Genomic DNA, 56,840 nt, shown 5'->3' with positions numbered 1-56,840 from the left:
TAGTGGAACCGTTTTCTGTGGATAACTAAAAAATGATCAACAAGATCATGGATCTTGAGACGATCATTTGCTGTGATCTTCATTTGATCTGATCGAGGATTAGCTGGGATCAAAATCGGTTGTTATACACAGGGGATCGTATGACCTAAAGTTATTATTGGAATAACTATAGTTTGATCACTGGAAACTTGATAGGTTATCCACAGCACAAGTGGTCAAATAATCAGCAAACGAATCATCCCGTTTGGCTTGTGGATGTTTTCGGGGACAAAAAAAGCGGCCCGAAGGCCGCCGATTGTCCGTTCTCAATTAGAATAATTCGAGGTGATCGTTCAACCAGGCCTCGGCGGCATCTTCCGGTACGGTGTGGCTTAACACGTCAATAGTGACGCAGTCTGTCAGTGGCGTGGCACCGATGTCCAGCAACAGATCATACGCGTGCTTCCCTGCGGCACAGAAAGTGTCGTAACTGGAATCGCCGATGGCGATCACTGCGTATTGCACGTCACTCATTTTAGGTGGGGTGTCTTGCAGCGCCTGAATGAATGGCTGGATGTTATCCGGGTACTCGCCGGCACCGTGGGTGGAAGTGATCACCAGCCAGGTGCCACGATTAGGGATCTCTGCCAGATCCGGCTGGTTGTGGATCTTGGTGGTCAGGCCTTTTTCTGTCAGCAGATCGCTGAGGTGATCACCGACGTACTCGGCACCGCCTAAGGTGCTTCCGGTAATGATGTGGATCATAAATACTCCCTTATGAGCAGCGTGGCCGCCCCGTGCCACGCCTGACGTGTTATTTGCCGATACAAAATGATGAGAAGATACGCCCTAACAGATCATCCGAGCTGAACTCTCCGGTGATCTCGTTGAGGTGCTGCTGGGCGATGCGCAGCTCTTCGGCAAGAATTTCCCCGGCCATGTAACCTTCCAGTTGCTGCTGACCGATGTCAAGATGCTGGGCGGCACGCTCCAGAGCGTCTAAATGACGACGACGGGCCATAAAGCCTCCCTCGCTGTTGCCGGCAAAGCCCATGCACGCTTTGAGGTGGGCACGCAGTGCGTCGACACCGGCGCCGGTTTTGGCCGACAAGCGGATCAGGGTCGGATGATTGACGTGGCAGATCCCCAGCTCTTCATCGGTTTGATCGGCTTTATTGCGGATCACGGTCATTCCGATGCTGTCGGGCAGACGATCAACAAAGTCGGGCCAGATCGCTTTCGGGTCCGTGGCGTCGGTGGTGGTGCCGTCCACCATAAACAATACCCGATCCGCCTGAGCTATTTCATCCCAGGCGCGCTCGATGCCGATTTTTTCCACTTCATCAGACGCATCACGCAGGCCGGCGGTGTCGATGATGTGCAAAGGCATGCCGTCGATGTGGATGTGCTCACGCAATACGTCACGCGTGGTGCCGGCAATGTCGGTGACAATCGCAGACTCTTTGCCGGACAAGGCGTTGAGCAGGCTGGATTTGCCTGCGTTTGGCCGGCCGGCGATGACCACTTTCATCCCTTCACGCATGATCGCACCCTGGTTGGCTTCGCGGCGTACCTCAGCAAGGTTATCTATAATGGTCTGTAAATCGGCGGCCACTTTGCCGTCGGCGAGAAAGTCGATCTCCTCTTCGGGAAAATCAATCGCGGCTTCGACGTAGATGCGCAAGTGGATCAGCGATTCCACCAGCGTGTGGATGCGGCGTGAGAACTGACCCTGCAGGGATTGCAGCGCGGACTTGGCGGCTTCTTCCGAGCTGGCGTCAATCAGATCGGCAATGGCTTCCGCCTGCGTCAGGTCCATTTTGTCGTTCAGGAATGCCCGCTCGGAGAACTCCCCTGGCCGGGCCGGACGGACGCCGTCGATGTCGAGAATGCGTTTGATCAGCATGTCCATGACCACCGGGCCACCGTGGCCCTGCAGCTCCAGCACATCTTCACCGGTGAACGAATGGGGATTAGGAAAGAACAGGGCAATGCCCTGGTCTAACTGGCTGCCGTCACTGGCGGTGAAGGGCAGGTATTCGGCATAACGTGGCTTCAGAGTACGGCCTGTCACGGTTTCGGCGACCAGTGCCGCCTTAGGGCCGGACACACGGATAATGCCGACACCGCCACGACCGGGCGCGGTTGCCTGAGCGACTATGGTGTCTGTTGTCATATTGTAGCCTTTCGAGCTGGGACCGCCGGGGGCGATCGAAAAATTCAGTTAGCTGAATTGTAATCAGCAGCAAACAAAAAGGCGACCCTTTGGTCGCCTTTGTCGGTGTGTGTCGGGCTTACTTGGAGTGCAAGCCTTTCTTCTCCAGTGCTTTGTAAATCAGCGTTTGCTGGATCAGAGTGACCACGTTCGATACCAACCAGTACAGAACCAGGCCTGACGGGAAGAACAGGAAGAAGAAGGTGAACATGACCGGCATGAACATCATGATCTTCTGTTGCATCGGATCCGTGACTGTAGTCGGGCTCATTTTCTGGATCATGAACATCGACGCACCCATCAGCAGCGGCAGAATGTAGTACGGGTCCTGTGCAGACAGGTCGTGAATCCAACCGAAGAATGGTGAGTGGCGCAGTTCAACCGACTCCATCAGTGACCAGTACAGGGCGATGAAGATAGGCATTTGCAGCACAATCGGCAGACAGCCACCCAGCGGGTTCACTTTCTCTTTCTTGTACAGCTCCATCATTTCCTGACTCATGCGCTGACGATCATCACCGATGCGCTCACGCATGGCCTGCAGTTTAGGTTGCAGCATGCGCATTTTCGCCATGGAAGTGTACTGCGCTTTGGTCAGCGGGTACATCGCACCACGGACGATAAAGGTCAGACAGATGATCGCCACACCCCAGTTGCTAACAAAGCCCTGGATGAACGACAGCAGCATGTGCAGTGGTTTCGCGATGAACCACAGCCAGCCGTAGTCTACCACCAGATCCAGGTTGTCCGCTGTAGCGGCCATTTGGTCCTGAAGTTTCGGACCAGCCCACAGAGTAGCTTCGAAGTGGGCGCTGTCGCCGTTGGCGATGGTTTTGTTCGGCATGCGAACGCCGATATCGCCCAGATTACCGATCACGCGGGTGTACAGGTTGGTGCCAGGTTCGTTGCGTGGGATCCACGCGGCAGCAAAGTAGTGCTGAATCATGGCCGCCCAGCCCTGACCGTCAGTCAGGTTGATCTGCAGGTTGCGATCCTGCATGTCGTCAAAGCTGTATTTTTTGTAGCGGGTATCTTCGGTGGAATACGCACCACCACGGTAGGTTGGCATCGTGATGCTGCCACCAGAATCCAGCAGGTTCTGACGCAGATGCGCGTACATGCCAACGGTGGCGTTGTTGCCTGAGTTGTTCACGACGTCGTAATCGACATTGATCGCGTAACTGCCACGCGTTAGCGTGAACGTTTTGGTGTACGTGATGCCGTTCGCGGTGTATGTCATCGGGATACGCAGTTCGTCCTGACCGTCTTGCAGGGTGAAGCTGTCTGCGTCAACGCTGTAGTTGGGACGATTGCTGCTGCTCAGATCAACACCCTGTGGACCCACCAGACCGCTTTGCGCGATAAACTGATGTCCCTGAGTGTTTTTCAGCAGCACGAACGGGTCTTTGGAGTCCAGCTCGGCAGAGTATTGGTTCAGATCCGCGTTGACCACATCGCCACCCTGAGTGTCGATTGACAGAGTCAATACGTCAGTCGTCACGGTAATCGTCTTCGCTGATGCCTGCTGGGCCGATGGTGCTGGGTCAAACTCATCACCGGTTGACGGGGCAGGTAAGGTACTGCTTGATTGTGCCTGCTCAACCGCTTGAGGAGCCGGATTCTTTGCTACTTGCCACTGCTGGAAAAGTAGAAAAGAGACCAACGCCAGTGCGATTAACAGGATATTACGTTGAGAATCCATCGTTATTTATCTCTGTCATGTTTCTGGACGGGTGGAACGGGGTCGAACCCCCCTTCGTTCAAAGGGTGGCATTTTAATAGACGTTTGCTTGATAACCAACACCCTTTTACAAAACCGTGAGCTTTCAGGGCTTCTATGGCGTAAGTTGAGCAGGTGGGGGTGAATCGACACCTTGGCCCCAGGAGCGGACTAATGAGCCCCTGGTAAAGACGGACAAGTCCGATCCCTAGCCACGCGAAGGGCGAGACAGGCGATGCCATAACTTATCAAACAATTGGAACAATTCATCATTGCTTAAATCTTGGGCGCTTTTTTTAGCAATCACAACAAAATCTTTGTTCGGAAGCTGATGTTGTTTGTTACGAAAGCTTTCTCTGGCCAGACGCTTGAACCGGTTACGGCCAACGGCAGTTTTGATTTGCTTTTTGGGAACGGCTAAGCCTAAACGAGGATGAGAAAGGTTATTATTGCGAGCAATGATGGTGAAATGAGGTGAACCAGCACGATGCGCTTGCTGGAAGACATTTTGATAATGCTCGGGAGTTAGCAGACGTAACTCCCGATTGAACGCGTACGTATTCAAAATAAGCTAGTGATTATTTTGACAGGCGCTTACGGCCTTTTGCACGACGTGCGTTGATTACTTTACGACCGTTCTTAGTTGCCATGCGAGCACGGAAGCCGTGAGTACGCTTGCGCTTTAGAACTGTAGGTTGAAAAGTGCGTTTCATGATAATTACCTTTACTGATCAGTAGTTTTAGGTCAATGTTAACCCGGCGTGGGTTGTATTGCTCTCTTTACTATAGAAAAGAGAAGCACCGACGCCTCTCAACAAAGAGGCGGAATTGTAATCACACTCACCTTAGCTGTCAATCACTGCGGCAGTATGAATTCCGGCCGGGCGATTATACGGAGTGTGATTAAAATCTCAAGGATCTTGGGATCTTTTGGCCGATCTTTATTCGGCGCCAACCTGACGCAGAAACTTCTGCAGGCGAGGATCCTGTGGATTGTTGAAGATATCCTGTGGAGATCCCTGTTCCACTATCTTCCCCTCGGCCATAAAGATCACCCGATCAGCCACTTCACGGGCAAACTGCATTTCGTGCGTCACCACCAGCATGGTCTGGTGCTGCGTCGCCAGGCGCTTCATCAGCGCGAGGACTTCGCCGACCCATTCCGGATCGAGAGCCGAGGTGGGTTCATCAAACAGCAGCAATTCCGGTTGCAACGCCATCGCCCGGCCAATGCCGACCCGTTGTTGCTGACCGCCCGACAGGGAAGCCGGATATTGATCACCCTTGTCTCCCAGACCGATGTCATCGAGGATTTGTTGCGCCCGGGTCAGTGCCTGGTCTTTTTTCCAGCCGCGCACGGTGAGCAGGCCCTCGGCAATGTTCTGGCGCGCAGTCAGGTGAGCAAACAGTGCGTAATTCTGGAACACAAAGCCGGTTTTGCGTCGCAGCGCCAGAACATCCGATTTGCTGTGCTGGCGAGCATTGACGCTGACATCATCAATGGTGATCTGGCCCTCATCGGCTTGCTCGAGAAAGTTCACGCAGCGCAGCAGCGTCGATTTGCCGGTGCCGCTTGAGCCGATAATCACGATGATCTCGCCTTGCTGGATGTCAAGATCGATGCCTTTCAGTACTTCGCTGTCGCCAAAGCGTTTATGGATATTGGTCAGTTTGATCATCGTACGTATGCCTTATTCAGTTTGGTTTCCGCCCAGATCTGGACGCGGGTCAGAACCAAAACCACGCCCCAGTAAATCAGTGCGACCGCCAGGAACGCTTCAAAGAAACGAAAACTGGATGAGGCTTCCATTTGCGCTTTGGCCATGATTTCTGCCACGCCGAGAGTGAAAGCCAGCGAGGTGGATTTGATCATGTCGATGAAGTAATTCATCAGCGACGGCAGCGCCACGCGGGTTGCCTGTGGCAGGATGATCCGGCGCATCGCTTGTGGTGTGGTCATACCGACCGACAAACTGGCTTCCATCTGGCTGCGGTCAATGCCGATGATCGCGGCGCGTATGCTTTCTGCCATGTAAGCGGCAAAATGGAGCGTCAGGCCGATCACCGCCGCAGAGAAGGCATCCAGTCCGACCATCACCGGAAAGATTTGTGGCAAGCCATAATAAAGCAGGAACAGCTGAACCAACAACGGCGTGCCGCGGAAGAAACTGATGTAAAGCTGGCTGAGCTGATCCAGCACCGGCAGACGAAACACACGAATGTTGGCCAGCACAACGGACAGAATCAGCGAAAACAGCAATCCCCAGATCGCCATTTCCATGGTGGTGCCGAGATACTTGAGCAGTATCGGCATTAACTCCAGCATGTAGTTAAAGTCAAAACCCATAAGTTACCTTACATCAGAAAAGAAAGGGTGGAATTGACCATTCCACCCTCGAAAATACAGTTGATTTGTTCTGGTGCGACGGTTATTTGGTAATGTCGGCACCGAACCATTTTTCAGAGATCTGCGCAAGCGTACCATCTTCACGCATCGATTTCAGAGCCTGATTGACTTCAGACTGCAATTGACGGCCTTTTTCGTTGTTCAGGAATGGCCAGGCGTTCTCGATGGTCTCAAACGGTTGACCCGCCAGTTGCAGCGGCAGACCGGTTTTTTTGATCAGTTCCAGCGCCGACAAGCGATCCATCACGAAGGCATCAGCACGGCCGAGTGCGACGTCGTGTTCGATACCGGTATCGTACGTTTTCACGTTGATTTTACCGTCTTTGTCGTAGCTGCGCAGCAGTTGTTCGAAGTTCGAACCCAGATTCACGGCCACGGTTTTACCGGCCAGGTCATCCACACCCTTGATGGTGTCGTTGCCTTTACGGACGGTGATTTGCGCACCGTCGATGACGTACGGATCCGCAAACAGATACTTGGCCTTGCGCTCATCAGTGATAGTGATTTGGTTTGAAATGGTGTCGATGCGGCCGGTTTCAAGTAATCCGAACAAACCCGAGAAGTTTGCGGTGACGTATTCTACTTTATAGTCGTTGCGTTTACCGATTTCGTCCCACACGTCCACTTCAAAGCCCTGCAGTTTATCCTGCTTGACGAACGTGAACGGGAAGTAGCGGCCAGACATGCCCACTTTGATTTCGGTTGCGGCCTGCACAGTGGCTGCAGACAGAGCGACGGCTGCAACGGCAGCTTTAATCCAGGTTTTCATAATACAACTCCATATATTTGTAGAGGGAAATACTACTGTTACTTTGCTTAGTTAGATAAATAACCAAGTGCAATAAACTAGAGCAGTGTGTAATAAGTTGAAGGTTATGGTCAGGTTATACACAGCCTAGTCTATCCTGGGCGATTTTCGTGCCAGGCCGATGTGAGCCAGTGCTCAAAGGCACAAAATGATCCGGATCGCTCAGGGTGTGGAGAAAAAGATTCACAGAGTTATCACCAGATTGAAGATCACCGGATCCCGTGAAAAAAAAGCCAAATGTGGATCAAAATGTGAGTAATTTTGGGACGGTTTGTGTGGATCCGGCCAAATGGCGGTAAATAATTGTGTATAAGTACGATCTTATTCACTGGATCGTCGATCAATCGCTGGCGATCTTGGTTATCAACAGGTAACATTGTCGTCTTTTCCGATCATCTAAGTTTCGAGTGGGGGCATCGTGTCATCTTCGCTATGGTTGCAGTGCATGCAACAGCTTCAAGAAGAGCTACCAGCTACAGAATTCAGTATGTGGGTTCGACCGTTACAAGCAGAGCTCAATGACAATACTCTCACTTTGTTCGCTCCGAACCGGTTCGTGCTCGACTGGGTTCGGGATAAGTACCTGAACAACATTAATCGTCTGCTGCAGGAATACTGTGGCAGCGACATTCCGAGCCTGCGCTTTGAAGTTGGCAGCCGCCGGGTGGTTGCGCCCAAACCGGCCCCGACCCGCACGCCCGCCGACGTGGCGGCAGAGTCGTCTGCGCCGGCCCAGTTGCAGGCACGCAAGCCGATCCACAAAACCTGGGACGACGATGCGGCCAGCGCGCCGGAAATCACTTACCGTTCCAACATGAACCCGAAACACAAGTTCAACAACTTTGTGGAAGGTAAATCAAACCAGCTTGGTCTGGCCGCGGCCCGTCAGGTTTCAGACAACCCGGGTGCAGCGTACAACCCATTGTTCCTCTATGGCGGGACCGGTCTGGGTAAAACCCACTTGCTGCATGCCGTCGGCAACGCCATCGTCGATAACAATCCGAACGCCAAAGTGGTGTACATGCACTCGGAGCGTTTTGTGCAGGATATGGTCAAAGCCCTGCAAAATAACGCGATTGAAGAGTTCAAACGTTACTACCGCAGTGTGGATGCGCTGCTGATCGATGACATTCAGTTTTTCGCCAATAAAGAGCGCTCTCAGGAAGAGTTTTTCCATACCTTCAACGCGCTGCTGGAAGGCAATCAACAGATCATTCTCACCTCAGACCGTTATCCGAAAGAGATCAACGGGGTGGAAGATCGCCTGAAATCCCGCTTTGGTTGGGGGCTGACGGTGGCGATTGAGCCGCCAGAGCTGGAAACCCGCGTCGCGATCCTGATGAAAAAAGCCGAAGATCACCAGATTCATCTGGCCGATGAAGTGGCGTTTTTCATCGCCAAACGTCTGCGCTCGAACGTGCGTGAGTTGGAAGGGGCGTTGAACCGAGTGATCGCTAACGCCAACTTTACCGGCCGTCCGATCACCATTGATTTCGTGCGAGAAGCGCTGCGGGATTTGCTGGCGCTGCAGGAAAAGCTGGTGACGATCGACAACATTCAGAAGACGGTCGCAGAGTACTACAAGATTAAAGTCGCCGATCTGCTGTCGAAGCGTCGTTCTCGCTCGGTTGCCCGCCCGCGTCAGCTGGCGATGGCGCTGGCCAAAGAACTCACCAACCACAGTCTGCCGGAAATCGGCGATGCGTTTGGCGGCCGTGACCACACGACGGTGCTACACGCCTGCCGTAAGATTGAGCAGTTGCGTGAAGAGAGCCACGACATCAAAGAAGATTATTCGAACCTGATCCGAACGCTGTCTTCGTAATCGGGCGAGATCGCACTATTCTTATCGCTGATAATAAAAACCGGCACATGCCATACACCGTTAAGAGCTAGCTATGAAATTTACTATTCAACGTAGTCACCTGCTGAAACCCCTGCAACAAGTCTCTGGTGCTTTGGGGGGCCGGCCGACTTTGCCGATCCTCGGTAACCTGCTGCTGAAAGTTGACGACAATGTCCTGTCGATGACCGCCACCGATCTGGAAGTGGAACTGATCAGCCGGGTCAGCCTGGAAGGCGAGTGTGAGGCGGGCAGTATCACGGTGCCGTCACGTAAATTCCTCGATATTTGCCGTGGCCTGCCGGATGAATCGGTGATCACGGTACTGCTTGAAGGCGATCGCGTTCAGGTGCGTTCAGGACGCAGCCGTTTTTCTCTGGCCACATTGCCAGCAAGCGATTTTCCGAACATTGAAGACTGGCAGAGTGAGGTGGAAATTTCCGTCACTCAGGCTGACCTGCGTGGTTTGATTGAGAAAACCCAGTTTTCGATGGCTAACCAGGATGTGCGTTACTACCTCAACGGTATGCTGTTTGAGATTGAAGGCACCACCCTGCGCAGTGTGGCGACCGACGGTCACCGGATGGCGGTGGCGCAGACCCAACTGGGCGCTGAATTTGCCCAGCAGCAGATCATTGTGCCGCGTAAAGGCGTGCAGGAGCTGGTGAAGCTGCTGGATGCTCCAGAGCAACCTGTGGTGTTGCAGATCGGCAGTTCCAATGTACGCGCGGAAGTGAATAACTTTGTCTTCACCTCTAAGCTCGTTGACGGCCGTTTCCCCGATTATCGCCGCGTATTGCCACAAAATACCACCAAAACACTGGAAGCGGGCTGTGATGAGCTGCGTCAGGCGTTCTCGCGGGCGGCGATCCTGTCGAACGAAAAGTTTCGCGGTGTGCGGGTCAATCTGGCGGACAGCGAAATGCGCATTACCGCCAATAACCCAGAGCAGGAAGAAGCCGAAGAGATGCTGGATGTCACATTTGACGGTGAGGCGATCGAAATTGGTTTCAACGTCAGCTATGTGCTGGATGTGCTCAATACCTTGCGTTGTGAGGCGGTGCGTGTGTCCATGTCGGACGCAAACGCCAGTGCGTTGATTGAAAACCGTGATGACGACAGCGCCATGTATGTGGTGATGCCGATCCGTCTGTAAGCGTTGTGACTCAGACCAACTGAATGCCTCTTTCCCGTTTAATCATTCAGCAATTTCGCAATATTAAAGCCTGCGACATCGCACTGTCGCCAGGCTTTAATTTTCTTATCGGCCCCAACGGCAGCGGCAAAACCAGCGTGCTGGAAGCGGTGTATCTGCTCGGTCACGGTCGCTCTTTCAAAAGCTCGCTGACCGGCCGGGTGATCCAAAACCAGTGTGATGAACTGTTTGTCCACGGTCGTTTTTTGAACTCGGACCAATTTGAGCTACCAATTGGCATTAATAAGCAGCGTGATGGCTCGACAGAGGTTAAAATAGGCGGTCAAACCGGTCAAAAACTGGCACAATTAGCTCAGGTTTTGCCCTTGCAGCTGATTCACCCTGAAGGGTTTGATTTGCTGACTGACGGGCCGAAACACCGGCGGGCGTTCATCGATTGGGGCGTGTTTCATACCGAAGCGGCGTTTTACGATGCCTGGGGGCGGTTTAAGCGCCTCAATAAGCAGCGCAATGCACTGCTGAAAACGGCCACCCGATATCGCGAGCTCAGTTACTGGGATCAGCAGATGGCCGTGCTGGCCGAGCAGATCAGTGCCTGGCGGGCGGAATATGTCGAGCAAATGAAAGGGGTCGCCGAGTCGATTTGCCAGACATTTTTGCCAGAATTTGATATTCAATTGAAGTATTATCGTGGGTGGGACAAAGAGACGCCCTACCAAGAGATTCTCGAGAAAAACTTCGAACGCGATCAAGCGCTGGGTTACACCTTTAGCGGCCCGAACAAAGCGGATCTGCGCATTAAAGTGAACGGAACCCCGGTGGAGGATGTTCTGTCACGAGGTCAACTGAAACTGATGGTCTGCGCACTGCGTGTGGCGCAAGGCCAGCATCTGACCGACAAGACCGGTAAGCAATGCATCTATTTGATCGATGACTTTGCTTCTGAATTAGACAGCCAACGTCGCAAACGACTGGCAGATTGCCTTAAAGCGACGGGGGCTCAAGTTTTTGTAAGCTCGATTACCGACAGCCAGATTGCCGACATGCGCGATGATTCTGGCCGATTGTTCCATGTGGAACATGGTGTGATCGAGCAAGGATAAATAGTGAGAGAGTAACTCATGTCTGAAAATTACGATTCATCGAGTATTAAGGTACTGAAGGGTCTGGACGCGGTGCGTAAGCGTCCGGGTATGTACATCGGCGACACTGATGATGGCACCGGTTTGCACCACATGGTGTTCGAGGTAGTCGATAACTCAATTGATGAAGCGTTGGCGGGTCACTGTAAAGACATCGTTGTGACAATTCATGAGGACAACTCGGTTTCCGTGAGCGACGATGGCCGTGGTATTCCAACCGAAATGCACCCGGAAGAGAAAGTGTCTGCCGCTGAAGTGATCATGACGGTCCTGCATGCGGGCGGCAAGTTCGATGACAACTCGTACAAAGTCTCTGGTGGCTTGCACGGTGTGGGGGTGTCGGTCGTGAACGCTTTGTCTGAAAAAGTGGTCCTGACCATTCATCGTGGCGGTCATATCCATACGCAAACTTACCGTCATGGTGAACCTGAAGCTCCTCTAGCAGTGGTCGGTGATACTGACAAAACCGGCACGCAAATTCGTTTCTGGCCAAGTGCGGAAACCTTCTCGAATACCGAATTCCATTATGACATCCTGGCGAAGCGTCTGCGTGAACTGTCGTTTTTGAACTCGGGCGTATCGATCAAGCTGATTGATGAGCGCGAAGCGGATAAACACGATCACTTCATGTACGAAGGCGGCATTCAGGCCTTTGTTGATCACCTGAATACCAACAAAACGCCGATCATCGACAAAATTTTCCACTTCAACTTTGAACGTGAAGACGGTATTGCGGTGGAAGTGGCGATGCAGTGGAACGATGGTTTCCAGGAGAATATCTTCTGTTTCACCAACAACATTCCACAGCGTGACGGGGGGACTCACCTGGCGGGTTTCCGCGCGGCGTTGACCCGGACGCTGAATACCTTCATGGACAAAGAAGGTTTCTCGAAGAAAGCGAAAACCGCGACGTCGGGTGACGATGCGCGTGAAGGTCTGACGGCGGTGGTTTCGGTGAAAGTGCCGGATCCAAAATTCTCCAGCCAAACCAAAGACAAGCTGGTGTCGTCTGAAGTGAAGTCGGCGGTTGAGTCGGCCATGGGTGAGAAGCTGTCAGAATTTTTGGTCGAGAACCCGAACGAAGCCAAGATGGTGTGTTCAAAAATCATCGACGCGGCGCGTGCTCGTGAAGCGGCGCGTAAAGCGCGTGAAATGACACGCCGTAAAGGTGCGCTGGATCTGGCAGGTCTGCCGGGTAAACTGGCTGACTGTCAGGAAAAAGACCCGGCGCTGTCTGAACTGTACATTGTGGAGGGGGATTCTGCGGGCGGGAGTGCTAAGCAGGGTCGTAACCGTAAGAACCAGGCGATTTTGCCGCTGAAAGGTAAGATCCTCAACGTCGAAAAAGCGCGTTTCGACAAGATGCTCTCTTCACAGGAAGTGGCCACACTGATCACGGCACTGGGCTGTGGCATCGGTCGAGACGAGTACAACCCGGATAAACTGCGTTACCACAACATCATCATCATGACCGATGCGGACGTTGATGGTTCGCACATCCGTACGCTGCTGCTGACCTTCTTCTACCGTCAAATGCCAGAGCTTATTGAGCGCGGCTACGTGTACATCGCTCAGCCACCACTTTACAAAGTGAAGAAAGGCAAACAAGAGCAGTACATCAAAGATGAAGAAGCGATGAATCAGTATCAGGTGTCGCTGGCGCTAGACAACGCGGCGCTGCACGTCAATGCGGATGCACCAGCCATGGCTGGTGCGGCACTGGAGAAACTGGTTCAGCAATACAACGCCGGCATCAAGTTGGTGGAGCGCATGAGTCGCCGGTACCCGTATGCGCTGCTGCATGAGTTCCTGTACGTACCACGTTTGACGGCGGATCAATGCCAGGATGTGGCACAGGTCGAGGCCTGGACCCAACAACTGGTGGAACAACTGAATGCCAAAGAAGTGGGTGCCAGCCAGTACAGCTATGAAATTGAACAGCATCAGGAGCTGGGTGTCAGCATTCCGAAAATCAAAGTGCGTACTCATGGTGTGACTTACGATTACATGCTGAGTGTGGATCTGCTGAACTCAAAAGAGTACGCCAGACTGGCCGAGTTGTCAGAAAGCCTCGATGGTCTGATCGAAGAAGGGGCGTACATCAAACGCGGTGAGCGTATTCAGCCGGTGGGCAGCTTTGTGGAAGCCCTTAATTGGCTGATGAAAGAGTCGCAGCGTGGTCTGAGCCGTCAGCGTTACAAAGGTCTGGGTGAGATGAACCCGGAGCAGTTGTGGGAAACCACCATGGATCCGGAAACCCGTCGTATGATGCAGGTGACTATCGAGGACGCCGTGGGCGCCGATCAACTGTTCACCACGCTGATGGGCGATCAGGTTGAACCGCGTCGTAACTTCATCGAAGAAAACGCCTTGCGCGTCGCTAACCTGGACGTGTAACTCGCGTTAACATCTCGTATGAAAAAAGCAGCGATACATCGCTGCTTTTTTGTTTTTGTCGACGGTGCAAATCGCCACTTTATTCCAGCTCTGGTGGTTTTTCCGAGTTTACTGCCACTTTCTGATCCCCGCGTACCATTTTCTGTCTGTTTTACCGGTTTCTTGCCATTTTGTTCGAGGCGGCGCTTTTGCTTTCTTTTTGGCTCTGGTTATAGTGCTAGCACACCCACCCACTTGCGGAGAACACACATGGTGACGAGGTTCCTGGACTGAGCCGGAAGTGAGGCACTTCCGGCTCTATGTATCGCAATTATCGCTAAAACAAGGTCTTGAGAAGGAAGTCATCGTGTTGGCACGTAGATGGTCGGCATACGCCCCGGCACTGCGTACCTGGTGGTTCACCAGTCGCTTTTTAACCTATCAGTCTCCGCTGCGCTTGTTGGCGCTGTTTGAACGCTATGATCAACAGGCCGATTGCCACAACGGTGCCCGCATTGCTGTCGGCGATCGGGTGGGGCTGATGGATATCGAACGCCGTCATCATTATCGAGTCACGTTAGTCAACGCCGATAAAAGCCGGCCTTTGAGTGACCAACTGGCTGTGGATTCTCATTTGGGTGCCCAGCTATTGGGGCGGGTTTTACAGGACGAGTTCGAGATGATCCTGTTCCATCAGCGGCGCCGTTTTGTGATTACCGATATTGTGCATTCGTCACGCCCACCCGCGTTGTTGTCGGTGTGCGGCTGTCGGTTATGTCAGTCAACAGAGGTGAAGTCATGAGTAAGCAAGAGAAGAAACAACCCCAGTTAAGTCTGAAAGAAAAACGCAAGCTAAAGCAGGAGAAAGCGGCAGAGCAAAGCGTAGTAAAAGCGCGTAAATCTTCTCGCAAGTAAGCGGATTACCCATCAGCCCGTGACGATCCGCGGGCTGATTAAAATTTTCATTTTTCCCCTTGAAAGCCATTTTTGTGCCCTTATATCTAATAGTGAAGGGGATGACTGGCTTGCTAGAGACTAGAAGCACAGCCCTCTGACATCGCCAACACCTGCTCGCTCTGTGGAGGAGACTGCGTTTTGGCATACAACCTGACTGACGATTCCTTATCATGTCTCCGCGCCAAACCAAGGCCTGTGGAATGATCTGGAATGCTTAGCTCGGCGAAGTTGTTTGCATCAACACGCCATCGGGATGAAGTTCATCTGGGCTAAGACTATTGCTTAAATTAAGAGGATAGATTTTATGCGTAATGTAGATTTCTCACCACTATACCGTAATGCCATTGGCTTCGATCGTCTGTTCAACCTGATGGAAGCGAACACCGCCAAAAGCTCCTCTGGTGGTTACCCTCCTTACAATATTGAGCAGAAAGACGAGCACAACTACCGTATCACCATGGCGGTGGCGGGTTTTTCTGAGCAACAGCTCGATCTGACACAAAACGAGAACATGTTGATCGTGAAGGGTGAACGTAACGCGGAAGAAGGCAAAAATTACGTTTATCAAGGCATTGCAGAGCGTGATTTTGAACGTAAGTTCCAGTTGGCGGACTACGTCAAAGTGACGGGTGCATCGATGGAAAACGGCTTGCTGCACATTGACCTGGTGCGTGAAATTCCGGAAGCGATGCAGCCACGCAAAATTACTATCGGTAATCAACTGCTGGAAAATCGCTGAGCATAAGAGTGAGTGTATAGAGTGAGAAAGAGCGCCATAGGCGCTCTTTTTTGTGCGGAGAAGGTTGTTTCTCTCACCCTTCCCGGTAGGCCTTTTCCACCTCTTCGGCGATGGCCGCGATCCCTAGCTGCATTTTGTCGTCGTCCTGAACGTAGTTCATTCGCAGACACTGATGCGCATGCGCCCATTCGTCTTCCTGGCCGATAAAGAAATACTCGCCCGGTACAATCAGCACCCCACGTGCCTTGAGGCGTTGATACAGTTCCATGGTGGTGATGGGCAACTCATCAAACCACAACCACAGGAACATCGCCCCTTCAGGTTTATGGATCCGGAAGCGTTCATCACTGATAGCGGCTTGCAGCAGTTCGACCGCGCGTTGGGATTTCTGCTGGTAAAAGGGCTTGATCACTTCAGTGCTCAGTGTCAGCAGATCGCCTTTTTCAATCATATGGTGGGCCAGAGCCGGACCGACGCTCCCCGGAGCCAGGCTGATGATCCCGTTCATGTTGGTCATCGCTTGTGTGATGGCTTCACTGGCAATCACAATCCCGCAGCGCACGCCAGGCAGGCCGAGTTTGGACAGGCTCATGCAAAGAATGGTGTTCTCATTCCAAAATGGCTGTACGTCTTCAAAAATGATGTTAGGGAACGGCAGGCCGTAGGCATTGTCGATGATCAGCGGAATGTCATTGGCGCGCGCTAACCGATCCAGTTTGCGGATCTCTTCGTCTGTCAGGACGTTGCCGGTCGGGTTGGTCGGGCGAGAAGCACAAATCGCCGCCACGGAGTCGTCGATGGTCAGTTGCTCGAAGTCGACATGGTATTTAAACAGGCGGTTATCCAGCAGTTCGATTTCCGGGTGGTAGGAGACGAAGATGTTTTCGTCCACACCGGCATCACCGTACCCTATGTATTCCGGAGCGAGTGGCAACAGAATTTTTTTATGTGAGCCATCGGCCTGTTTACCAGCCAGCAGATTAAACAGGTAGAAGAAGCCGCTTTGGCTGCCGTTGGTCAGGCTGATGTTCTTTTCACTGATGTCCCAGCCATAGGTGTCGCGCAGTAACGCTGCCAGCGCTTTCACCAGCACATTCTTTCCCTGCGGGCCGTCGTAGTTCGCCAGCGCGGCCACCAGATCGCCATTTTCGAGCATTTCCTCACAGGCTCGGTGAAAGTAATCGAGCATGGCCGGGATGGCGGCCGGGTTGCCTCCGCCGAGCATGATGGCACCAGGTGTGCGCAGGCCATCATTTAAGTCATCCATTAACTGCGTAATACCGGAGTATCGATTAAACTTTTCACCAAACTTAGAGAATTGCATTGCTGATTTTACCTAATTCATTGTGATTGCTTTGATCAGTGTAGAAGCGCCAGTGCGTGGCTGGCGAACAGAGTAATCCTTGAACATACCTGAATGGCTGGGCGACGAAAAGCACTAATTCCGTGCAACAGATAAAACAAAGCCCAACTCCGAGGAGTTGGGCTTACATCGTTGCCTTTATGTCGACAACTCATGTCGATTGCAGCACGTTATTTTTGCAATAGCGAAATGTCGGCGATTTTTAGGAACAGGTTACGCAGGTTGTTCAGCAGGGTCAGACGGTTCTTTTTCAGCGCTTCGTCATCGGCCATAACCATAACGTTGTCGAAGAACGCATCCACCGGCTCACGCAGGTCAGCGAGCTTGCTCAACGCTTGTTGGTAGTTACCCGTAGCAAAGGCCGGCTCTAGTGCTTCTGTCATCACTTCAACGCTTTCCGCTAGTGCTTTCTCTGCGTCTTCCTGTAGCAGTGCCAGGTCGATGTCTGCGGCCAGTTCGCCGTCGAATTTCGCCAGAATGTTACCGACACGTTTGTTTGCTGCTGCGAGAGACTCCGCCGCTTCCAGTTCACGGAAGTGAGAAACCGCTTTCACGCGTTGGTCGAAGTCTGCGGGTTTGGTCGGATGACGCGCCAGGACCGCCTGAATCACATCCACACTGAAGCCTTCGTCCTGATACCAGGCACGGAAACGACCCAGCATGAATTCAATCACGTCTTGCTCAACGTTGTCGTTGGTTAGACGCTCACCAAACAGTGATTTCGCTTTTGCGACTAGGTCAACAAGATCTAGGTGGTAGCCGTATTCTACGATGATACGCAGTACACCGAGCGATGCGCGGCGCAGGGCAAATGGGTCGCTGCCTTTTGGCGCCTGACCGATACCGAAGATACCGACGATAGTGTCCAGTTTGTCTGCCATTGCGACGGCCGTTGACACGCCGTTGGATGGCAGTTCATCACCGGCGAAACGCGGCATGTATTGCTCGTTCAGTGCGACGGCCACTTCTTCTGCTTCACCGTCGTGGCGCGCGTAGTGCATGCCCATGACACCTTGAGTATCGGTAAATTCGAATACCATAGAGGTCATTAGGTCACATTTTGCTAGTAGACCAGCACGCTTTGATTTCTCAACGTTAGCACCGATTTGTTCTGCGATGTAGCCAGCAAGTTCAGTGATGCGGTCGGTTTTGTCTTTGATCGTACCCAGTTGCTTTTGGAAGATCGCTTGCTCTAGTTCAGGCAGACGGTCGATAAGCGGACGCTTACGGTCAGTGTTGAAGAAGAACTCTGCGTCAGCAAGACGAGGACGAACCACTTTCTCGTTACCTTCGATTACGTAACGAGGTTCTTTTGATTCGATGTTCGATACGAAGATGAAGTTAGGTAGTAGCTTCTTGTTTTCGTCATAAACAGGGAAGTATTTCTGGTCACCTTTCATGGTGTAAACCAACGCTTCAGAAGGCACTTTTAGAAACTCTTCTTCGAACTTCGCGGTTAGTACGACTGGCCATTCAACCAGAGACGTAACTTCTTCTACTAGGTCATCTTCTAGATCCGCAATACCGCCAACTTCTGCTGCCGCTTTTTGTGCGTCCGCGAGGATGATGGCTTTACGCGCTTCGTAATCGGCCATCACTTTCCCGCGCTCTTCTAGGATTGCAGGGTATTGCTCAGCAGAATCGATAGTGAACTCTTGTTCACCCATGAAGCGGTGACCACGGATGGTGCGGCTTGACGCTACGCCGAGGATCTCACCTTCAATGAGATCGCTGCCCATCAGCATGGTTAGCGTTTTCACTGGGCGGATAAATTGAGTCGTCTTGTTACCCCAGCGCATTGGTTTTGCGATAGGTAGGTTTGCCAGTGCTTTTGCTGCCAGTTCAACGATGATCTCAGACGTTGGCTGACCTTTCACTTCTTGTTTGAACAGTAGCCATTCACCTTTGTCGGTTACCATGCGATCCGCCTGGTCAACCGTAATGCCACAACCACGAGCCCAGCCTTGAGCTGCTTTGGTTGGGTTGCCTTCCGCGTCAAACGCTGCAGAAACCGCAGGACCACGTTTTTCAACCACTTTGTCTGATTGGCTTTCTGCCAATGCCGCTACTTTTAGTGCCAGACGACGAGGCGCCGCGAACCATTTTACACCTTCGTGCGCAAGCTCCGCGTCTTTGAGTTCTGCTTCGAAGTTTGCTGCGAATGCTTCCGCCAGAGTGCGAAGTTGCGTTGGTGGTAGCTCTTCGGTACCCAGCTCGATTAGAAATTCTTTTGCCATGTGACTTTACCCCTTACGCTTGTTCTTTCTTACACATTGGGAAGCCCAGTGCTTCACGCGATGCGTAGTATGCTTCTGCTACTGCTTTGGTCAGATTGCGGATGCGCAGGATGTAACGTTGACGCTCAGTCACTGAGATCGCTTTGCGTGCGTCCAGTAGGTTGAATGCGTGACCTGCTTTCAGGATGCGCTCGTAAGCAGGTAGTGGCAGTGGCTTTTCAAGCTCAAGCAACTCTTTACACTCTTTTTCACACTGCTCGAAGAAGCTGAACAGGAAATCGACATCGGCGTGTTCGAAGTTGTAGGTTGATTGCTCGACTTCGTTTTGGTGGAAGATATCACCGTAAGTCACAGCGCTGCCGTCTGGGGCGATATTCCAAATCAGGTCGTAAACCGAGTCGACTTCTTGGATGTACATTGCCAGACGTTCAATACCGTAAGTGATCTCACCGGTTACCGGTTTGCATTCCAGGCCGCCAACTTGCTGGAAGTAAGTGAACTGAGTGACTTCCATGCCGTTGAGCCACACTTCCCAGCCCAGACCCCAGGCGCCCAGTGTCGGGTTTTCCCAGTTGTCTTCGACGAAACGGATGTCGTGAACCAGTGGGTCGATACCAAGAACTTCAAGGGAGCCAAGGTACAACTCTTGGATATTGTCTGGCGATGGTTTCAGCGCGACCTGGAATTGGTAGTAGTGCTGAAGACGGTTCGGGTTCTCACCGTAGCGGCCATCGGTCGGACGACGTGAAGGTTGTACATAAGCGGTCGACATTGGCTCTGGGCCAAGTGCTCGCAGACAGGTCATTGGGTGAGAGGTACCCGCACCCACTTCCATATCCAGTGGTTGAACAATGGTACAACCATTTTGAGCCCAATAATCCTGCAGCGCGAGGATCATTCCCTGGAAGGTTTTGATATCGTATTTTTGCATAAGTCAGGTTCGCGCAATTGTTCGGTTACTCATGATGACCGCCCGATAACGAGTGGTGAACACCACCTTTGGTCAGCCATGTTGAGTAATGACGGTTGAATAAAATAACGATCAAGTATACCGAGATATTCTGCATGGGAGTAGGGCTAATCTTGCTTAATTCGTAGTCAAAAATGTCTTTTAGTGGAATTTATTGTGTTTATTGTTCGGAAATCGCCAAAAAGGCCACTTTTGATGGATTTCTTACTTGAGATCTGGCGTTAGCCTGATTAGAATTCCGCCGTCTTTGGGGAGTAGCTTACCCGGTCACCATTCTTGGTTATCTGGTTCGTCCGTCAACATAATTGGTGCCAAATCACCATGGCGTTCGAGGCTCATCGCTGGATGGGTTTAGCAAGACCTTAGACAAACATCGTGAACCGGGGTGGGGCGCGAGGTTTGTCTACGGTTAAAATTATAATCCCTGCCCCAAAGAGCATGTCGTGAGCGTTTTAGCTATTTCAATTACTACGGTGGCCTTAGCCGAAATTGGCGATAAGACCCAATTGCTGTCTCTACTGCTGGCAAGCCGTTATCGTAAACCGTTACCCATCATTGCTGCGATTTTGGCAGCGACCCTGGCCAATCACGCCCTGGCCGCCTGGCTTGGTGTGGTAGTCGCCGATTTTCTGTCCCCCGAAATCCTCAAGTGGGTTCTGGTGATCAGTTTCCTCGTTATGGCCGGTTGGGTGTTGATCCCGGATAAACTCGATGACGATGAGTCGATATCCAGTCGCGGACCGTTTATCGCCAGCTTTATCGCGTTTTTTGTGGCGGAAATCGGCGATAAAACTCAGATTGCGACGTCGATTCTTGGCGCACAGTACGCCGATGCTCTGGGCTGGGTGATTGTGGGCACCACGTTGGGGATGTTGCTGGCGAATGTGCCAGTGGTACTGCTTGGCAGATTGTCGGCCGATAAGCTCCCGTTAAATCTGATCCGCAAAGTCACCGCGATCCTGTTCGTTATTCTGGCCATCGGTGCGGCGTTCTTTTCCTAACTGACGCGAAAATGGGGTTAAAACACAGCAACTCAGCGATGTTTGCGCCAGATCATACTCTGAGAGAAAAGCCGGATTTGCATAAGCGCTGAGCTATCAGGGCCATCAAGGTCATGCTACTTTTATCATGTACTTGGTGGCGGGAGGGCAGAAGTATGCTGACACGTTATATGGGGATGACCCCGAAAAGTCAGAGCTATTTGTTTACCTTTGGACTGGTGTTAACGCTATTGGGCATGGCGTTAACCGATATGTGGTTGCCCATGGTGGCCGGTGCGATCATCCTGACCGGTTTGACTGTCGAAGCCTGGATTCGGGTCGCGCATATCATCCCGATGCACAAAGAGATGCGAGCGATGAAACAGCAACTCCAACAGTTACAGGCTGAGGTACATCGCATCGATTATGATGAATAACAAAAAGGCTGCCTCAGGCAGCCTTTTTTACATTGGTCTCGCGCTCAGTTGAGCCCTTTCTTGATCAAATACTGATAGGGCAGGGTGTCGGTTTGCGCGGCCATCAACTGGTGATCCATAAAACGACAGAAGCTGGGAATATCACGGGTTGTTGACGGGTCGTCCGCTTTCACCAGTAACACATCCCCGTCCTGCATGTTACGAATTGTCTTCCTGACCATCATCACCGGCTCCGGGCAGCGAAGTCCTTCTGCCTCTAACGTTAGGGTTGCCTGCTCTGCATTGAATGTCATGGTCATCTCTTAAATACGTCTGGAGAGGCTAAATAATACTGCTGGAGAAAAAATATTCAATAACCCCTTGGCAAACAGATCAATTTGTTTTAACTTAATTAACAAGTTGGTAACAAACGACAAGGAGCGCCTATGTTAACAGCCCTGGATAGACTGACCATCTACTCGGTTCTGTGTTTTATTTCTTTCTGCGCACTTGTCCTGCGTTCGCCAGCAGAGACGTCATTCATGCCCTTGATCGGCATGTGTGCCACCATGTTAGGGATTTGGCTCGAGATGCGCCGCTGGCAAGGTTCATCTGAAGAGCAAAACAATTAACGCACTTGTAGTACTACGCTCAATTACATTCCGACACTATCCCCATTTTTCTTGGGCTTCCCCGCTGAAAGGCGGGATTTTTTTGCCTGAAAATCGACCGGCTCGTTGCCCGGACCGTTGTGCCGTTTCCACTGCCAGATCTTGCGGTAAGACGAGGGTAAAAACGGGTAACGCAGCTGTTGTAAATAGCTGCCACCGCCACTGTGAGACGGCACACCAAGCCGAGGCGGGGCATAGGCTGGAACGTAGTAGGTGCCGAACCAGCGGTCAAACAGGGCAAACACCGTGGCAAAGTTTGCCTGATAGGCGTTGCGGTCATTGGCGTGGTGCCAGCGGTGCATCATCGGAGACACAAACCAGGGCGCAAGCCGGCCATAATCGATTGGAATGTCGGCATGAATAAAGTAGCCATAGTAGTGTCTGACAATGTTGTTCACCAGCACCGCCCAAACTGGGAACCCAAGCAGCAGCAGGCAACTGGTGTCGATGAAAAAGGTGGAGAGCCGGTTGAGCGGGTGAAAGCGTTCCAGTGTCAGCCAGGTCATGTGTGTATCGGAGTGATGGGTGCTGTGCGACGGCCACAGCAGCAGCGAATGCTCGAAGCGGTGACGCCAGTAGCCGACGAAGTCACCGACGAACACCACCACCACGATCAGCAGCCATGGCGGGAGGGCTTCCCAGCTTGATGCGGCAATCAACGCCAAATTCATGCCGCGCAGTGTGACGTCGAGATAGGCAATGATGGGCGCAGTGAGCAGGATATTGATGGTGAGCAGCATCAGATTGGTGGTGCTTTCCGTCAGTACGGGTCGCCAGTTGGTCAGTAGCTTTTGACGGTGGATCAACAGCGCAACCAGGATGAAAAACACTCCAGGGAAACACAGCGCACGATAGGCATTAATCAGGGCGTTAAGTGATGATGCCATCAGTTCGTCCATGTATTTGCCTCCGACTGCGAGTGATAGAGCCTCTCTTTAGATTAGGCGTGTGGCATCGAAAGCGGGGATTTTTTCTCACTTGCGGTTACAATCACCACGGTGTCCCTGATAACTGCATGGGTATAATAGAGTGGAACTGGAAGACATTTACCGCCGTGATCTGAATTTGCTGGTGGCGTTGCGAGTATTGATTGAAGAGAGCAGCGTCAGTAAAGCGGCCGCCCGGCTCAGCCTGAGCCAGTCGGCGATGAGTCGTGTGCTCGGCCGTTTACGTGAGTTACTCGGCGACCCGCTCTTTTCTCGCCAGGGACAGCATTTGGTACCAACCGAAAAAGCGCTGGAAATTAATCGTTCACTCGGTGAGCCGCTTGAGTCGCTGCGCCAGTTATTGTCGCCGGTTGAGTTTGAACCGCGCAGCTGTGAACAAACCTTCACCATCGCCACTACCGATTACGCCATGCAGACCATTCTGCCGTTTGCGCTCCCCAGAATTTATCAGGAAGCGCCGCGAGTATCGTTTGAGTTTCCGCCGTTGCAACATGATCGGCTGAGCGATCAGTTGATGCACGCCGGCGCCGACTTAGCGATCTGTCGTCCGACCGGGTCCTTGGATCCGCTGCGCAGCGAAGTGCTGGGCCGGGTCGGTGTATTGTGCCTGTTGTCGCGCCATCATCCTTTGGCTGAGTTGCCGCTGACCCTGAACGATTACCTGACTCATCCACACGCCATGATTGCCATCAGTGACGGCGTGAAAGCGCTGCTTGATCAGGCACTGAGTGATCAGCCTGAGCGTCGTATGGTGCTGCGCGCCTATCATCTGGAAGCGGCGCTGGCGATCATCGATACCTTGCCGCTGATCATCACCGTACCGGCCGACTTGGCCTACCTGGTCGCGGAACGTTTCGATTTGGTGGTCAAACCGCTGCCTTTTCAGTTTATGCCGTTCGATTATTCGATGATTTGGCACCCGAGATGCGAGCATTCTCCGTCACAGGAATGGTTGCGTGCTATCGTCAAAGAAGAGTGTAGCCGCTTGATTGCAAAGCGAATCGAAGATATGGGACTTGGTTAAAAAAGATCACAGGGTGGCTTGCCTGCCGATGGTATTTTCGCTGTCGGCCACCGCTGATCCCGGGCTGCTGTCCGCTCAGGCACAGTCTACCTATCCTGATCTGGCTGAAACCGGGTCGTAGCTACGCTAAAATGAGCCATGCGCCCGCCGAACCGGATTTTGTCCGCGGTCAACGTGTGTACGCCTCAGAGTGCGCGGTGTGTCATGGTAAGAATGGAGAGGGCCAACAGGTCGATAATCGCTATGTCTTCCCTCCGTTGTGGGGTAAAGACAGCTACAACTGGGGCGCGGGGATGCATCAGATCAACACCGCTGCCAACTTCATCAAAGCCAATATGCCGCTGGGTGAGCGTTACAGTTTGTCTGATCAGCAGGCCTGGGATGTGGCACTGTTCATCAACAGTCAAGAGCGTCCGCAGGACCCGCGTTTTGATGGCAGTGTCAGCCAAACGGCCGAAGCGTACCACCAGCACAACGATAGGTACGGTAAGCCAAGCCCGGTTGATAGGCATTTATTGGGTTCACAGGCCTTTTAAAACGCCAACAGCCGGGCATTTCCGTGCCCGGCTGTTGCTGTTTGGCTGGGGCGTTACAGTTTGATCACGACTCGACCCGTCACCTGACCCTTGGTGATGTCTTCGGCGTATTTTGGCGCCTGCTCCAGCGGCACTTCGGTACACGCTTGCTCAAAGAAGCTGTCTGGCAGCAGAGCGACCAGTTTTTCCCACGCGGCGACACGCTTGTCGATCGGACACATCACGGAGTCCACCCCTTGCAGGCGTACGTTGCGCAGGATAAATGGCATGACGGTGGTCGGCAGATCGAAACCGCCTGCCAGGCCACAGGCAGCGACGGCGCTGTTGTAGTCCATCTGAGCCAGCACTTTCGCCAGCATTGTACTGCCCACAGTGTCGACTGCGCCTGCCCACAGCTGTTTTTCCAGCGGACGAGCCGGCGCGTCAAATTCACTGCGATCGATGATGCGACTGGCGCCGAGTTGCTCCAGCAACGGGCCGTTTTGCGCCACACGGCCAGTGACTGCAGCCACTTGGTAGCCCAGCTGCGCCAGCAAGGTGACGGCGACCGAGCCAACTCCGCCACTGGCGCCAGTGACCAGAATTTCGCCGTGTTCAGGTTTGATGCCGGCATCCAGCAGAGCTTGAACACACAGCATGGCGGTGAATCCCGCGGTACCCACCATCATGGCTTTTTTACTGTCGATACCCTGCGGCAGGGGCACCAGCCAGTCGGCTTTGAGACATGCACGTTGTGCCATGCCACCCCAGTGGTTTTCACCCACCCCCCACCCCGTCAGGACCACCTGATCGCCGGGCTGGTAACGGTTGTCCTGTGAGCTGATCACACGTCCTGCCAGATCGATGCCCGGCACCATCGGAAAATTACGGATGATTTTGCCTTTCCCTGTGATTGCCAGGCCATCTTTGTAGTTGAGTGACGAGTAATCGACGTCGATCAGCACGTCGCCTTCAGGCAGTTGTGCCTCGTCGATCTGTTCGATGGCAGCGATAGTACGTTTGTCTTCTTGGTTAAGAATCAGCGCATTAAACATAAGGGTCTCCACAGTTGTGCAGCAATATTGATACTGAGGTTAGTGTAGCGGCTCATTGAGTATGACTAAAATGAAACTTTAGCATTATATTTATGCGCAAAGCGCATAGAGGTGGGCCGAAATCGTCCCTAGAGAATAGTACAAAGCCAGTCACAGCGACTGGCTTTGGATCAAGAGAGGAAGAAACGGTAGGCAGGGTTGTCGCTTTCGTCTTTACATTGATAACCCAGCTCACGCAGATGGGCGGAAAAACGGGCTAAATCGTGCTCATCGAGTTCAAAGCCACACAGTACGCGACCGTAATCGGCACCGTGATTGCGGTAGTTGAACAGGCTGATGTTCCAGTGTGTGCCCAGTGTGCTGAGGAATTTCAGCAGCGCGCCCGGGTACTCGGGAAACTCAAAACTGTACAGGCGTTCTTTGAGCGGCTTGGACGGTTTACCACCGATCATGTAACGCACGTGCAGCTTGGCCATCTCATCGTCAGACAAGTCAACCACCGGATAGCCGCCGTCGCGTAGATCCTGAATGATGTGGTCCAGTTCTTCCTGCCCGCCTTGCAGACGGACACCGACAAAAATGTTGGCCAGCTCGTCGTCATTGTAACGGTAGTTAAACTCCGTCACGGCGCGGCCGCCGATCAGGTTACAAAACTCAAAAAAGGCCCCCTGACGTTCAGGAATGGTGACGGCCAGCAAGCCTTCGCGTTTCTCACCCAGTTCACAGCGTTCCGATACGTAGCGCAGACCATGGAAGTTGGTGTTGGCGCCCGACAGCACGGTGCCCAGTTGTTTGCCCCGGAGCTGATGCTTTTCGGTGAACTTTTTCAGGCCGGCCAGTGCCAGCGCCCCGGAAGGTTCGGCGATCGCGCGGGTATCTTCAAAGATGTCCTTGACCGCCGCACAAATTTCATCGCTCGACACGGTAATGTGGTCATCGATGTACTGCTGACACAAACGAAAGGTTTCCTCTCCGATGCGTTTGACGGCCACGCCGTCGGCAAACATGCTGACCTGATCCAGCACCACGGGCTCTCCGGCATCCAGTGCCGCTTTAAGGCAGGCTGAATCTTCCGGTTCCACCGCAATCACTTTGATTTCCGGCATCAGCTGTTTGATCAGCACCGCGACTCCGGCGGCCAGACCGCCGCCGCCAACGGGGACAAAAATATAATCCAAATGGCCGTTTTGCTGCAGCATTTCCATCCCGATGGTGCCCTGACCGGCGATCACCAGCGGATGATCAAATGGTGGGACAAACGTATAGCCGTGTTCGGCCGACAGGCGTTCGGCTTCGGCTTTCGCTTCATCAAAGTTGTTGCCGTGCAGTACCACGTTACCGCCGAAGCTGCGTACCGCATCCACTTTGATATCCGGTGTGGTTTTTGGCATGACGATGGTGGTGCGGATCCCGAGCCGGGTGCCGGACAGGGCCAGTCCCTGAGCGTGGTTGCCCGCCGAGGCGGCGATCACGCCAGCGGCTTTCTGCGCGTCTGTCAGGCTGGCGACCATGTTGTAGGCGCCGCGCAGCTTAAATGAATGCACCGGCTGGCGGTCTTCGCGTTTGATTTGCACGCTGTTGTGGATCCGGGCCGACAAGCGCGGCATGGCCTGCAGCGGCGTGACCGTGGCTACTTCGTACACCGGTGCCCGCAGGATCTGGCGCAGATAGTCTGCGCCAGTTTGATGGGTTCGTGTCATCCGCTAGTCCTCAAGTTTGGACTTATCACGGACCGCACCTTTGTCGGCACTGGTGGCCATGCTGGCGTATGCTTTGAGTGCAAAAGACACCTCACGCTGACGCGACACCGGTTTCCAGCCAAGTTGATCCTGACGGCTGCGACGTTCGGCCAGTTCCTGCTCCGGTACTTGCAAAGCGATGGTGCGGTTTGGAATATCAATCGCAATCTGGTCGCCATCTTGCACCAGACCAATGGCGCCGCCGTTGGCCGCTTCCGGAGAGGCATGGCCAATTGACAAGCCCGAGGTGCCGCCGGAGAAACGGCCATCGGTCAGCAGCGCACACTCTTTGCCCAGTCCCATTGATTTCAGGTAGGTGGTCGGATAAAGCATTTCCTGCATGCCCGGGCCGCCTTTCGGACCTTCATAGCGGATCACCACCACATCGCCAGCTTTGACTTTGCCACCGAGAATGCCGTCCACGGCGTCTTCCTGGCTTTCGAACACCACGGCCGGGCCGGTGAATTTCAGAATGCTTTCGTCAACCCCGGCGGTTTTCACGATACAGCCATCCAGAGCGATATTGCCTTTCAGTACGGCCAAGCCGCCATCCTGACTGAACGCGTGCTCTTGGGTACGGATACAGCCCTGTTCACGGTCGTCATCCAGTGTGTCCCAGCGACAATCTTGGGAGAAGGCCTGAGTGGTGCGGATGCCGGCGGGACCTGCGCGGTAGAAGGATTTTACCTGCTCCGACTGGGTCTGCATGATGTCGTATTGCGCCAGTTGTTCTTCCCAGGTCAGGCCGAGTACGGTTTTGGACTGGTTGTGCAGCAGGCCGGCGCGGTTCAGCTCACCCAGAATGCCAATCACGCCGCCGGCGCGGTGCACGTCTTCCATGTGGTATTTCTGGGTCGACGGGGCCACTTTACACAGGTGCGGAACCTGACGGGACATACGGTCGATGTCGGTCATATCAAAGTCGACGTCGCCTTCTTGTGCCGCCGCCAACAGGTGTAGGACGGTATTGGTGGAACCGCCCATGGCAATATCGAGTGCCATAGCGTTCTCGAACGCGGCTTTGGTGGCGATGTTGCGTGGCAGGGCTGTGGCGTCGTCTTGTTCATAGTAACGGCGGGTCAGCTCGACGATGCGGCGACCGGCGCTGAGGAACAGCTCTTTGCGGTCGGCATGGGTGGCCAGCAGTGAACCGTTACCTGGCTGTGACAGACCGAGCGCTTCCGTCAGACAGTTCATGGAGTTGGCGGTAAACATGCCTGAACACGACCCACAGGTTGGGCACGCTGAGCGTTCAATCTGTTCGCTTTGCTGGTCAGAGACTTTCGGGTCGGCGCCCTGAATCATTGCATCAACCAGATCGAGTTTGATGATCTGATCTGACAGTTTGGTCTTACCCGCTTCCATGGGGCCGCCGGAGACGAAGATCACCGGAATGTTCAGGCGCATTGACGCCATCAGCATCCCCGGGGTGATTTTGTCACAGTTGGAGATACACACCATGGCATCGGCACAGTGGGCATTGACCATGTATTCGACAGAATCGGCAATCAGCTCGCGCGAAGGCAGTGAGTAGAGCATGCCGCCGTGGCCCATGGCGATGCCGTCGTCGACGGCGATGGTGTTGAATTCTTTGGCGATCCCGCCGGCGGCTTCGATTTCTCGTGCCACCAGCTGGCCAAGATCTTTGAGGTGTACGTGCCCCGGTACGAATTGGGTGAAGGAGTTCACCACCGCGATGATCGGTTTACCGAAGTCTTCGTCTTTGACGCCGGTGGCGCGCCACAGTGCGCGGGCGCCGGCCATGTTGCGGCCATGGGTGGTGGTGGCTGATCTGTATTTTGGCATTTCCTTGTCCTTGTTACTTCGCTTGTGGGTATACGTAATCTAACCAGCCCCACTTGTCTTCGGTGGTGCCGTTGAACAGGCCGAAGTAAGCTGCTTGTAGATCTTGGGTGATCGGGCCGCGTTTGCCGGCGCCGATGTCGATACGGTCAATGCTGCGCACCGGCACAATTTCTGCGGCGGTACCGGTCATAAACACTTCGTCCGCCAGGTAAAGGGCTTCGCGCGAAATGTTGGCTTCGCGCACTTCGTAGCCTTTGTCGCGGGCGATGGTCATGATCGAATCGCGGGTGATGCCCGGCAGAATGGCGGCGGTCGCTGGTGGGGTGGTCAACACGCCGTTTTTGATCACGAAGATGTTCTCGCCTGCCCCTTCTGACAGGTAACCGTCAACGCTGAGCGCGATGCCCTCATCGTAGCCGTGACGACGCGCTTCACCACCGACCAGCAGTGATGACAGGTAATTGCCGCCGGCTTTGGCGGAGGTCGGAATGGTGTTGGGTGCCGCGCGGTTCCAACTGGAAATCATGGCGTCGACGCCGTTTTCCAGCGCTTCTTCCCCCAGATACGCGCCCCAGGGGAACGCAGCGATGATCACGTCCATTGCGGTGTCGGCAGGCGGGCAAACGCCAAGGCCGACGTTGCCGACAAACGCCAGCGGACGAATGTAGGCGCTATCGAGTTTGTTTTCGCGTAGGGTTTCGCGGGTCGCTTCCATCAGTTCATCGACCGAGTAAGGGATCGGGAAGCGGTATATCTTGGCGGAATCCTTGAGGCGCTGCGCATGTTCACGATGACGGAAGACAATCGGTCCGTTTGGCGTGTTGTAACAACGGACGCCTTCAAACACGGAGGTGCCGTAGTGCATCGCATGGGTCAGCACGTGGACGTTCGCTTCTGCCCAAGGGACCAGCTTGCCGTTAAACCAAATGTATTCTGCTGTTTTTGTTGCCATCATTGCCTTCCTTATGCGCAAACTTTGTGTTGTAAGTTGTTGTTCGGGAGTTCGTTACTCTTGATTAAAGTAACGTCAACGCTGCGAATATCCCACAACTTTTCTATCTGATTGGTCAGGAATGAGATAGGGCGGTCGCTGTCGACAATGATTTCCACACTGGCAATTTTGCTGGCGTGATTCTGGGTCGCGGCGACCTGTTTGATCACAAAACCCCGGTGGCGGGTGACACGCAGTACACGTTCCAGCAGCACGGGTTTATCATCCGCTTTGATGTCTATCAGGTATCTTTCCATGTTAGGTGTTCTCCAGCATGTCATTGTTTGAAGCGCCCGGCGGAACCAGCGGCCAGACATTTTCTTCTTCATCGATCAGCACGTGCAGCAGGTAGGCGGTTTTACTCGCCAGCATTTCTTCCAGGGCGGGCAGCACTTCCTCTTTACGGGTGATGGTTTTTCCTGGAATATCAAACGCCTTGGCCAGCATCACGAAATCCGGGTTGTCATCGAGAATGGTCTCACTGTGGCGACCGTCAAAGAACAGTGACTGCCACTGACGCACCATGCCGAGACGCTGGTTGTTGAGCAATACCATCTTGACTGGGATCTGGCGGCGTTTGAGTGTGCCGAGCTCCTGCACGTTCATCATAAATGAGCCGTCTCCTGAAATAAGGATAGACTGATCATCGGGTCTTGCGACCGCGGCGCCCATGGCGGCCGGCAGACCGAAGCCCATGGTGCCCAGACCGGCAGAAGTGATGAAATTCTGCGGTTCGCGTGGCTGAATGTGCTGCGCGGCCCACATCTGATGCTGGCCGACATCGGTCGACACGATGGCGCTGTCTGGCATCATGTCGGATAGCTGCTTCAGCAGCAGTGGGGCATAGATCAGTTCGCCCGGATGGTCATAGCGCCATTTGAATCCGCTGCGCAGGCTTTCGCTGTGGTGAACCCAAGGGGAGATATCCTGGGTCAGTTCCAGTTTTGGCAGCAGATCGACGATTTCCCCGCGCAGCGGCGCATGTGCCTCGCGCAACTTATGAATTTCGGCAGCGTCGATGTCGATATGGATGACTTTGGCGTGTGGCGCAAAGGTATCGAGTTTGCCCGTCACCCGGTCATCAAAACGTGCACCGACGGCAATCAGCAGATCACACTCCTGTACCACCAGGTTGGCGGCTTTGGTGCCGTGCATGCCCAGCATACCGAGATAGTGGGGATCGTGGCGTTCGATGGTGCCAAGGCCCTTGAGCGTGCTGACGGTGGGCATCGGATTGAGACGCAGGAACTCGCGTACCGCGTGTGTGGCTTTGGCCAGTTGGACCCCGCCGCCGACGTACAACACCGGACGGGTACTTTGGGATAACAGGGTTTGAGCTTTGACCAGAGCATCATCGCTGGCTCGGGGGGCGGGAGGTGGAGTAAAGGGAGGCAGTACCGTAACTGGTGTCTGGGCCAACTGGACATCTTTGGCGATATCGACAATGACCGGACCGGGTCGGCCTGTTTTGGCCACTTCGAACGCTTCGGCCAGCGTTGGCGCCAGTTCCTCGATGTCGGTCACCAGATAACTGTGCTTGGTACACGCCAGTGACATGCCGATGACATCCATTTCCTGAAACGCATCGGTCCCGATGTGAGAGCTGGCGACCTGGCCGGTGATGGCGACTAAGGGGATGGAGTCGAGAAAAGCATCGGCCAGACCTGTCACCAGATTGGTGGCGCCCGGCCCGGAGGTGGCCATACAGACTGCCACATCCTGAGTGGCCCGGGCCATTCCGATGGCGGCCATGGCCGCGCCCTGTTCGTGACGGCAGAGGATATGTTCTACCCCGCCGTCGTACAAGGCATCGTAGATTGGCATGATGGCGCCACCCGGATAACCAAACACGGTTTGGATGCCTTGTTGTTTTAATGCGGCTACGACTAATTGAGCACCTGTCATCGTAAGCCTCCCTGACTACCCTGGTAGCCTTGTTGTGTTGTGTTGCACGGCATGTGCGCTCCCGTTCTTCCTGTCATTCTCGACTTGTCGTTATGTGTCCATTGCAGCTTCTTGAGCTGTAAAAAAACCCCCGGACTTTTCAGTGCGGGGGTTTTTTTGAATTTGTGGTTATTTGTCGCCCACAATCCCCCGCGCGGTACCAATCAGGACCACGATAATCAGGGTAATAAGTGCGTTGAAGCGGGCGTTAATCGTCATTATTTTTTCGTCTTGTTGTGTTGCGTAAATATGGTACGAAACGGTTTGCGTCTCTAGTGTTAACACACCTTTCTGTTAATTGACAAGCAAAAACTCATTCTTTTTTCACATTCCGTCAGCATTTGTACGCGCTATATAACAAGGTTGCTCGATCGTATTCGTGCCGATAACAGGGATGAATGGTTTGTAATCAGTAACAAGGAAGGTTTATGGGCTTAGCCATTATCCACAGCCGTGCCAGTGTCGGGGTGGAAGCGCCGCCGGTGACGGTGGAAGTACACATCAGTAACGGAATGCCGGGTTTCACCTTAGTGGGGTTGCCGGAAACCACCGTCAAAGAAGCCAAAGATCGGGTGCGCAGCGCGATCATCAACTCGCGTTTCGAGTTTCCGGCCAAACGGATCACGGTCAATCTTGCGCCGGCGGATTTGCCCAAAGAGGGCGGCCGTTTTGATCTGCCAATTGCGCTCGGAATACTGGCCGCTTCAGAGCAGCTGCCGCGCACTCGTCTGAACGAGTGCGAGTTTGTCGGCGAGCTGGCGTTATCCGGCGCGCTCCGGCCGGTCAAAGGGGTATTGCCAGCAGCTCTGGCGGCCAAGCATATTGGCCGCGCGCTGATCGTGCCGCATGACAATGGCGATCAGGCGGCGCTGGTGGGGGCCGCACCGCATAAATCGGCGCAGGCGTTGCTAGAGGTGTGTGCGGATCTGTGTGGCCAGCAGGCGCTGGGGTTGCATCGGTCACCTGACCAGGGTGAACGCCGTGCATCCGGACGGGATTTACAGGACATTATCGGCCAGCAACAGGGCAAACGCGCACTGGAAATCGCCGCGGCGGGTAATCACAACCTGCTGTTTCTGGGTCCGCCCGGAACCGGTAAAACCATGTTGGCGTCGCGATTGTGCGATCTGTTGCCGGAGATGAATGATGAAGAGGCGATGGAGACAGCTTCGATCGCCTCCCTTACCCAACAGGAGATCAATCAGCACAACTGGAAACTGCGTCCGTTTCGCGCGCCGCACCATTCCAGTTCGATGGCTGCGTTGGTGGGCGGCGGCTCGGTGCCCCGTCCGGGGGAAATTTCGCTGGCACACAATGGCCTGCTGTTTCTCGACGAGATGCCGGAGTTCGAACGCAAGGTGTTGGATTCGCTGCGTGAGCCGCTGGAATCCGGGGAGATCATCATTTCACGAGCTCAGGGGAAGACCCGCTTTCCGGCCCGTTTTCAGTTGGTGGGGGCGCTCAATCCCAGCCCGACGGGCTACTACGAAGGCAATCAGGCACGGGTCAACCCGCAAATCATCCTGCGTTATCTGAGCCGTCTGTCCGGGCCGCTGCTGGATCGGTTTGATATGTCGATCGAAATTCCGTCCCTGCCACAGGGCACGTTGGCGGAAGGCGGCGATCGCGGTGAGCCGACGGAGGTGGTTCGCGGTCGGGTGGCGCAGGCCAGAACGCAGATGCTCAGCCGCAGCGGGAAAGCCAATGCTTTGCTTGGCAGTCGGGAAATTGAGCGCCACTGCCCGCTGGCGAAAGCCGATGCGCAGTTTCTTGAAAGTGCGCTGCACCGGTTGGGGCTGTCGATTCGAGCTTATCACCGCATCATCAAAGTGGCGCGCACCATTGCGGATCTGGAAGGGACCGAACAGATTGCCCGGCCCCATTTGGCGGAAGCATTGGGATACCGGGCAATGGATCGGCTGCTCAAACAGCTCACCGCGCAGGCGGTGTGAGGATCAGAAGGTGTAGTTGACACCCAGCGAGAGCAAGTATTCCGACGCGTCGTAAAAGTCGAGGTTGGCACTGGTTTCGCTGTAGCCGCCAAGGGCCACCAGTGACCAGTTCTGCCAGCCGAACGGTTGCTGATATTCGTAAGCGGCAAACAGGCTTAGTTCATCTTCGTCGCGCGCGCGGCCGTTGAAGGTGGCAGCGCCATGCTCAAAATCACGTGTGGCGTACCCAGCCGTCAGAGCCAGATTGTGCGCGCCGAACGATTGGAACAGGCTGAGTTCCGCGCCGTATTGGTCATAACTGTTGGCGCGGCCGTCGGCATCAAAGTGGATGTAGGTCGCGGCCGGCATCAGGAACACGCTGCGGCTTAACGGCAGACGATACTGAGCTTTGGCGTAGTAGAGGTCGCCATCGCGTCGCAGGTCGCGGTCGGTGACGTCATCGTGGTCAACGTCTTTCTGGCCGTAGGCAAAGTCCAGCGTCAGAGGCGTGCCGCCGATGTTGTCGAGTTTAAAACGGTAGGCGATGCCGTCCACATCGGTCTCTTTACGCGCGACGTCGGTGGCGTACGGATTGCGCCATACTTCACCAGAGAGAATAGTGGGTAACACGGATACGTCGACGATGGTGCCACCGGGCATTTGATACTTGTACCCCAGTTCAAACGCCAGTGTCCCGACCGCGATGTCTTCACGCGAGGTACCGGCGTAGATCTGTTGCTGGCGGGCGCTGCCGAAGGTATAGGCGACGCTGCCAAGTGGTGCCAGCAGGAAACCACTCTCAGAGCTGGCTTCGTGATCGAGTGAGCGGATGGTTTTGTCGCCGTCGGTATTAAAATTGGAGGTGCTTGAGGTGTAACCGACGTTGAATGCAATTTCGCCGCTCAGGCCTGCTTGTGGGGCCAGCGCTGCGTGAACTGGTAAGGCCAGCACACTCAGTGAAAAGATGGGGATCGCACGCATCATGCGTTAAGCTCCTTGTTTTTGATGATAAATGTCGCAACTGTCTGTTGCATTTGTGCAGGCACGAGCACAATAAAACTAATCAGACCATTGGTCTGGCGATTCCAATGTGAATTGGGCCTTGTATAATTACACGCTGTTTTATTGTTCACATTTCTGGCGCGTTAATCAATCATGTTGGCTTATCTTATCCTGATCCTGAATGTTTTCCTGGTGGCACTGAACTCTGCGGTGTGTTCTGTGGTGATCTGTCTGATTGCAATTTTGAAGCTGCTGATCCCCACACCGGCGCTGAAAGCAAAAGGGACACAGTTGGCCAATCGGGTGATGTGGTTGTGGGCGAGCGTGAATCATGCAGTGCTGAATCTCACCAACCAGATTGAGTGGGACGTTCAGGGACTGGATGGGCTGAAAAAAGATGGCTGGTATCTGCTGATCAGCAACCACCTCAGCTGGACTGACATCGTCGTGCTGTGTGGCGTATTCAAAGATAGCTTGCCGATGCCGAAGTTTTTTCTCAAACAGCAACTGCTCTATGTGCCCTTTATCGGCATGGGTTGCTGGGCTCTGGATATGCCGTTTATGCGCCGCTATTCGCGTGAATATCTGCTGCGTCATCCGGAAAAGCGCGGCCAGGATCTGCTCACCACCCGTCGCTCCTGCGCCAAATTCCGCCACACCCCGACCACGGTGGTGAATTATGTCGAGGGCACCCGTTTTACCGCAGAAAAGCAGGCGGCCAGCCGCGCTGGCTATCAGCATCTGTTGGCGCCGAAATCCGGTGGGATTGCCTACACCCTGGCGGCGATGGGTGAGCAGTTTGATAAGATCATCGACGTCACGCTGGCGTACCCCGACAACCGCGACAAACCGTTTCGCGATGCGCTCATGGGGCGGATGCGAAAAGTGGTGGTGCATGTCAAAGTGCTGCCCGTGGATGAGCAGGTGCAGGGCGACTATTTCAATGACAAACCTTACAAGCGCCAGTTTCAGCACTGGCTGGGGCAGCTATGGCAGGACAAAGACGCCCGGCTGGCGCAGATTTACCGCCGCGCGCCCGACGAATTGCTGTCGAAAGCGCGGTGCACGCAGCAGCCGTAACGGTCGCTGTGAAAAAAACCAGCCACAGCGGCTGGTTTTTTTGTGTCTGCGAATTACTTGAGTGTCAGCAGGTAGTTAACCAGTTCGAAGTATTGGTCAAGTGACTGCAGTCCCTGTGTTTGAACCAGGTACTTGTTGTTAACAATCACGGACGGTACGCCGCGCAGACCCGCGTCCTGGAACTGTTTGTCAGAGCGGCGCACCATCGAGTCGACGGCAAAGCCGTTGAATGCGGCATCGAACTTCTTGCCATCCACACCTTCATCGATGAAGATCTGGCGTAGTTCTGCGGCGTCTTTAGGTGGCTTACGCAGGTTGTGAATGCGGTTGAACATCACTGGCACCATTTTGTCTTCCACGCCGAGAACCACCATGGTCGCGTAGGCTTTGCTCATGGTTTCGCCCATGTTGCCACCCATGAACGAGACGTGATTTTTCTGCAAGGTAGCGTTCGCAGGCAGACGCTGTTTGAGTTGCTGAATGACAGGCTCAAACTCGTTACAGTGCGGACAGTAAAACGAGAAAAACTCGCTCACGGTCGGCTTGGCCGCGGGCTCAAGATTGTCGACCTGGGTGTAGTTGACGCCTTCTTTAAACTGAGCCGCGTGGGCGCTCAGGCTCAACATCAGTGTTGCAGCAAAGGCAAACAGCTTTTTCATTGTGTTCTCCATGATTTCTTGTCTAACGGCTAATAGTGTGGCATCAGAGACAGCGGCGCTTCGCCTAAAGCGGCGATCTGCTCTTTAAACGCCAGGACCTGACTTTCCCAATACTTTGGATCATCAAACCAGGGGAAAGCAATCGGAAATGCGGGATCCTGCCAGCGTTTTGCTAGCCATGCCATGTAATGCACCATTCGTAGACCACGCAATGGCTCGATAAGTTTCAATTCGGCCGGATTGAAATCGCAAAACTCCTGGTACGCGTCCAGAATGACATCCAACTGCATCAGTTTGTCACCGCGCTCGCCACTGAGCAGCATCCACAAGTCCTGCACGGCCGGACCATTGCGGCTGTCGTCTAGATCGACAAACATCGGCCCGTCGCGCCACAGAATGTTACCCGGGTGGCAGTCACCGTGCAGCCGGATAAGCTGAGCATCCGGACGCCAGTGTTGCTCCAGCTCAGTGATCAACAGATCGAGGTCGTTAAAAAACGCCGTTTGCAGATGCGGCGGAATAAACGGCGACTGTTGCAGCAGTGCCCGCGGCTGATAAAGGTATTCGTCCAGGCCGAGGGTCGGGCGGTGCTGGAATGGCTGTCGGCTGCCGACTTTGTGGATCCGGCCGAGAAAGCGCCCAACGCCTTCGAGTTGGTCAAGGTTGTCGACCTCAAACTGACGCCCGCCGACGCTGGCAAACAGCGCAAACAGATACCCCTGGTAGTGATGCAACGTGGCACCGTGTAAGCGTACGGGTGGGGCGACTGGAATGTCGGCTTCCAACAGCTCCTGGGTAAAGTCGTGTTCTTCCTGAATTTGCTCAGGGCTCCAGCGCCCGGGGCGATAGAACTTGACCACAAAACGGCGCCGGTCTTCATCACTGAACTGATAGACGCGGTTTTCGTAGCTGTTGAGCGGCAGAAATCCCGACTCGGCGCGGATGCCGATGCTTTCGAGGGCATACCACATAAAATCCGGAGTCAGGGCGTCAAAATTAAAGGCTTGTTCGGTCATATAAATGCTTGATTGATAAAACTCCCTTAATACTAGCATGAGTTGACCGCTTTCCGGTGGGCAATAAAAAAGGCTCATTGCTGAGCCTTAATTGAGCGGGTTAGAGCTTCTTAATAAAGCGGCTTTCCACTTCGGTGGTAAAGTCCTGTTCATCTGACAGCACAAACTGAATGGTGGCGATCGGTTTGCTCAGGCTGTCCGGGTTGACCCCGAGGCTCATTGGCAGGTTGTACACTTCACCGGGCTGGACTTGCACGGTTTGTTTACCATACCAGGAGACATCACTTAACCCTTTCACGCTGAGTTGATACTCCTGCAGCTGCTGGGTCTTATTGATGATTTTCAGCGTGTAGGTGTTTTCTACTTCGCCGGCGCCGTTCATGCGGAACAACTGGTTGCGGTCTCGCAGTACGCTCAGGCCCGCTGGATCGACACTGGCGACTTGAGCAAAGAACAGACCGATCATCAGCACCATGACGGCGCCGTAGCCAAGCAGTTTTGGCCGCATGACCTTGGTGTGTTTACCGCCCAGGCGATGTTCGGTGGTGTAGCTGATCAGCCCTTTGGCGTACCCCATCCGCTCCATGGTGTTGTCACAGGCATCAATACAGGCACCACAGTTGATGCACTCGTATTGCAGTCCATCGCGGATATCGATCCCAGTTGGGCAGACCTGCACACACAGATCGCAGTCAATACAGTCGCCCAGTCCGAGCGCTTTGGGATCGGCTTTGCGCGGACGGGGACCGCGTTGCTCGCCGCGTTGGTTGTCATAACCGACGATGAAGGTGTCTTTGTCGAACATGGCGGACTGGAAACGGGCGTAAGGACACATGTGGATGCACATGATAGAGCGCATCCAGCCGGCGTTCCCATAGGTACAAGCGGCAAAAAACAGGATCCAGAAAACCGGCCAGAAGCTGGCGCTGAGGGTAAAGAAATTGATCACCAAATCCCGCATTGGCACGAAGTAGCCGACAAAGGTGAACCCGGTGGCGAGAGCAATCCCCAGCCAGGCTGCGTGTTTGGCGGTTTTGCGCAGTGCCAGATTGGCGGTGAGTTTGCCTGCGTCCTGTTTACGGCGTTTGTTGGCACTGCCTTCGAGCTTTTCCTCGAACCAGATGTACATGAAGGTCCACACCGTCTGCGGGCACAGATAGCCACACCACACCCGGCCGAGGAAAGTGGTGATAAAGAACAGGCCGAAAGCGGCAATCATAAACAGCAGCGCCAGCAGGGTCAGATCCTGCGGGTAAAGGGTGGTACCGAAAAAGTTGAACTGCTGATTGCCGATGTCCAGCAAAATCGCCTGGCGATCGCCGTATGGAATCCAGGGAATGGCAGCAAACAGTACCAGCAAAAACCAGCCACCGTAGCGGCGCAATTGTTGATAGGTGCCTTTGCTCTCGCGGACATAGATGCGGTTGCCGGGATTAAACCTGTCCTGGTTCCCTTTGTGGGTCTTGGGATTAAAGGTTTTGGGCGTCACATCTTTGATGTCGATTTTATCCTGACTCATTACGCTTCCTTCTTGAGCTCTGGGCGAAATTTCTGCCGATTCCGCTCCGGTGACATGGCTTCAGTGCCGCGGCGCTAAAATCAGCCCGGGCTTTAAATATTTTAGTAAATTCTTATGGACGGCGATTATACAACCAATAACAATTTCATTTCTTTAACGCTATCAACCTTTAACAACAAAGATCGCTACAGTTTTGGCAATAAATCTCCGATCAGATGGCAACAAGGCGACCCGAGGTCGCCTTGTCAGTCAATCAGTTTTCGTGGTCAATCGATGATCCCGCGAGCGCGCAAAATCGCGGTTTTGAAATCGTCTTCTTGGTCTTTTTTCAGCCCTGGAATCATCTCGTTTTTGCCGCTGTTGCGCATTTTCAGGTGATAGATGAGCACGTCATCGGTCAGTGCCTCAAGCGGGCCCTGATAACCGGCTTCAGCGGCCAGTTTGGCGATGAATTGCATCAAATTGAGTTCCTGATCTTTGAGCCATTCGGGTTGCAACAGCTCAACCAGTTCTTCGATACGATGGCATTGCATAACGTTCTCCACACAATTTATAGGTCTTTGTCGTAAGGTATCAGATCCGGCGAGGAACACCAACTATGGGGAGGAGCGAGACGGACGGGCAATAAAAAAGCGCAGTGGAAGCTGCGCTTTTGACTTATGCCGCTTTAACGACTTTATTTGGCGCAGGGGCTGCAAGCGCAGTCTGCTCAACTAAAGTCATCGCAGGCGCTGTTTTTTTGCTAGTCGGAGCAGCCGCGAAACCACTACGACGACGCATTGCACTGCGGTTTGTTTGCGAGAACCTGACGGTTGTTGGGCGCATTAACTTACCTAACTGTCAGGCATATCCATTGCCAAATGAATGGCCTGGCTGACCATGAGTTGGGCTTCAAACACGTTGAAGTTTGGCTCTTTCTGGCGTTCGCCGATCCAATTAATCAGCCAGGAATAATGATATGCATGCATATCGCGAATAGATTAGCAGCTTCCGTTGAATTGATCGACATTTAATCAATCCATTTGGTGTATATACCCGGGCGACGTCCGGGTGTATGTTGGTGATCTCATCCGGGAGCCTGTCACTTTCGGATTTGAGTTTCAGGGAAAAGACAGATTACTATGGGCCTTATTCAAGGAGGTGTGTATGTCGTTTTTCAAGAAAACCCTCGCCAGTTTTGGTATCGGCTCAGCGAAAGTCGACTCGGTGCTGCGCCAGGAAGTGTTGTATCCGGGGCAGACGGTCAACATCACCATTCATGTGTATGGTGGTGCGTCACAACAGGAGATCGACAACATTGAGCTCAAATTGTGCTGCCGTTACATCGACGAGGAGCCGCTCAACCGGGAAAACGGCGGCGGTCAGATGCAGCGGGTCAAACGCACGCACCAATTGGCGCACTGGAGCCTGCCGTACGCGTTTACCATTCATCCGGGTGAGACACGCGATTTTGAGGTCGAGCTGGATGTACCGTGGAACACACCCGTCACCATCGGAGATGCCAAAGTGTGGCTGGAAACCGGGCTCGATATTGCGATGGCGGTCGACCCGAGTGACAAAGACATGTTAACCGTGCGCCCGGATCCACTGATCGACGGTATTTTTACTGAGCTGGAAGCGCAGGGGCTGCGGATTCGTCAGGTGGAGTGTGAGGCCGCCAAAGGTTTTGCGCTGCCGTTTGTGCAGGAGTTTGAGTTTGTGCCGACCACCGGGCCGTATCATGGCCGCTGGCGGGAATTGGAAATTGTGGCTTATCGCGAGGAGGACGAGCTGAAGCTGTGGTTTGAAATCGATCGTAACCGCAGCGGCGGACGGGGTCTGATGGCATCCTTGCTGGGCTCGAATCAGCTCAAACGCCAGTTGAGTATTGCCGCTGGCACCGAGCCCGATCAAGCGGGTAAGCAGGTTCTGGCGTTTCTTGAACAGACGTCGTAACCGTAATTTCAAACTTTAAGCTTACAGGTGTTCGCTTAATATGCCATACTCTGGAGCATGTTTTTTAGACTCCAGAGTAAGGCTTAAAATGTCATCCAACCACACGGCGTACAGCCTACGAGAAGAGATTGCCAATGCCGTCACTCACGGGATCGGCATGGTTCTCGGCATCGTCGGTCTGGTGTTGCTGCTGCTTAAATCGCTGGAGATGGACGCCGACGCGCTGACCATCACCAGCATGAGTATTTACGGCGGCAGCATGATCGTGCTGTTTCTGGCGTCGACTCTGTATCATGCAATCCCGCATCAAAGCGCCAAGCGGGCGCTGAAAACCTTCGATCACTGTGCCATTTATCTGCTGATCGCCGGCAGTTATACCCCGTTCCTGTTAGTCAGTCTGCGCACGCCGCTGGCGATTGGGCTGATGATCGTGATCTGGAGTATCGCTCTGGTAGGGATCGTGATGAAGCTGGCGTTTGTCTATCGCTTTAAACGTTTGTCCCTGCTTACCTATCTGCTGATGGGATGGTTATCCCTGGTGGTGATTTATCAACTGGCGCTTAATCTGGATGTGGGTGGCCTGACTTTGCTGGCCGCTGGCGGGATCATCTATTCGCTGGGGGTGGTTTTTTATGTGGCCAAGCGCATCCCGTTTAACCACGCCATCTGGCATGGGTTTGTGCTGGCGGGCTGCGCCTGTCACTTTTTGGCCATTTATTTCTACGTTGTCCCGATTTAACGGGTCGTCACTTCCACGATTTTCGCACTGATTTGATACTGCTCAGCCTGAGGCACCTTGAGCTTGATGAGGCGACCGTCAGCCGATTGTCTCGGACGCAGGTAGGTGTCTGCCATGCGTTTGATGGACTGCCACACCGACAGGGTCTCGGTCGTCAATACCTGCCCGTTGGCATCGGCGATCACCAGATCGAGATTGATTAAAATCACCGACTGCGAGATTTGCTGGTTGGTGATGGACGTCGGAATCACCAGCTGCCCGTCTTGATACTGGGCGGCGCCCAGCAGCACATTCACGCCGGAATCGGACAACTGCAGTGTCGGCTTGTCTGCGCCTGGGGTCACCAGCGTCCCGACGTGGCGGTCGGCAAGCGGAATGGCTTTGGCCGTCACCAGGTTGGCGGCTGGGGTTGCCTCAGCCACACTGGCCGAGGTGGCGATCGCGGCGGCGGCCACTGGTGTGGCGTCGGTTGGCGCCGTGTCCTTGACCATATACTGCCAGGTAAAATCATCGTTGAGTCGGACCTGACGGCCATCCTCGAGTGTGACGACCTGAGCCGCCAAGGTTGAAGTGCTGGCGATCAGGCCAGTCAGAGCAATCCAGTGTTTCATGATTGGGTTCCTTAACGTTTCCAGAAGGCCGGAAAAAACAGCACCAGCAAGGTGAGAATCTCCAGTCGTCCCATTAACATGCCGAGGCTGAGTAGCCATTTCGCCGCATCCGGCAGCGGGGCAAAGTTGCCAGTCGGGCCAATCACTGGCCCCATACCCGGGCCGACATTGGCCACCGCAGTGATTGAGCCGGAAATACTGGTGATCGGATCCAGGCCCATGGCACTCAATCCGCCGGCAATCACAATGATGGTCATAAAATACGTCAGACCGAACGCCACCACTGAACGGATAATATCTTCATTCACCGGGCGCTGATTGTAACGCTGTACAAATACGCCCGATGGGTGGATCAGTTTCATCATCTGTTTGTGCAGCATGCTGGTGGCGATCTGAAAGCGGAAGATTTTGATCCCGCCGGACGTCGAGCCGGAGCAGGCGCCGACCATCATCAGAAACGCAAACATGGTGGTCGGCAGTGCACCCCAGGCGGTAAAGTCGCCCAGGCCATAGCCTGTGGTGGTCAGCACCGATACGATATTAAACATGGCGACGCGCAGCGCATCCAGCACGGTATAACCATCGCGCAGACACAGCCAGGCGGCGACGATCAGGCTGGCGGTAAGAAACAGATAGGCAAAACCGCGCACCTGGGCATCGTTGAACAACAGCTGAGGTTTGCGTTTGCGCAGCGCAGCAACAAACAGCAGAAACGGCAATCCTCCCAGGAACATAAACAAAGTGCCAATCCAGTGTGCGCCTTTGGAGAAGTGGTTCATCGAGCCATCGGAGGTCGAATACCCGCCGGTTGAGAGCGTAGTAAAGGCGTGATTGATCGCCTCAAACGGGGTCATGCCGGTCAGCAGATACCCCAGCATGCACAGCAGCGTCAGGATCAGGTACACCGCGACGATATTTTTTGCCACGGTTTTGGCCCGTGGACTGCTTTTGTCGGACCAGTCGGACGATTCGGTCTGGAACAGTCGCATCCCCCCGACGTTCAGCATTGGCAGGATCGCCACCGCCATAACGATAAAGCCGACCCCACCAAGCCATTGCAGAATCGAGCGCCACAGCAGAATGCTCGGCGCCATATTGTCCAGACCACTGAGTACTGTCGAACCGGTGGTGGTAATGCCGGACATGGTTTCAAAATAGGCGTCGGTAAAGCTGATGTGGTTGATAAAGACGAACGGCAGCGCCGCAAAGGCACTGGCAATGGTCCACACCAGGCTGGTGATCAGAAACATGTCGCGCACGCTGAGCTTAAACTGAGCCGTGCGCCCAACCGACAGACAGATAAACGCCGCCAGGTGGGTGATGATCACCGCCTGACCAAAGTCGATAAAACCGTCGGTGCCTGTGATAAATGCCACCAGTGTCGGCACATACATAAACAGGGCCAGTTTCGAGAGCACCAGCCCGATGACAAACAGAACGGGACGAAAGTTGACCATGCCACCGACCTACAGGAAGAAGGGACTTGGCTGGAACAGGGCTTCCACGTCCGGAACGTATTTTTTGTCGACCAGGAACATCACCACATGATCGTCTTGTTCAATCACGGTCCGGTCGTGGGCGATCAACACTTCATCGCCCCGTACAATTGCTCCGATGGTGGTGCCGGGAGGGAGTTTGATGTCGCCGATGGCCCGGCCAACCACTTTGGAGGTGGTTTCATCGCCGTGGGCAATGGCTTCGATCGCTTCGGCCGCGCCGCGGCGCAGCGAGGAAACGTTGACGATGTCGGCGCGGCGAACATGAGTCAGTAGGGCGGAAATGGTCGCCTGTTGGGGAGAAATCGCGACGTCAATCACGCCACCTTGCACCAGATCGACATAAGCACCACGCTGGATAAGCACCATTACTTTCTTGGCGCCCATGCGCTTGGCCAGCATGGCCGACATGATGTTAGTCTCGTCTTCGTTGGTCAGGGCGATAAAGACATCCACCTGATCGATGTTTTCTTCGGTCAGTAATTCTTGATCGGCCGCATCGCCACAAAAAACAATGGTGTTCTCCAGCTCTTCAGACAACTGCTCCGCGCGCTGATAATTACGCTCGATCAGTTTAATGCTGTACGTCTGTTCAAGGCGGCGCGACAAACTGGCACCGATGTTACCACCGCCGACGATCATGATGCGGCGATACGGTTTTTCCAGCCGTTGCAGCTCACTCATGACCGAACGGATGTGGTTACTGGCCGCAACAAAGAACACTTCGTCATCGGCTTCGATGATGGTGGTGCCTTGCGGACGGATAGGCCGTCCCTGACGAAAAATCGCCGCCACCCGGGTATCGATGTGTGGCATGTGTTCGCGCAGCGCAGACAGGGCGTTACCCACCAGCGGGCCACCGTAATAGGCTTTCACCGCCACCAGACTGACTTTCTGATCGGCAAAACTGACCACCTGCAGCGCGCCCGGATACTGGATCAGTCGTTCAATGTAGCTGGTCACCAGCTCTTCAGGGGCAATCAGGTGATCGACCGGTACCGCCCCCGACTGGAACAAGGCCTCTTTTTCGGCCAGATATTCGGGGGAGCGGATGCGAGCGACCCGGTTAGGGGTGTTAAACAGAGAAAACGCCACCTGACAGGCGGCCATGTTAGCCTCATCGGTGTTGGTGACGGCCACCAGCATGTCGGCATCCTGAGCGCCGGCTTCACGCAACACATCTGGATGGCTGGCGTGGCCGTTCACGACCCGTAAATCGTATTTGTCTTGCAACTCGCGCAGGCGATCGCTGTTTTGATCGACGATGGTGATGTCGTTGTTTTCACCGACCAGGTTTTCCGCCAGAGTACCACCGACCTGACCTGCACCAAGAATGATGATTTTCATATGGTTTTCTCTTGTTTACCACTGAATAGCGGCCACATTGGGCCGCTGAATATGTCCTGTTGTTACGCCGCCTTGGTCAGGACGGCGTAATAAAATCCGTCCATGTCCTCTTCGCCAGGCAGGATTTGACGTCCGGGCTGTTCGGGATCTGAGCCCAGCAATGTTGCGTCTGCGGTACGGGCAAGAAACGCTTTCACCTGTTGGCTGTTCTCTTGTGGAGTGATCGAACAGGTGGCGTAAACCAGCGTACCACCGGGCTTCAACTGCTGCCACATCGCATCCAGGATCTCACTTTGCAGTGCGGCCAGTGCCTCGATATCGTCAGCGCGGCGCAACCATTTGATGTCCGGGTGACGACGAATGACGCCCGTCGCGGAACACGGCGCATCGAGTAGAATGCGATCAAACTGTTCTCCTTGCCACCACTGTTGCGGATTTCGTGCGTCGCCGCAAATAACCTGTGCTTCAAGCTTGAGGCGTTTGAGGTTCTCGTGCACCCGTTTAAGACGGGTGTCATCGCAGTCAATCGCCACCACTTGAGCCTGGCTGTGTTCGAGAATATGGGCCGTTTTGCCACCCGGAGCTGCACAGCAGTCGAGGATCAGCTCGCCGTTCTCTGGGGTGAGATAGTTCACCGACAATTGCGCCGCCGCATCTTGCACCGACACCCAGCCCTGTTCAAAACCAGGCAGAGTGAACACGTCGCGCGGAGCGGCCAGTTTGATGGCATCCTGCGCTTGTGGGTGCAGGGTGTATTCGATCTGTTCCTGCTCCAGCAATGTCAGGTATTCGTCCCGGCTGTGATGCTGGCGGTTGACCCGTAGCCACATCGGAGCTTTGCTGTTGTTGGCGTCGACGATGTCTTGCCATTGCTGCGGGTAGGCGTGTTGCAACAGTTTAAGCAGCCAGCCCGGGTGACCGTATTTGCCCGCATCATGGCTGATCGCCAACGCATCCAACTGCTCTTGATTGCGCTGATAGTTACGCAAAACCGCGTTGATCAGGCCACGCAGGCGTGGGCCTTTGAGTGCTTTGGTCCCTTCGACGGTTTCACCAACAGCGGCGTGTTCCGGGATACGCATAAAGCTCAGTTGGTAAATGCCAACCAGGATCAGGTGATGAAACACTCGTTGTTTGCCTTTGAGCGGCTTATCCATCAGCTCACCCGCGATCGATTCCAATCGGGGCAGGTAACGCAATGCGCCGTAACAGATCTCTTGCAATAAAGCGTGGTCACGGGGTTTGATGGTCTGCTGGGCAGCGGGAAGGGCGGTGGACAGAGACTGGCCTTTATCAACTACCTGAAACAGGACGTTGGCGGCGGCAGCACGAACATTCATAGGGTCACCATAAAAACAGGAGGGCATCTCTGCCCTCAAAAAAGTTCTGATCAATAAAAAGTTAGTTTTGCTCTGGCGAGCTCAGGCGTGTGCCGACTTCAAACCAGTTGGCCCGGGCATTGAGAATGTCCTGCACTGGCAGGGTTTTTTTACCCGGAATTTGCAACTGCTCCAGCACCAGTGTGCCCTGGCCGGTGGCAACCTGAATGCCGTGTTTGTCGGCGCGAAGAATCGTCCCGGCTGGCTGCTCACTGTGTTGTGGCTCAACGCGACTTTGCCATACTTTGATGCTGTTGCCTTCGGCTTCAAAGTGGCTCATCGGCCAAGGATTGAAAGCACGCACGCAGCGTTCAATATGCTCAGCGCTGTCATGCCAGTTGATACGCGCTTCTTCTTTGCTGAGTTTTTTGGCGTAGTTGGCCAGCGTTTCATCTTGTTGGGTGGCAACCGCACGACCGGCTGCGATGTCGCTCAGGCAGTTCGTCAGTGCTTGCGGGCCGAGCACGGCCAGCTTGTCATACATGGAAGCACTGGTGTCGTGATTTTCGATCGGCAACGTGGCGGTCAACAGCATGTCGCCGGTGTCCAGGCCGATGTCCATCTGCATGATGGTGACGCCGGTTTCGGCATCGCCGGCCCAGATCGAGCGCTGGATGGGCGCCGCGCCGCGCCAGCGGGGCAAAATGGAGCCGTGGACGTTGATGCAGCCCAGTTTGGGGGTATCGAGCACCACTTGTGGCAGTAGCATGCCATAGGCGACCACCACCATGATGTCCGCGTTCAGCGCCGCCAGCTCCTGCTGGGCCTGTTCGGACTTGAGGCTTTCCGGTTGGTAAACGGGCAGGTTGTGTTCCAGTGCCAGCTGTTTGACCGGTGGCGCCGCCAGCTTTTTACCACGGCCTGCTGGGCGATCCGGGTTGGTGTACACTGCGATGACGTCGTGCTCCGAAGACAACAACGCCGCCAGATGACGGGCGGCGAAGTCCGGAGTACCAGCGAAGACAATTCGTAATGGCTTGCTCAAGATCTGGCTCCTGTCAGTGTGATTAAGCGTTTTGTTGCTTGTCGTTAAAGCGTTTAATTTTGGCCAGCTTGTCCTGAATGCGTTTGCGTTTCAGCGGTGACAGGTAGTCGACAAACAGCTTGCCCATCAGGTGGTCGAGTTCGTGCTGAACACAAATGGCCAGCAGATCGTCCGCCTCAAAGGTGTACTCTTCGCCCTCGCGGTTCAGGGCTCGGACCGTTACTTCTGCCGCGCGGGGAACCAGAGCACGTGCGCCAGGGACAGACAGACAGCCTTCTTCAATGCCGTCTTCGCCGCGTTTTTCCAGAATTTCTGGGTTGATCAACACCATTGGCTGATCGCGGGTCTCTGAAATATCGATCACGACGATGCGCTGGTGGATGTCCACCTGAGTGGCCGCCAGACCAATACCTTCTTCGTCGTACATGGTTTCCAACATGTCATCGACGATTTTTTGAATCTCAGGAGTCACTTGCTCTACTGGCTTCGCGACAGTACGCAGGCGATCATCCGGGAATGTTAATACTTGTAATACAGACATATACACTCGAATTGTTGAACTGTGCCGAATCAGGCTAAACCTCGTTGGCTCAATTCTAGACATTTTACCACCCAAATGACAGCATTCCGGCGTGATTAATCCTTCCTCTATTCCTATCAAGACCAAGGAAATCAGGTCATGTTGCGACTTTTTCGTTACTTTTCCCTTATCTGGCTGGGGCTGACCATTATCACCTGGCCTGTGATGGCGGACGAGCCGTTATCGCCACCGGATACTATTCAGATAGTCACAGTCCGTCCTCAGGTACGAGTGCTTCCGGTGGCGAGCCGTGGCGATGGACTGGCCGATGCGCCGCCTGAGTGGGGCACGGCCCGGCTGCTGAGTGCGGATCAGTTTGCCGCGGCGCCTTTGGTGGTCGGCGGCAGTGAGGCACGTGATTACTTAACCAGTGCGCATGTGATTGCGCTGGCAGGGCAGCATACCGAATTGCACTGGTCGATTTGGCGGCCGATGCAGCGTGTCGCGTTCGCTGAGGCCGAGGCCGAGGTCGTGGCGCTGCGTCAGGTGGCCAACGCGCGACTGACGGCATCGCACACCGCGTTCAGTGTGCTGCAACTTGGATGGCTGCAACAGGAAGTGCGTGCGGGGGACATTGCACTGCCCTTTCGCACCGCATCGCGCTTGCAGCCAGGACAAAGTGTGCAGATGAACCCCGACGTGGTGATCGTCAGCAGCCTTGACGGGCGGCGTTATCTGGACGCTGGGCAATGGCTGATACTTCGTCAACAAGAGGGAACGACCTTACAAGCCGGCCAGCGGCTAGGATTGTCTCAACCGGGGGCCCAATTGGATGAACTGGCATGGACGCTGCCCGAACGTGCCATCGGGCAGTTGATGGTCACTCAGGTCAAATCCCCCTTTGCTTTGGCGCTGATCACCGACAGTGTGGCGCCGGTTAGTCAGGCGACACGGGTGGTTGCATGGTAACCGTGAGTGATGCTGAGCTGTTGGCTTGGCTGACTCTGACCGCGGTGCCCAAACTGGGTAGCCGTGGCCTGAGTCATCTGCTGGCCAGAGCCAGTCCGCAGGCACTGGTGAACCTTTGCTCGGCAGAGCTGGCCACGCTGGGGCTGAGTCCGGAGCAAATCCGCTTTTTACACCACCAGGCACCGGCGATCGCACTGTCGTGCCTGGAGTGGCGAGCACAAAGTGCAGACCGGCATATTTTGACCAGTCAGTGCGTGGCGTATCCGGCGCTGCTGAAACAGGTTCCGTCACCGCCTCCCCAGCTGTTTGTGTCGGGCAGGCTGGCCTGTTTGGCTGAGCCTCAATTGGCGATGGTGGGAAGCCGTAATGCCAGTGTGGACGGGCTGGCATGCGCCAAAGCCTTTGCCACGGAGTTCAGTCGGCATGGACTGGTTGTCACCAGCGGGCTGGCGCTTGGCATCGACGGGCATGCGCACGATGGTGCTTTATTGGGCGGTGGTGAGACGGTGGCGGTGCTTGGCAGTGGTCTACAACACCTTTATCCGGCCCGGCATCGAAAACTGGCCGAGCGTATCCGTGAGCAAGGTGCGCTGGTGTCGGAGTTTCGTCCGGATGCCAAACCTCGCGCTGAGCATTTTCCGCGCCGTAACCGGATCATTAGCGGTTTGTCGGTTGGGGTGCTGGTGGTGGAAGCCGCAGAAAAAAGTGGCTCTTTGATCACGGCACGCTATGCGGCCGAGCAGGGCCGGGATGTGTTTGCCTTGCCGGGATCGATTCACAGCCCGACCAGTCGCGGTGGTAACCAACTGATAAAAAACGGTGCTTGCCTTGTGCAAAGTGCAAAAGACGTCTTAGATGAAATAGAGAACCTGGTAAACTGGTCTGTGTCTCAAAGCCCGTACCCACAGCCGGCGCTGTTTACGCAAAATGACAGCAGAGAAGAATTGCCATTTGCCGAGCTGTTAGCTAACGTAGGGAATGAGGCGACACCAGTTGATATTCTTGCAAACAGGACCAATATACCTGTGCATGAAGTCATGATGCAGCTCCTGGAGCTAGAGCTCTCAGGGCACGTTGTTGCAGTTACAGGTGGCTATATTCGTAAGGGGAGGGGCTAGCTATGATGATGGACATACTGATGTATTTGTTCGAAACCTACATCCATAGCGATGCAGAGTTACAGGTGGACCAGGACGAACTGGAAGAAGAACTGCTTCGTGCCGGGTTTCACCAGAAAGATATTTATAAGGCTCTCCAATGGTTAGAGGATTTGGCCGCGTTGCAACAGAGCGATACGCATTCTGCGATCGCCACCAGTGCTGCAACATCGTCGCGTATTTATACGCCGAAAGAGATGGAGCGTCTGGATCTGGAGTGCCGGGGTTTTCTTCTGTTCCTGGAGCAAATTAAAGTGTTGACCAGTGAAACCCGCGAGATGGTGATTGACCGGGTGATGGGATTGGAAACCCACGAGTTTGAGCTGGATGACCTCAAATGGATCATTCTGATGGTGCTGTTCAATGTACCGGGGAACGAAAATGCCTATACGCTAATGGAAGAGCTGTTGTACACCAAAGAGCAGGGTATTCTGCACTGAGTTCTTCGCCTTGCTATGAGTAACAAAATCGACGACAAACTGTTTTCCGCCCATGAACATGCACTGGAGCACGAGCCGTGCCCGGTCTGTGGTGGAAAATTGCAATTGCGCCATGGAAAACATGGCGCCTTTCTTGGCTGCTCGCATTACCCGGCTTGTGATTACCTCCGTCCGTTGCACCAGAATGATGGGCACATTGTTAAAGAACTGGGTGTGCCGTGTCCTGAGTGCGGCAGTGAACTGGTTCTGCGGCAGGGACGTTACGGGATGTTCATTGGCTGCAGTGCCTACCCTCAATGTCACCATATTGAATCTCCAGACAAACCTCCGCAGGCGGAGTCAGCGCAGTTTGGTTGTCCAGAGTGTGGCAAGGGGCATCTGGTGGAGCGCAAAACTCGTTTCGGTAAGCTGTTCTACGCCTGTGACCATTACCCGAAATGCAAATTTGCTGTGAACCAACCGCCATTGGCGGGAGTTTGCGAGGTGTGCCATTACCCGCTGCTAGTTGAGAAGAAACTGGCCAGTGGTGTACGGCGACAGTGTGCCAATCGGAAGTGCCAGCACCTACAGCATGAAGCATAAAAAACGGCGCCGAAAGCGCCGTTTTTTTACTGCCGTTTGTTGGCAAACGCATGGACCGCCGGATAGTGCTCCGGATCGAGTACATCCGCCAGCGCACACAGGCTGCGTTGCAGCTCACCACTGTAATCACCACACACATTAATGTGGCCCATTTTGCGTCCTGCGCGTTGCACTTTACCGTACCAGTGTACGTGCACACCCGGCATGGCCAGCAGGGCATCTGGAACCTGATCCTGACCAAGAATGTTAATCATGGCGGTTTCGCGGATCAGTTTGGTGCTGCCAAGTGGCAGGCCACACACTGCACGCAGATGGTTTTCAAACTGACAGGTTTCCGCACCTTGTTGGGTCCAGTGGCCGGAGTTGTGTACGCGTGGCGCAATTTCATTCACCAGCAGTGCCCCCCCGACATCAAAGAACTCCAGTGCCAGCACCCCAACGTAGTTTAGACTGTCGGCCACGGCACGGAACATCTGCTTGGCCTCTGCCTGAAGCTCCGGGGCATCAATGGCGGTGGACAGGCTCAATACGCCATCGACATGCACGTTTTCCGCCAGCGGGTACACCGCGATGTCTCCATTTTTGCTGCGGGCGCCCACTAAGGAAACTTCGCGATCAAAGGCGACAAACTCTTCGGCAACAATGGCTTGCTGGTCTGAGGCGGCCAGAGCCTGCGCCATTTCCGCCCAGACTGCCTCAGCGTGCTGCCTATCTTTCAGTCGCCACTGACCTTTGCCATCGTAGCCGCCCAATGCGGTTTTGAGTACCATCGGCACACCCACTTCAGCAATCGCTGCATCAAAATCGGCGCGTTGGGTGATCACGGCGTATTTGGCATTGCGTACGCCAGCGGTGTCCAGTAGCGCCTTTTCCAGGCGTCGATCGCCGCCTGCTTTGATCGCTTGCGTGGTTGGCAGAAACTTTCCGCTGCGCTCACACGCATCCAGCACCGCATGGGGAATGTGTTCAAACTCAGCGGTGATCACATCTGCTTGTTCGATGGCGTTGCCCAGGCCATGACCCAGTATGGTTTGAGTCAGTGGATGGACGATGTTTTCGCTGACCACATCAAAGGCGGTGATCTGTATGTTGAGTGGCGCTCCGGCCAGTGACATCATACGTGCCAGTTGTCCGGCACCCAGTACCAGTACGTGCATGGTGTTACTCTCCGGCCGGGTTCGGGTTCGCCAGTACCGTTTCGGTCTGCGCGCTGCGGAACGCTTCCACTTTGGCCATGACAGCGTCATCAAAGGTACCGATTATCTGGGCCGCTAGCAGGCCAGCGTTCGCCGCACCGGCTTCACCAATCGCCAATGTGCCGACCGCGATGCCTTTGGGCATCTGTACAATCGAATAGAGGGAGTCGAGACCGGACAGCGCACGCGACTGAACCGGCACACCCAGAACCGGTAAACTGGTAAAGGCGGCCGTCATGCCTGGCAGGTGAGCTGCGCCACCGGCCCCTGCGATGATCACTTTCAGGCCACGTTGTTTGGCGCTGGTGGCATAGTCGGCCAGCAGGTGCGGGGTGCGGTGGGCGGAAACCACTTTGGTTTCGTACGCCACGCCGAACTGATCGAGCATTTCTGCTGCAAGTTTCATTGTTGGCCAGTCTGACTGAGACCCCATGATGATACCGACTTTCATCTCTAACTCCTTCGTGCTGCAAATCTAGGTGATGTCTCTCGTGGTTTCCACGAGTTGCGTGCGCATTATACGGGGATTTTTCTCTCAGGCAAACGTTTGCGCCGAGGTGGTTCGGCTGATTGATACATTCTATAAATAAATTGCTTTAGTCAGCGCCAGCGATTGTTTGTACACTTAGCGCAAATCAACGCAAGTAGAGAAAGGAAGTTAAGGTGGATAACTTTGAACAAGCACTGAATGCACTCCGCCAGGGGGAAGTGATTGCTTACCCGACCGAGGGGGTTTTCGGTGTGGGGTGTGATCCGGATAACCCGGAAGCGATTGCCAAATTGCTCAAACTGAAGCAGCGCCCGGTAGAAAAAGGCCTGATTTTGATCGCCGCCAGTTACGACCAATTACTGCCGTACATTGATGAATCCCAGCTCACTGCGGAGCAACTGGACAAGGTTCACGCCACATGGCCCGGGCCTGTGACGTGGATTATGCCATGCAGCGATAAAGTGTCGGATTGGGTATCGGGTCAGTTTGATTCAATTGCAGTGCGTGTGACGGATCATCCTTTGGTGCAAAAAATGTGTGATGCGTTTGGAAAACCGTTAACCTCTACCAGCGCGAATCTGAGCGGTCAGCCGCCGTGCATGACCACAGAAGAAGTTGAGCAACAACTGGGCGAGCAACTGGTGGCAATTCTGCACGGAGAAACGGGCGGCCGTGACAAACCGAGTGAGATTCGTGACGCAAAAACATCGCAAATATTAAGACAGGGTTAACCCTGCGCAGTCGTAAAGGAAGGTAAAAAGATGTCAGCCATAGATAAACAGGCAGTGAAGCAGTTTCTGATCGAGCTGCAAGATTCGATTTGTCAGCAATTAGAGCAGGTAGACGGCCACGCTGTGTTTGTCGAAGATGCCTGGCATCGTGAGCCGGGAGAGCGACTGGGCGGTGGTGGTCGGACCCGGGTGATGAAAAATGGTGCGGTGTTTGAGCAAGGCGGCGTTAACTTTTCCCACGTTGCGGGTCAGCAGATGCCGGCTTCGGCAACCGCCCATCGTCCGGAGTTGGCGGGGCGCCGGTTCGAAGCGATGGGCGTGTCGTTGGTGATGCACCCCAACAATCCCTATGTGCCGACCTCACACGCCAACGTACGTTTCTTTATTGCTGAAAAAGAAGGCGAAGATCCGATCTGGTGGTTTGGCGGCGGCTTCGATTTAACGCCATTCTATCCCTTCGAACAAGACTGCCACTCCTGGCACGACACGGCCAAAGCACTGTGTGCACCGTTTGGCGATGAGGTGTACGCGGAGCACAAAGCCTGGTGTGATAACTATTTCTTCCTGCCGCACCGCGATGAGACCCGTGGAATTGGCGGTCTGTTTTTTGATGATTTGAATCAGTGGCCGTTTGAGACCTGTTTTGCGTACATCAAAGCTGTCGGGGAAGGGTACGCCGAAGCGTATCTCCCAATTGTGCAGCGGCGCAAAGACACACCATATGGTGAACGTGAGCGCGAGTTTCAGCTTTATCGTCGTGGCCGCTACGTGGAATTTAACCTGGTGTACGATCGGGGGACCCTGTTTGGCTTGCAAAGTGGGGGCCGGACCGAGTCTATCTTGATGTCAATGCCGCCTTTGGCGCGGTGGGAATATCGTTATCAGGTTGAGCCTGGCAGCGCTGAAGCTGAACTCTATGAGCATTACCTCAAGCCACGCGCCTGGTAAGACTTTCTTCTGTATAGGGTTAGTGATAGGGTCATTGGGTAACAATGACCCTTTTCGTTTTGTGGCAGGAACACAATGATTCAACCAGTTGACCGCTATGCCGTATTTGGCAATCCGATCGGACACAGTAAATCTCCGTTTATTCATACCCTGTTTGCCCGTCAGACGAACCAGCCATTAACCTACACGGCTGAGTTAGTGCCAGTGGATGGCTTTATGGATGCGGCGCGTCAGTTTTTTGCCAGCGGAGGCAAGGGGTGTAATGTCACTGTGCCATTTAAAGAAGACGCCGTGCAGTTTGCTACTCGTCTTACTGAACGTGCGCAGCTGGCCGGTGCCGTGAACACGCTGAAGAAACTTGATGATGGCGGCATTTTAGGTGACAACACCGATGGCGAAGGCTTGGTTCAGGACTTGTTGCAGTATCAGGTGCCTCTGCAAGGGGCCCGTATTTTGCTCATCGGGGCCGGCGGTGCGGCACGTGGTGTGCTCAAGCCTTTGCTTGACCAACATCCGGCTGAGATCGTCATCACCAATCGTACCCTTGCCAAAGCCGAACAGCTGGCCACGCTGTTTTCTCACTATGGTGCGATCAAGGCCGTGGCCATGAAAGAGATAGACCAGGGGTTTGATGTGGTGATCAATTCGACCTCCGCGAGCCTGAGCGGTGAGCTGCCGGCCGTTTCGGCGGCCATCTTTACCCCCAGCACTTACGCGTACGATATGATGTATGGCGCGGGTAAAACCGCCTTTAATCAATGGGCGAGTGATAATGGGGCGGTGGCGGCTTATGATGGTTTGGGGATGCTGGTGGGACAAGCAGCAGAAAGCTTTATGTTGTGGCGCGGTTTGCGTCCTGGCACCCGGCAAATTTTACGTGAATTAAGAAAGAACCTGGAAGGTCAGTAATGAATCAGTCAATCTTGTTTCCGGACGTACAGAACTGGGACGAAGAGCGCCAGGCGGTTGTCTTCCCGGCTCAGCAGTCGGGCGCGTTGATCGAGTGCATTGTGGCCGCTAGTGAGTTGGCCAAGTTATCCGGTCAGCCTGTCTGTGGAGCACAACAGGCAGTTGACGCGTTTACCGGGCTGCGCTTTGATTTGGAAGAGTTGGCCGAAGCTTTGATCGAAGATGAAGAGTTCAATCCGTTCGGCCAGATCGAGATCATCAGTTGATGACGGTGACTTGAGTCAGATAGTCATTTTTATTCTGTACATAGTTATCGGCGGATTTCTGTAAGAAGGCGCGTTCCTTATCACTGAGTGGACGTGCTTGTTTGACCGGGCTGCCCACATACAGGTAGCCACTCTCCAGACGCTTTCCCGGAGGCACCAGACTTCCGGCCCCGACCATAACGTCCTCTTCTATTATTACCCCGTCCAGGATGATAGCGCCCATCCCGACCAATACCCGGTCAGCAATGGTACAACCGTGTAACATAACTTTATGGCCGATAGTGACATCATTGCCAATGATCAGAGGATAACCGTCTGGGTTCTCACTATTCTTATGCGTGACATGCAGGACGCTGCCATCCTGAACATTTGTGCGTTGGCCAATTCGGATCTGATTAACGTCACCACGGGCGGCAACGAACGGCCAGATACTGCTGTCGTCGCCGATAGTAATGTCACCGACCAACACAGAGCTTGAGTCGATGTAAACATGGGCGCCTATTTGGGGAGCAATTCCTTTGTAGCTGCGCAAAGCACTCATAATTTCTCCTTATATAGAGGTAAGAATGGCATTTTTGACTATGAAGAATGATGAAAATGACGAGCTTTGCATAGAAAATACGCAAACAATAAAAAAATCAAAAAAAACGCGAAAAAGGGCTTGCCAACGTGACGGCGATCTCTATAATGCCCCCTCGCTGACACGGGAACGCTTCGAAAGAAACAGAGCCGGGTGAGCAGGTCAATTAGCCAAGCGGAAATGCTTGAAAAAAGTTTGAAAAAAGTGGTTGACACTAAACTTTATCTCGCTAAAATGACCGCCTCTTCCGAAGTGATGCAAGTCACAAAGAAGAACAGCTCTTTAACAATATAAACCTATCAATCTGTGTGGGCACTCGTTGATGATAATCCAAATTGATGTTTCGACATCAA

57 protein-coding genes are annotated in these 56,840 nt (G+C 54.1%); 23 read left to right on the top strand and 34 right to left on the bottom strand.

Translation table 11 applies throughout. The features are described from left to right. Positions 1-309: 309 nt before the first annotated feature. From mioC to CAG64_RS12285, 9 genes are all read right to left on the bottom strand, one after another. Entirely contained in the window at positions 310-744 is a 435-nt protein-coding gene (gene mioC / locus CAG64_RS12325; protein WP_021707034.1) for an FMN-binding protein MioC, read from the bottom strand. Between the two features lie 49 nt (positions 745-793). Continuing rightward, on the bottom strand, positions 794-2,155 hold the full coding sequence (mnmE, locus tag CAG64_RS12320) for a tRNA uridine-5-carboxymethylaminomethyl(34) synthesis GTPase MnmE (RefSeq protein ID WP_021707033.1): 1,362 nt from the start codon (positions 2,153-2,155) through the stop codon (positions 794-796). Between the two features lie 118 nt (positions 2,156-2,273). Beyond that, positions 2,274-3,896: a membrane protein insertase YidC gene (gene yidC / locus CAG64_RS12315; protein ID WP_021707032.1), complete on the bottom strand. Its 1,623-nt coding sequence runs from the start codon at positions 3,894-3,896 to the stop codon at positions 2,274-2,276. Between the two features lie 2 nt (positions 3,897-3,898). Then, positions 3,899-4,156: a membrane protein insertion efficiency factor YidD gene (gene yidD, locus CAG64_RS12310; RefSeq protein ID WP_021707031.1), complete on the bottom strand. Its 258-nt coding sequence runs from the start codon at positions 4,154-4,156 to the stop codon at positions 3,899-3,901. Next, on the bottom strand, positions 4,123-4,446 hold the full coding sequence (rnpA, locus tag CAG64_RS12305; RefSeq protein WP_237668249.1) for a ribonuclease P protein component: 324 nt from the start codon (positions 4,444-4,446) through the stop codon (positions 4,123-4,125). The genes yidD and rnpA overlap by 34 nt, the downstream gene beginning before the upstream one ends. 46 nt (positions 4,447-4,492) lie before the next feature. Further along, entirely contained in the window at positions 4,493-4,627 is a 135-nt protein-coding gene (rpmH, locus tag CAG64_RS12300) for a 50S ribosomal protein L34 (protein WP_021707029.1), read from the bottom strand. Positions 4,628-4,855: 228 nt separating this feature from the next. Continuing rightward, the gene (locus CAG64_RS12295; RefSeq protein WP_161488681.1) at positions 4,856-5,593 is read right to left on the bottom strand and encodes an amino acid ABC transporter ATP-binding protein; all 738 of its coding nucleotides are present in this window, start codon (positions 5,591-5,593) and stop codon (positions 4,856-4,858) included. Further along, on the bottom strand, positions 5,590-6,261 hold the full coding sequence (locus tag CAG64_RS12290) for an amino acid ABC transporter permease (protein ID WP_161452107.1): 672 nt from the start codon (positions 6,259-6,261) through the stop codon (positions 5,590-5,592). Before CAG64_RS12290 ends, CAG64_RS12295 begins: the two co-directional genes overlap by 4 nt. A gap of 82 nt (positions 6,262-6,343) precedes the next feature. Next, positions 6,344-7,090 carry an amino acid ABC transporter substrate-binding protein gene (locus CAG64_RS12285; RefSeq protein ID WP_021707026.1) on the bottom strand — a complete coding sequence of 249 codons (747 nt, stop codon included), beginning with the start codon at positions 7,088-7,090 and terminating at the stop codon, positions 6,344-6,346. Positions 7,091-7,547: 457 nt separating this feature from the next. Between CAG64_RS12285 and dnaA the strand changes: the two genes are divergently transcribed. The 6 genes from dnaA (at position 7,548) to CAG64_RS12255 (ending at position 15,342) form a co-directional block, all read left to right on the top strand. Beyond that, a complete protein-coding gene (gene dnaA / locus CAG64_RS12280) occupies positions 7,548-8,954 on the top strand; it encodes a chromosomal replication initiator protein DnaA (protein WP_161488682.1) in 1,407 nt (468 codons plus the stop codon). A 73-nt stretch (positions 8,955-9,027) separates the two neighbouring features. Beyond that, positions 9,028-10,128: a DNA polymerase III subunit beta gene (gene dnaN, locus CAG64_RS12275; protein WP_021707024.1), complete on the top strand. Its 1,101-nt coding sequence runs from the start codon at positions 9,028-9,030 to the stop codon at positions 10,126-10,128. Positions 10,129-10,151: 23 nt separating this feature from the next. Then, positions 10,152-11,231, top strand: a complete 1,080-nt coding sequence (gene recF / locus CAG64_RS12270; RefSeq protein ID WP_161454367.1) for a DNA replication/repair protein RecF — start codon at positions 10,152-10,154, stop codon at positions 11,229-11,231. A gap of 18 nt (positions 11,232-11,249) precedes the next feature. After that, positions 11,250-13,667 carry a DNA topoisomerase (ATP-hydrolyzing) subunit B gene (gyrB, locus tag CAG64_RS12265; RefSeq protein WP_021707022.1) on the top strand — a complete coding sequence of 806 codons (2,418 nt, stop codon included), beginning with the start codon at positions 11,250-11,252 and terminating at the stop codon, positions 13,665-13,667. A gap of 346 nt (positions 13,668-14,013) precedes the next feature. Further along, positions 14,014-14,448 carry a GreA/GreB family elongation factor gene (locus CAG64_RS12260; RefSeq protein ID WP_337247452.1) on the top strand — a complete coding sequence of 145 codons (435 nt, stop codon included), beginning with the start codon at positions 14,014-14,016 and terminating at the stop codon, positions 14,446-14,448. A 459-nt stretch (positions 14,449-14,907) separates the two neighbouring features. Then, a complete protein-coding gene (locus CAG64_RS12255) occupies positions 14,908-15,342 on the top strand; it encodes an Hsp20 family protein (RefSeq protein WP_021707020.1) in 435 nt (144 codons plus the stop codon). Positions 15,343-15,415: 73 nt separating this feature from the next. Here the strand turns inward: CAG64_RS12255 and CAG64_RS12250 are convergent, their stop codons facing one another. The 3 genes from CAG64_RS12250 to glyQ form a co-directional block, all read right to left on the bottom strand. Beyond that, positions 15,416-16,666: a valine--pyruvate transaminase gene (locus tag CAG64_RS12250; RefSeq protein WP_161454364.1), complete on the bottom strand. Its 1,251-nt coding sequence runs from the start codon at positions 16,664-16,666 to the stop codon at positions 15,416-15,418. Positions 16,667-16,875: 209 nt separating this feature from the next. After that, the gene (gene glyS, locus CAG64_RS12245) at positions 16,876-18,942 is read right to left on the bottom strand and encodes a glycine--tRNA ligase subunit beta (protein ID WP_161488683.1); all 2,067 of its coding nucleotides are present in this window, start codon (positions 18,940-18,942) and stop codon (positions 16,876-16,878) included. 13 nt (positions 18,943-18,955) lie between these two features. Next, positions 18,956-19,873, bottom strand: coding sequence for a glycine--tRNA ligase subunit alpha (glyQ, locus tag CAG64_RS12240; protein WP_161488684.1), 918 nt, complete (start codon positions 19,871-19,873; stop codon positions 18,956-18,958). Between the two features lie 482 nt (positions 19,874-20,355). On the opposite strand from glyQ, the gene CAG64_RS12235 reads away from it, so the two are divergent. Continuing rightward, positions 20,356-20,913, top strand: coding sequence for a TMEM165/GDT1 family protein (locus CAG64_RS12235; RefSeq protein ID WP_021707016.1), 558 nt, complete (start codon positions 20,356-20,358; stop codon positions 20,911-20,913). Between the two features lie 155 nt (positions 20,914-21,068). Beyond that, a complete protein-coding gene (locus tag CAG64_RS12230; RefSeq protein ID WP_021707015.1) occupies positions 21,069-21,329 on the top strand; it encodes a hypothetical protein in 261 nt (86 codons plus the stop codon). Positions 21,330-21,373: 44 nt separating this feature from the next. Here CAG64_RS12230 and tusA read toward each other — a convergent pair whose 3' ends face one another. Further along, positions 21,374-21,622, bottom strand: coding sequence for a sulfurtransferase TusA (gene tusA / locus CAG64_RS12225; protein WP_021707014.1), 249 nt, complete (start codon positions 21,620-21,622; stop codon positions 21,374-21,376). A 132-nt stretch (positions 21,623-21,754) separates the two neighbouring features. Between tusA and CAG64_RS12220 the strand changes: the two genes are divergently transcribed. Next, complete coding sequence (locus CAG64_RS12220) at positions 21,755-21,940, top strand: hypothetical protein (protein ID WP_021707013.1); 186 nt, start codon at positions 21,755-21,757, stop codon at positions 21,938-21,940. A 23-nt stretch (positions 21,941-21,963) separates the two neighbouring features. Here CAG64_RS12220 and CAG64_RS12215 read toward each other — a convergent pair whose 3' ends face one another. Beyond that, the gene (locus tag CAG64_RS12215) at positions 21,964-22,878 is read right to left on the bottom strand and encodes a sterol desaturase family protein (protein WP_161488685.1); all 915 of its coding nucleotides are present in this window, start codon (positions 22,876-22,878) and stop codon (positions 21,964-21,966) included. A 130-nt stretch (positions 22,879-23,008) separates the two neighbouring features. Between CAG64_RS12215 and CAG64_RS12210 the strand changes: the two genes are divergently transcribed. Next, positions 23,009-23,950: a LysR substrate-binding domain-containing protein gene (locus CAG64_RS12210; protein WP_161488686.1), complete on the top strand. Its 942-nt coding sequence runs from the start codon at positions 23,009-23,011 to the stop codon at positions 23,948-23,950. Between the two features lie 131 nt (positions 23,951-24,081). Continuing rightward, positions 24,082-24,486, top strand: a complete 405-nt coding sequence (locus CAG64_RS12205) for a c-type cytochrome (protein WP_161488687.1) — start codon at positions 24,082-24,084, stop codon at positions 24,484-24,486. Positions 24,487-24,539: 53 nt separating this feature from the next. Here CAG64_RS12205 and acuI read toward each other — a convergent pair whose 3' ends face one another. The 6 genes from acuI to ilvG form a co-directional block, all read right to left on the bottom strand. After that, entirely contained in the window at positions 24,540-25,520 is a 981-nt protein-coding gene (gene acuI / locus CAG64_RS12200; RefSeq protein WP_021707008.1) for an acrylyl-CoA reductase (NADPH), read from the bottom strand. Positions 25,521-25,690: 170 nt separating this feature from the next. Continuing rightward, positions 25,691-27,220, bottom strand: a complete 1,530-nt coding sequence (gene ilvA / locus CAG64_RS12195) for a threonine ammonia-lyase, biosynthetic (RefSeq protein WP_021707007.1) — start codon at positions 27,218-27,220, stop codon at positions 25,691-25,693. A gap of 3 nt (positions 27,221-27,223) precedes the next feature. After that, the gene (gene ilvD, locus CAG64_RS12190; RefSeq protein WP_021707006.1) at positions 27,224-29,065 is read right to left on the bottom strand and encodes a dihydroxy-acid dehydratase; all 1,842 of its coding nucleotides are present in this window, start codon (positions 29,063-29,065) and stop codon (positions 27,224-27,226) included. 13 nt (positions 29,066-29,078) lie between these two features. Next, positions 29,079-30,017: a branched-chain-amino-acid transaminase gene (ilvE, locus tag CAG64_RS12185; RefSeq protein WP_021707005.1), complete on the bottom strand. Its 939-nt coding sequence runs from the start codon at positions 30,015-30,017 to the stop codon at positions 29,079-29,081. Positions 30,018-30,028: 11 nt separating this feature from the next. Next, on the bottom strand, positions 30,029-30,313 hold the full coding sequence (ilvM, locus tag CAG64_RS12180; protein ID WP_021707004.1) for an acetolactate synthase 2 small subunit: 285 nt from the start codon (positions 30,311-30,313) through the stop codon (positions 30,029-30,031). 1 nt (position 30,314) lies between these two features. Continuing rightward, positions 30,315-31,961: an acetolactate synthase 2 catalytic subunit gene (gene ilvG / locus CAG64_RS12175; protein ID WP_161488688.1), complete on the bottom strand. Its 1,647-nt coding sequence runs from the start codon at positions 31,959-31,961 to the stop codon at positions 30,315-30,317. A gap of 467 nt (positions 31,962-32,428) precedes the next feature. On the opposite strand from ilvG, the gene CAG64_RS12170 reads away from it, so the two are divergent. Next, the gene (locus tag CAG64_RS12170) at positions 32,429-33,952 is read left to right on the top strand and encodes a YifB family Mg chelatase-like AAA ATPase (RefSeq protein WP_021707002.1); all 1,524 of its coding nucleotides are present in this window, start codon (positions 32,429-32,431) and stop codon (positions 33,950-33,952) included. A 3-nt stretch (positions 33,953-33,955) separates the two neighbouring features. On the opposite strand, the gene CAG64_RS12165 is transcribed toward CAG64_RS12170, so the two are convergent. Next, entirely contained in the window at positions 33,956-34,915 is a 960-nt protein-coding gene (locus CAG64_RS12165) for a DUF2860 domain-containing protein (protein ID WP_021707001.1), read from the bottom strand. 171 nt (positions 34,916-35,086) lie between these two features. On the opposite strand from CAG64_RS12165, the gene CAG64_RS12160 reads away from it, so the two are divergent. Beyond that, complete coding sequence (locus tag CAG64_RS12160; protein WP_161488689.1) at positions 35,087-36,013, top strand: acyltransferase; 927 nt, start codon at positions 35,087-35,089, stop codon at positions 36,011-36,013. A gap of 53 nt (positions 36,014-36,066) precedes the next feature. Here CAG64_RS12160 and CAG64_RS12155 read toward each other — a convergent pair whose 3' ends face one another. The 4 genes from CAG64_RS12155 to CAG64_RS12140 all read right to left on the bottom strand — a co-directional run bounded on the left by CAG64_RS12155 (position 36,067) and on the right by CAG64_RS12140 (position 39,740). After that, on the bottom strand, positions 36,067-36,672 hold the full coding sequence (locus tag CAG64_RS12155; protein ID WP_021706999.1) for a thiol:disulfide interchange protein DsbA/DsbL: 606 nt from the start codon (positions 36,670-36,672) through the stop codon (positions 36,067-36,069). Between the two features lie 29 nt (positions 36,673-36,701). Further along, the gene (locus CAG64_RS12150) at positions 36,702-37,688 is read right to left on the bottom strand and encodes a serine/threonine protein kinase (protein ID WP_040903143.1); all 987 of its coding nucleotides are present in this window, start codon (positions 37,686-37,688) and stop codon (positions 36,702-36,704) included. 100 nt (positions 37,689-37,788) lie between these two features. After that, the gene (gene ccoG / locus CAG64_RS12145; RefSeq protein ID WP_161454352.1) at positions 37,789-39,207 is read right to left on the bottom strand and encodes a cytochrome c oxidase accessory protein CcoG; all 1,419 of its coding nucleotides are present in this window, start codon (positions 39,205-39,207) and stop codon (positions 37,789-37,791) included. A gap of 266 nt (positions 39,208-39,473) precedes the next feature. After that, the gene (locus tag CAG64_RS12140) at positions 39,474-39,740 is read right to left on the bottom strand and encodes a YihD family protein (protein ID WP_021706996.1); all 267 of its coding nucleotides are present in this window, start codon (positions 39,738-39,740) and stop codon (positions 39,474-39,476) included. A 613-nt stretch (positions 39,741-40,353) separates the two neighbouring features. Here CAG64_RS12140 and CAG64_RS12135 point away from each other — a divergent pair. Both CAG64_RS12135 and trhA read left to right on the top strand, forming a co-directional pair. Further along, positions 40,354-41,142, top strand: coding sequence for a sporulation protein (locus tag CAG64_RS12135; protein ID WP_161454517.1), 789 nt, complete (start codon positions 40,354-40,356; stop codon positions 41,140-41,142). 88 nt (positions 41,143-41,230) lie between these two features. After that, a complete protein-coding gene (gene trhA, locus CAG64_RS12130; RefSeq protein ID WP_161488690.1) occupies positions 41,231-41,881 on the top strand; it encodes a PAQR family membrane homeostasis protein TrhA in 651 nt (216 codons plus the stop codon). On the opposite strand, the gene CAG64_RS12125 is transcribed toward trhA, so the two are convergent. From CAG64_RS12125 to def, 6 genes are all read right to left on the bottom strand, one after another. Beyond that, entirely contained in the window at positions 41,878-42,492 is a 615-nt protein-coding gene (locus CAG64_RS12125; RefSeq protein WP_161488691.1) for a DUF3157 family protein, read from the bottom strand. The two genes, trhA and CAG64_RS12125, sit on opposite strands and share 4 nt — an antisense overlap. Positions 42,493-42,503: 11 nt before the next feature. Next, on the bottom strand, positions 42,504-43,949 hold the full coding sequence (locus CAG64_RS12120) for a TrkH family potassium uptake protein (RefSeq protein WP_021706992.1): 1,446 nt from the start codon (positions 43,947-43,949) through the stop codon (positions 42,504-42,506). Between the two features lie 9 nt (positions 43,950-43,958). After that, a complete protein-coding gene (trkA, locus tag CAG64_RS12115) occupies positions 43,959-45,335 on the bottom strand; it encodes a Trk system potassium transporter TrkA (RefSeq protein ID WP_021706991.1) in 1,377 nt (458 codons plus the stop codon). A gap of 62 nt (positions 45,336-45,397) precedes the next feature. Further along, complete coding sequence (rsmB, locus tag CAG64_RS12110; RefSeq protein WP_161488692.1) at positions 45,398-46,675, bottom strand: 16S rRNA (cytosine(967)-C(5))-methyltransferase RsmB; 1,278 nt, start codon at positions 46,673-46,675, stop codon at positions 45,398-45,400. Positions 46,676-46,736: 61 nt separating this feature from the next. After that, positions 46,737-47,699 carry a methionyl-tRNA formyltransferase gene (gene fmt, locus CAG64_RS12105; protein ID WP_161488693.1) on the bottom strand — a complete coding sequence of 321 codons (963 nt, stop codon included), beginning with the start codon at positions 47,697-47,699 and terminating at the stop codon, positions 46,737-46,739. Between the two features lie 22 nt (positions 47,700-47,721). Beyond that, entirely contained in the window at positions 47,722-48,240 is a 519-nt protein-coding gene (gene def, locus CAG64_RS12100; protein WP_237668248.1) for a peptide deformylase, read from the bottom strand. A gap of 138 nt (positions 48,241-48,378) precedes the next feature. Between def and CAG64_RS12095 the strand changes: the two genes are divergently transcribed. Genes CAG64_RS12095 through CAG64_RS12080 form a run of 4 tightly spaced genes read left to right on the top strand, consistent with a single transcriptional unit; the run spans position 48,379 to position 51,367 of the window. After that, positions 48,379-49,188, top strand: coding sequence for a hypothetical protein (locus tag CAG64_RS12095; protein WP_161488694.1), 810 nt, complete (start codon positions 48,379-48,381; stop codon positions 49,186-49,188). A 2-nt stretch (positions 49,189-49,190) separates the two neighbouring features. Continuing rightward, positions 49,191-50,306 (top strand): DNA-processing protein DprA, encoded by a 1,116-nt coding sequence (dprA, locus tag CAG64_RS12090; protein WP_161488698.1) that lies wholly within the window; start codon positions 49,191-49,193, stop codon positions 50,304-50,306. A 2-nt stretch (positions 50,307-50,308) separates the two neighbouring features. Further along, entirely contained in the window at positions 50,309-50,785 is a 477-nt protein-coding gene (locus tag CAG64_RS12085) for a DUF494 family protein (protein WP_021706985.1), read from the top strand. Positions 50,786-50,800: 15 nt separating this feature from the next. Further along, on the top strand, positions 50,801-51,367 hold the full coding sequence (locus tag CAG64_RS12080) for a DNA topoisomerase family protein (protein WP_161488695.1): 567 nt from the start codon (positions 50,801-50,803) through the stop codon (positions 51,365-51,367). 26 nt (positions 51,368-51,393) lie between these two features. Here CAG64_RS12080 and CAG64_RS12075 read toward each other — a convergent pair whose 3' ends face one another. Next, complete coding sequence (locus tag CAG64_RS12075) at positions 51,394-52,524, bottom strand: 5-(carboxyamino)imidazole ribonucleotide synthase (RefSeq protein WP_161488696.1); 1,131 nt, start codon at positions 52,522-52,524, stop codon at positions 51,394-51,396. Between the two features lie 4 nt (positions 52,525-52,528). Then, positions 52,529-53,014 carry a 5-(carboxyamino)imidazole ribonucleotide mutase gene (gene purE, locus CAG64_RS12070; protein WP_021706982.1) on the bottom strand — a complete coding sequence of 162 codons (486 nt, stop codon included), beginning with the start codon at positions 53,012-53,014 and terminating at the stop codon, positions 52,529-52,531. A 212-nt stretch (positions 53,015-53,226) separates the two neighbouring features. Here purE and CAG64_RS12065 point away from each other — a divergent pair, with 212 nt between their 5' ends. The 4 genes from CAG64_RS12065 to CAG64_RS12050 all read left to right on the top strand — a co-directional run bounded on the left by CAG64_RS12065 (position 53,227) and on the right by CAG64_RS12050 (position 55,907). Then, positions 53,227-53,784 (top strand): L-threonylcarbamoyladenylate synthase, encoded by a 558-nt coding sequence (locus CAG64_RS12065; RefSeq protein ID WP_161454524.1) that lies wholly within the window; start codon positions 53,227-53,229, stop codon positions 53,782-53,784. A gap of 30 nt (positions 53,785-53,814) precedes the next feature. Next, positions 53,815-54,732 carry an oxygen-dependent coproporphyrinogen oxidase gene (hemF, locus tag CAG64_RS12060; protein WP_161454525.1) on the top strand — a complete coding sequence of 306 codons (918 nt, stop codon included), beginning with the start codon at positions 53,815-53,817 and terminating at the stop codon, positions 54,730-54,732. Between the two features lie 75 nt (positions 54,733-54,807). After that, on the top strand, positions 54,808-55,641 hold the full coding sequence (aroE, locus tag CAG64_RS12055) for a shikimate dehydrogenase (RefSeq protein WP_161454526.1): 834 nt from the start codon (positions 54,808-54,810) through the stop codon (positions 55,639-55,641). Further along, positions 55,641-55,907, top strand: a complete 267-nt coding sequence (locus tag CAG64_RS12050) for a DUF1488 domain-containing protein (RefSeq protein ID WP_161454527.1) — start codon at positions 55,641-55,643, stop codon at positions 55,905-55,907. Before aroE ends, CAG64_RS12050 begins: the two co-directional genes overlap by 1 nt. On the opposite strand, the gene CAG64_RS12045 is transcribed toward CAG64_RS12050, so the two are convergent. Continuing rightward, a complete protein-coding gene (locus CAG64_RS12045) occupies positions 55,900-56,448 on the bottom strand; it encodes a gamma carbonic anhydrase family protein (RefSeq protein WP_021706977.1) in 549 nt (182 codons plus the stop codon). The two genes, CAG64_RS12050 and CAG64_RS12045, sit on opposite strands and share 8 nt — an antisense overlap. Positions 56,449-56,840 lie beyond the last annotated feature (392 nt).

The organism is Vibrio sp. V38_P2S17PM301, assembly GCF_009904845.1.
GTDB classification, from domain to species: Bacteria; Pseudomonadota; Gammaproteobacteria; order Enterobacterales; family Vibrionaceae; genus Vibrio; species Vibrio proteolyticus.
The sequence above is the reverse complement of the archived record's forward strand: the minus strand, read 5'-3'. Positions and strand labels throughout refer to the sequence as shown.

Excerpts from the sequence above, each read along its gene's own strand:
- mioC (WP_021707034.1), bottom strand. The coding sequence starts at position 744 with ATGATCCACATCATTACCGGAAGCACCTTAGGCGGTGCCGAGTACGTC.
- mnmE (WP_021707033.1), bottom strand. The coding sequence starts at position 2,155 with ATGACAACAGACACCATAGTCGCTCAGGCAACCGCGCCCGGTCGTGGC.
- yidC (WP_021707032.1), bottom strand. The coding sequence starts at position 3,896 with ATGGATTCTCAACGTAATATCCTGTTAATCGCACTGGCGTTGGTCTCT.
- yidD (WP_021707031.1), bottom strand. The coding sequence starts at position 4,156 with ATGGCATCGCCTGTCTCGCCCTTCGCGTGGCTAGGGATCGGACTTGTC.
- rpmH (WP_021707029.1), bottom strand. The coding sequence starts at position 4,627 with ATGAAACGCACTTTTCAACCTACAGTTCTAAAGCGCAAGCGTACTCAC.
- CAG64_RS12295 (WP_161488681.1), bottom strand. The coding sequence starts at position 5,593 with ATGATCAAACTGACCAATATCCATAAACGCTTTGGCGACAGCGAAGTA.
- CAG64_RS12290 (WP_161452107.1), bottom strand. The coding sequence starts at position 6,261 with ATGGGTTTTGACTTTAACTACATGCTGGAGTTAATGCCGATACTGCTC.
- CAG64_RS12285 (WP_021707026.1), bottom strand. The coding sequence starts at position 7,090 with ATGAAAACCTGGATTAAAGCTGCCGTTGCAGCCGTCGCTCTGTCTGCA.
- dnaN (WP_021707024.1), top strand. The coding sequence starts at position 9,028 with ATGAAATTTACTATTCAACGTAGTCACCTGCTGAAACCCCTGCAACAA.
- recF (WP_161454367.1), top strand. The coding sequence starts at position 10,152 with ATGCCTCTTTCCCGTTTAATCATTCAGCAATTTCGCAATATTAAAGCC.
- gyrB (WP_021707022.1), top strand. The coding sequence starts at position 11,250 with ATGTCTGAAAATTACGATTCATCGAGTATTAAGGTACTGAAGGGTCTG.
- CAG64_RS12255 (WP_021707020.1), top strand. The coding sequence starts at position 14,908 with ATGCGTAATGTAGATTTCTCACCACTATACCGTAATGCCATTGGCTTC.
- CAG64_RS12250 (WP_161454364.1), bottom strand. The coding sequence starts at position 16,666 with ATGCAATTCTCTAAGTTTGGTGAAAAGTTTAATCGATACTCCGGTATT.
- glyS (WP_161488683.1), bottom strand. The coding sequence starts at position 18,942 with ATGGCAAAAGAATTTCTAATCGAGCTGGGTACCGAAGAGCTACCACCA.
- glyQ (WP_161488684.1), bottom strand. The coding sequence starts at position 19,873 with ATGCAAAAATACGATATCAAAACCTTCCAGGGAATGATCCTCGCGCTG.
- CAG64_RS12230 (WP_021707015.1), top strand. The coding sequence starts at position 21,069 with ATGCTGACACGTTATATGGGGATGACCCCGAAAAGTCAGAGCTATTTG.
- tusA (WP_021707014.1), bottom strand. The coding sequence starts at position 21,622 with ATGACATTCAATGCAGAGCAGGCAACCCTAACGTTAGAGGCAGAAGGA.
- CAG64_RS12220 (WP_021707013.1), top strand. The coding sequence starts at position 21,755 with ATGTTAACAGCCCTGGATAGACTGACCATCTACTCGGTTCTGTGTTTT.
- CAG64_RS12215 (WP_161488685.1), bottom strand. The coding sequence starts at position 22,878 with ATGGACGAACTGATGGCATCATCACTTAACGCCCTGATTAATGCCTAT.
- CAG64_RS12205 (WP_161488687.1), top strand. The coding sequence starts at position 24,082 with ATGAGCCATGCGCCCGCCGAACCGGATTTTGTCCGCGGTCAACGTGTG.
- acuI (WP_021707008.1), bottom strand. The coding sequence starts at position 25,520 with ATGTTTAATGCGCTGATTCTTAACCAAGAAGACAAACGTACTATCGCT.
- ilvA (WP_021707007.1), bottom strand. The coding sequence starts at position 27,220 with ATGACACGAACCCATCAAACTGGCGCAGACTATCTGCGCCAGATCCTG.
- ilvD (WP_021707006.1), bottom strand. The coding sequence starts at position 29,065 with ATGCCAAAATACAGATCAGCCACCACCACCCATGGCCGCAACATGGCC.
- ilvE (WP_021707005.1), bottom strand. The coding sequence starts at position 30,017 with ATGGCAACAAAAACAGCAGAATACATTTGGTTTAACGGCAAGCTGGTC.
- ilvM (WP_021707004.1), bottom strand. The coding sequence starts at position 30,313 with ATGGAAAGATACCTGATAGACATCAAAGCGGATGATAAACCCGTGCTG.
- ilvG (WP_161488688.1), bottom strand. The coding sequence starts at position 31,961 with ATGACAGGTGCTCAATTAGTCGTAGCCGCATTAAAACAACAAGGCATC.
- CAG64_RS12170 (WP_021707002.1), top strand. The coding sequence starts at position 32,429 with ATGGGCTTAGCCATTATCCACAGCCGTGCCAGTGTCGGGGTGGAAGCG.
- CAG64_RS12165 (WP_021707001.1), bottom strand. The coding sequence starts at position 34,915 with ATGATGCGTGCGATCCCCATCTTTTCACTGAGTGTGCTGGCCTTACCA.
- CAG64_RS12160 (WP_161488689.1), top strand. The coding sequence starts at position 35,087 with ATGTTGGCTTATCTTATCCTGATCCTGAATGTTTTCCTGGTGGCACTG.
- CAG64_RS12155 (WP_021706999.1), bottom strand. The coding sequence starts at position 36,672 with ATGAAAAAGCTGTTTGCCTTTGCTGCAACACTGATGTTGAGCCTGAGC.
- CAG64_RS12150 (WP_040903143.1), bottom strand. The coding sequence starts at position 37,688 with ATGACCGAACAAGCCTTTAATTTTGACGCCCTGACTCCGGATTTTATG.
- ccoG (WP_161454352.1), bottom strand. The coding sequence starts at position 39,207 with ATGAGTCAGGATAAAATCGACATCAAAGATGTGACGCCCAAAACCTTT.
- CAG64_RS12140 (WP_021706996.1), bottom strand. The coding sequence starts at position 39,740 with ATGCAATGCCATCGTATCGAAGAACTGGTTGAGCTGTTGCAACCCGAA.
- CAG64_RS12135 (WP_161454517.1), top strand. The coding sequence starts at position 40,354 with ATGTCGTTTTTCAAGAAAACCCTCGCCAGTTTTGGTATCGGCTCAGCG.
- trhA (WP_161488690.1), top strand. The coding sequence starts at position 41,231 with ATGTCATCCAACCACACGGCGTACAGCCTACGAGAAGAGATTGCCAAT.
- CAG64_RS12125 (WP_161488691.1), bottom strand. The coding sequence starts at position 42,492 with ATGAAACACTGGATTGCTCTGACTGGCCTGATCGCCAGCACTTCAACC.
- CAG64_RS12120 (WP_021706992.1), bottom strand. The coding sequence starts at position 43,949 with ATGGTCAACTTTCGTCCCGTTCTGTTTGTCATCGGGCTGGTGCTCTCG.
- trkA (WP_021706991.1), bottom strand. The coding sequence starts at position 45,335 with ATGAAAATCATCATTCTTGGTGCAGGTCAGGTCGGTGGTACTCTGGCG.
- rsmB (WP_161488692.1), bottom strand. The coding sequence starts at position 46,675 with ATGAATGTTCGTGCTGCCGCCGCCAACGTCCTGTTTCAGGTAGTTGAT.
- def (WP_237668248.1), bottom strand. The coding sequence starts at position 48,240 with ATGTCTGTATTACAAGTATTAACATTCCCGGATGATCGCCTGCGTACT.
- CAG64_RS12095 (WP_161488694.1), top strand. The coding sequence starts at position 48,379 with ATGTTGCGACTTTTTCGTTACTTTTCCCTTATCTGGCTGGGGCTGACC.
- CAG64_RS12085 (WP_021706985.1), top strand. The coding sequence starts at position 50,309 with ATGATGATGGACATACTGATGTATTTGTTCGAAACCTACATCCATAGC.
- CAG64_RS12080 (WP_161488695.1), top strand. The coding sequence starts at position 50,801 with ATGAGTAACAAAATCGACGACAAACTGTTTTCCGCCCATGAACATGCA.
- CAG64_RS12075 (WP_161488696.1), bottom strand. The coding sequence starts at position 52,524 with ATGCACGTACTGGTACTGGGTGCCGGACAACTGGCACGTATGATGTCA.
- purE (WP_021706982.1), bottom strand. The coding sequence starts at position 53,014 with ATGAAAGTCGGTATCATCATGGGGTCTCAGTCAGACTGGCCAACAATG.
- hemF (WP_161454525.1), top strand. The coding sequence starts at position 53,815 with ATGTCAGCCATAGATAAACAGGCAGTGAAGCAGTTTCTGATCGAGCTG.
- aroE (WP_161454526.1), top strand. The coding sequence starts at position 54,808 with ATGATTCAACCAGTTGACCGCTATGCCGTATTTGGCAATCCGATCGGA.
- CAG64_RS12050 (WP_161454527.1), top strand. The coding sequence starts at position 55,641 with ATGAATCAGTCAATCTTGTTTCCGGACGTACAGAACTGGGACGAAGAG.
- CAG64_RS12045 (WP_021706977.1), bottom strand. The coding sequence starts at position 56,448 with ATGAGTGCTTTGCGCAGCTACAAAGGAATTGCTCCCCAAATAGGCGCC.